This is a genomic window from Bacillus sp. A015 (assembly GCF_053851875.1).
Genome location: NZ_JBSPZB010000017.1, coordinates 1 through 57,671 on the forward strand (window position 1 = coordinate 1; position 57,671 = coordinate 57,671).

Here is a 57,671-nt window from a genome sequence, read left to right on the forward strand (position 1 = left end):
TGGAACATGAGAAAAACACCTTCCTTTAGTCGGCTTTTCTCTATTATAAAATGAGGAGATGTAAATTTTAAGGGAAAAATAAAGCTGTCGAGATTTTCTCGACAGCCTGAGTGAGCATTTGCTCACTTTTTTTATTTTTGTCATAAATAATGGGTTTTTTCAGTGAAAAAAGTCATAAAAAAAGCTGAAAAAACCTTCCCTTTATCATTGAAACAACGCCACTCAAATCCGATAAGAAAGGAGTAAGGATGATAAAAGGAGTGTGTTTTTGGATGAAAGTGAAGGTCTCATTACTTCTGATGGCAGCCATGCTCATGGTACTCGCCTCATGCAGCAATCAACAGGGAGGACCACCGAAGTCAAATGTGAAGCATATTGGCGTCATGCTGACTGACGATGGTCTTGGTGATCAATCATTTAACGATTCATCATTTAAAGGATTAGAAAAAGCGCGTGACGGGCTTGGCATTGAATTTGATTATAGAGAAATTGCAGAAACTGATACATACGAAAAAGGGCTGACAGAGCTCGTAAAAGATGGCAATGACCTGATCATCGGTGTAGGCTTCAGTATGCAAGAAGACTTAGAAAAAGTCGCAAAAAAATATCCGAAGAAGCAATTCTTGCTGATCGATGCCGTATCTGAGCTGAAAAATGTGACCTCCGTGACGTTTAAAGAAGAGCAAGGCAGCTATTTAGCAGGGGCACTTGCTGCCATGACAACGAAAAGTGATGTCATTGGATTTGTTGGCGGCGTCGATGCGGATGTCATTCATCGTTTTGAAAAAGGATTTCAAAAAGGCGCCAAATCTGTGAATCCGAAAATCAATATCTTGTCCACCTATGCAGGTACATTTAGCGACGCAGGCAAAGGTAGTAAAATTGCCAAAGAAATGATCAAAAAGAAAGCAGATGTTTTATATGCCGCAGCCGGCTATACGGGTGTTGGTGTATTAAAAGAAGCGCAATCACAAGGCAAATATGCAATTGGCGTAGACAGCGATCAGTACTATACAGCTGAAAAAGCTGTGATTTCATCCATGGTCAAAAAAGTCGATGAAGTGGTCTATCAATTCAGCGAACAGCTCGTAAAGAACAATCAAATCAAAAACGGGCATATCGTCTATGACTTAAGCAATGACGGAATCGATATGGCCAGAATCCGGGTGCTCAAGGATGCTGAGAAATTGACCAAAAAATTAAATGGACTGAAGCAGACGCTTCTGAAAGAAGAGGGGGCAGCATCATGAGCTTACGTGTCAAAATCTTGCTCAACTCACTCATCTCACTTCTTTTAGCGGTTGGTGTCATCGCCTTTATCATTGTCAGCATGACAAAGATCCAATCATCGAATGAAACAGAAGTTCAAACCTTACTAAACGTACAAAAAACGAAGGCGAGCTTTGAAAGTGTCGAACAAGCCATGACCAATTATTCCATGACACTTTCAGGTGAACAGCTAGAGGTCGTTCAAACCGATATCTCTGCAGCAAAAAAACAGCTGCAAACGTTAAACAAAAACGCAGGGAATATGAACAAAGAAGCATTAACGAGGTTAAATTCAAAGTTTGACACGTGGACCAAGGAAGCGAACAATACCATTGGTGAAAAAAATGCATCTGATGCAAGACGTGTGGCAGCAAGAATTGATGGTGTCTTAAACGACGTGCATACGATGAATAAAAGAGCACAAGAAGCGTATGAACAAAATCTAGAGAATGCAGCAGAAAATGTGCAGTGGATCATCACAAGTGCGTTAATCGCAGCCCTCACACTGATTGTCATCGCCGTCTTTTTAAATATTGGTTTAACGAGATCCATCGTGACACCAATCAAATCACTCTCCTACCGGGCAAAACAGATTGCAGAAGGAAACCTTGCTGTGGAGCGGATGGACATCCAGCGTAAGGATGAAATCGGCGGCTTAAATGAATCATTCAATCAAATGACAGATCAGCTGATTAGTCTGATTAAAGAAATCAGCAATGTCTCAAGTCAAGTGGAGACATTCTCGATCCAGCTGGATGATGAAAACAAAAAGCTGATGGAATCTGCGAATCAAGTATCTGTATCGACAGACGAAATGGCAAATGGTTCACAAGCAATTTCAGAAGACCTCCAGCATGGCGTTAGTTTGATTGAGAAAATGGATCAGCATGGACGTAAGAATTCCGAAAGATCACATACGGTCATTCGCAGTACAGAGGATGCCATTGAAGCAGTGGAAAGCGGAAAGCACACGTTAACAGAAACAAAAGCAGCAATTGAAAAAAATACACGTGCAACAAGACAAATCGAGCAGTCAGCAGGAGAATTCACTCAATACGCAAGCGGAATCTCCACAATGGCCAAAACGGTTTCTGACATTGCGGACCAGACAAACCTGCTCTCGCTAAACGCGGCAATTGAAGCGGCAAGAGCAGGTGAAGCTGGCAAAGGCTTTGCCGTTGTAGCTGATGAAATTCGTAAACTTGCAGATGAATCATCTAACGCAACAAGACAAATCTTTGACATGGTCAGTCATATTGAAAGAGGCATTCAGTCCATTAGTCAAACCGTCCAAGAAGGGGTCAAGCTTTCTCTTCAGCAGCAGGATGCGATGGACAAAACCTCACACTCCTTTGAAGATATAGAAACAAAAGCACAGCATATTAAGCAAGAGATGGCATTTTTAAATGACCAAATTATTCAATCGACAGAGCTTGGCGGACAAGTGCTGCACTCGATTGAAAATATGAGTGCGGTTGTAGAAGAAACAGCAGCAGGCAGCGAAGAAATTTCTGCCTCGGCCAATGAGCAGCTGCAATCGTTCCATCAAATGAACAAACAGGTAGAAGAACTGATGAGTATGACGGAGAGGTTAAATGAAACCGTTCATCGATTTAAACTTTCATAAGAAAAGCACCCTTCCCTATATGTTGAGGGAAGGGTGCTTTTTATGATGGTTTGCCTGTAAAGAAGATCGCAAGCGTGCTAGGACCTGAATGGGAACCAACAGCAGCACCGATGATATGAATATCTATTTCTTTTGGGTGGAATTCGGTTTCGATCAATTGTCTCATGTCTTCTGCAAGTGCAAGATCATCCCCATGACTAATGCCAACTGTTTGGTTCGGCCAGTCCGTTCCGCGCTCTTTCATCAATTCAATAATGCGTTTCAGCAGTTTTTTACGTCCGCGAATTTTTTCAAGCGGTATCAGTTTTCCATCCTCGACGTGTAAAATGGGTTTAATGCTTAACAAACCGCCAACAAATGCAGAAGCTTTACTGATTCTTCCGCCTCTTGCTAAATACGATAAATCGTCTACAGTAAAAATATGTTGTAAAGATTCACAAAAATGCTTTACAGACGTTTCAATTTCTTGTATTGTATTTCCGTCAATGGCAAGTGATTGTGCGTGTTTGACAGCAAGTCCATAGCCAAGTGAAGCACATTTAGAATCAATGATTCGTAAATCGAAATCAGGGTATTCTTCCTTCACTTCGTTTGCCATCATCACAGCTGTTTGGTATGTACCTGAAAGCTCTGATGAAAAGGCGACATAGATGGCGGATGTATGGGTTTGTGCGACAGAAACAAAGGCTTCCTTGATTCGGTTTGGTGAAGCTTGTGACGTTTTTGGACTTGCGCCTTGTCTCATCGCATCAAATACTTGTTTTGGTTCAATGGTGATCAAATCCTCAAATTCCTGCTCGCCAAGTAACACACGCAGCGGAATGAGTGTCATGTTATGTTCATCATAATAAGAAAGAGGCAGATCAGCAGCACTGTCTGCTATGATATGAACAGTCATCAAAATCCCTTCTTTCTAAAAAAATCAGCCATATTTTACTTCTTTTTAGCCTAACTATATCATAGAAATCAACTTTTCGTGTTCAAATTCTAAATTTTAGGGAAAACCATAGAGAGAATGGTAGTGGAGGAATGACAACATGTTCATTGGAGAAGCAAAAAAACTCATTGTCGTCGTCATTGGTGCATTACTCAATGCGATTGGACTGAATTTATTCTTAATCCCAGCTGACGTATATGCGAGCGGTTTTACAGGGGTAGCGCAGCTGTTATCCAGTTTAATCGATCAATATGCGCCATTTTATTTATCAACAGGGATTCTATTATTTATTTTAAACATTCCAGTCGGCATTTTAGGCTGGATGAAGGTTGGCCGTTCCTTTACTTTGTATAGCATTATCAGTGTGGCACTGACGACCATTTTCCTTGGGATTTTACCAGAGACGAGCGTTTCTGAAGATATTTTATTAAATGCTGTGTTTGGCGGTGTGATTTCTGCACTTGGGATTGGAATCACGCTGAAATACGGGGCTTCAACAGGTGGCCTGGATATCCTTGCGATGATTTTAGCGAAATGGAAGGATAAACCAGTTGGAACGTATTTCTTCATTTTAAACGGAATCATCATTTTTACAGCAGGATTATTACAAGGTTGGGAGAAAGCATTATATACCCTTGTCACATTATATGTGACCACTAGGGTCATTGATGCCATCCATACAAGACACGAGAAGCTGACGGCGATGATTGTGACGAAGAAAGCAGATGAAATCAAAGAAGCCATTTATGGAAAAATGGTAAGAGGCATTACGACTGTACCAGCGAAAGGCGCGTTTACCAACGAGCAAAAAGAAATGATGGTGGTTGTTATTACAAGGTATGAGCTGTATGAACTTGAACAAATTATTAAAGAAGTCGATCCAAAAGCCTTTACGAATATTGTTCAAACAACCAATATTCTTGGATTTTTTAGACGAGATTAAAAGGTGGGTAGAAGATGAAAAAAGGTTTGGTGCTTCTTCTCGTTCTATTGGTTTTAGCAGCTTGTGGACAACAAAAAAAGGATGAACCAAACAAGGAGGTATCCGGTCAAATGGGAGAGAAAACAGTTGTACTCACAGTAGACCCCGTCCAAAAAGGTTCTTCGGTTCAATTTAACATGTCACTGAAAAATGAATCAGATCGAGATATTGAATTTACATTTAACACAAGCCAGAAATTCGAGCTAAGTGTGTATGACGAAAACGGGAATGAACAATACCGCTATTCGAAAGACCGTATGTTCACACAGGCCATCCAATCCTTTGTGCTGAAGAAAGATGAGGCGTATGATTTTCAAGATACGTGGTCAAACGGTGTGGAGCCGGGAACGTATGAAGTGGTCGTCATGTTTAAAGGAAAGGCAGAAGGATTGAAGCAAATCACGGAAAAGAAAACGTTCCATGTGAAATAAGTGCTTCCTGCTTCATGAGAAACAGAAAAAGCTGTCCAGTGGTGGACAGCTTTTTTATGTTAGAGATCATCAAGCAGGTCTTGGAAGGTATGCAGCTGGTTTCTTTCTGCATCTGTTGAGTTGGCAAATGCAGATGATACGGCATTTTTTGCTCGCTTGACAGCCTGTTGACGCTCTAACCCTGATGAAAATGAAGAAGTAAGGGCTTCTTCAGTAAATGATTTGGCTTGATCAAAAAGTTCGTTTCTCACAATGAACCTCCAGAAGCATCAGTCTTCATATGTCCCCGGTCCTCCGCCGCTTCTTCAAGTGTGGAACGATACGGAAAACGTGCGTCATGTAGACTGACAGAATCTTTACCTTGTTGTATAAAGCGTTTCGATTTGCTTCTTTTACCCATTCGGAATCCGCCCCTTTACACAAGCTGACAGGTCAACCTGTCTAACGGTAGTATGCCCGCTTTCTTCGGCTATGTATGAATGGAAAAATTAAAGAGAGAAGTAATTCGTTAGGAATTTTGCAATCCCATCTTGTTCATTCGTATCTGTGACTTCATTTGAGACGTGTTTCACTGCATCAATCCCGTTGCCCATTGCAACGCCGCATCCAGCAAATTCAAGCATTTCTAAATCATTGTCTTCATCTCCAAATGCCACAATTCGCTCCTTAGGAACGCCGTAATAATCACTGATTTTTTGCAGTCCAACGGCTTTGTTCATGCCTGTTTTAATGATTTCAATCACGTGCCACGGAGCGGCCCATCGCCTGTGATCAATTACTTCTGCATGAACATCTGTTAAATAGCTCCGAATGGCTCCGACGTCTTCTTCTTTTGCATGAATTAAGACACTCGTCACATTCTCTCCAAGGTTGTTCCTAAGGTCTCCGACAGTGACTTTGTTTGCATTCATATTAAATATATCAATGAGTTTTTCATCATGATAATGGAAATACAAATCGTCGAGTACTTCAGCTAACACATTGTGCACTTTATACTCCTCACTGATGTCCACAAGCTGTTTAACAACTTGAAGATCAAGTGACGTGTGAAATCTGCCCCATTTTTCATCAAGAGGATGATGGACAAACGCTCCATTAAAGTTCACAATCGGTGAATCAAGCTGTAATTGCTGATAATAAGGAGAGCTGGAACGAAATGGCCGGCCTGTTGATATACATACATGATGCCCGCTGTTTTTCACTTTTTGAATGACGTCAAGTGTGTGTGTAGAAATGGTTTTATCATCTTTTAATAACGTGCCATCCAGGTCAAGTGCGATTAGATAAGGTTTAGTCTCCATAAAATCTCCTTTGATCTGTAAGTGATAGGAGGCAGTTAGTAATGGTCCTCTTTCTATAGTGTATCTTTATCACATCTTCGTTGTCTACATGTTAAAATAAACAAAGACGGGAATGATAAAGGAGGATTCATAGGTTGTGATCACCATTGATGAGCAAATTGAACACGATATTCCATTTTTACATATCGTAAAAGCTGAAAATAAAGAAAAACCGCTGCCGCTTGTATTTTTCATACACGGGTTTACAAGTGCACGTGAGCACAACTTACACTTCGCCTTTCATTTGGCGAAAAAAGGCATGAGAGTCATTTTGCCTGACTGTGCTTATCATGGTGTAAGGTCAGAAAACCTCAGCTTAGAGGAACTGGCATCAAAGTTCTGGGAAATTGTCCTGAACGAAATTCGTGAAATCGACATACTCAAAACACATTTTCAAGCAAAACAATTGATTGACGCCGATCTAATAGGCGTTGCTGGTACATCCATGGGGGGCATCACGACCTTTGGTGCACTTGCAAAGCATGATTGGATTAAAGCAGCTGTCAGCCTGATGGGCAGTCCGAAATATACGACTTTTCTACAGGCACAAATCATGGACATGCGTCACAAAGGTTTGATGAAAGACATCACGGACGAAGAGGTCAAACAGCAATTAGACGCACTCCGCCCTTATGATTTAACGCTGCAAATGGATCGATTGAACAAAAGACCGCTGTTATTCTGGCATGCGGAAAACGACCCTGTTGTCCCTTATCGCCACGCAAAAGCCCTATATGACGAGTTAGCGGCAACCCAATATAAGCAAGACCCGCACCTGATTCGTTTTATCACAGATGAACAAGCAGGCCACAAGGTCTCAAGACAAGCGATGTTTGAAACGATTGACTGGTTTGTGACGCACCTGAAAAGCACAAACGTTTAGCCAAAAGTAAAAGTACGTTATACTAGTTGAAAAAGGAGTGGATATCATGGATGAAGCATTGAAAGAAAATATTTTAGGCGCCCTAGAACAGGTGATTGACCCTGAGTTAAATGTCGACATCGTCAATCTTGGACTTGTCTATGATGTCGATCTTGATGAGAATGGAAAAGCAGATGTCACCATGACCTTAACATCAATGGGTTGTCCTTTAGCACCAATTATCGTGGATGAAGTCAAAAAAGCATTAAGCGACCTGCCCGAAGTGAAAGAAACAGAAGTTCACATCGTATGGAATCCGCCTTGGACACGAGACAAAATGTCAAGATACGCGAAAATCGCACTTGGTATTCAATAAGCCCATATGAAAAACGCCTGGTATGAGTTTGACTCGTACCAGGTTTTTTTATGAAAAATTAAGGTGGGTGGAGAGAATGGCTTGATATAATGGATGTAATTTTAAAGAACGGAGTACCTATAATGAAACGAAAGTGGATATGGATCGTTCTTTTCATGGGATATGCTGCTGCATTTTTTGTATCAATCACTATACGTGAAGGTCAAGCACATAAAAGTCAAAATCTTGATGCCTTTACAGATGTCAGTCATCTCATGCCTGTCAAAATAAAAAAAGTCGTTCAAGGTAAAGAAATACAGACATTAAAAGAAGTATTAGAAGAAGCAAAAGAGAAACATCTGCCGATTTCAATTGCCGGCAAGCAGCATAGCATGGGCGGCCACACGTATTATGAAAACGGGATCGTGCTTGATATGACTAAATTCCGCCAGATTTTAGCATTTGATGAAAACAAGCAAACCATTCGTGTCCAAAGCGGCGCCACATGGGATGATATTCAAAAATTTGTGAACCCATACGGTCTTGCTGTGAAGGTGATGCAATCGCAAAATATCTTTACGATTGGAGGTTCGTTAAGTGCAAACGCACATGGACGTGACATTCGTTATGGGTCACTCATTGACACAGTTCGTTCCTTCAGACTATTAAAAGCAGATGGCGAGATCATCACAGTTAAGCCAGGTGATGACTTATTTACGGCCGTCATTGGAGGATACGGTTTGTTTGGCGTTATTTTAGACGTTGAACTTTCATTAACAAAGGATGAATTATATAAAATGGAAACAACCTCTCTTGATTATCGTGAATACACCGCTTATTTTCAAAAGCATGTAAAAGACAATAAAGAGGTACGCATGCATCTTGCAAGAATCTCAACAGCGAAAAAACACTTTTTGAAAGAGATGTATGTCACCAATTACACCCTCTCTTCTGATCAAGAGATAGAAACATATCGGGAGCTCAAAGAAGATCAGCTTGTCATTCCCCTAAAATTTATGCTCGGCCTTTCGAGAAGATTTGATATGGGGAAAGATCTGCTATGGAATTTGCAAAAGAAATATTTCCAAAGTCAAAATGGACAGTTTATCACAAGAAACAATGTGATGCGGTCTGATTCTGCATTTTTAGAATATGAAAATGAGTCTGACACTGATGTGCTGCAAGAATATTTTGTTCCAGTTGATCGTTTTCGTGCGTATATCGATGAAATGAGAGACCTATTACAACATGAAGAGTTGAATTTAATGAATATCACGATACGCTATGTACAAAAAAATGAAAAAGCGGACCTTTCATATGCAAAACAAGATATGTTTGCACTTGTTCTTCTTGTGAATTACGGTTTTGAGAAAGAAGAAAAGGCAGAAGCGAAGCGGCTCATCCGGCAAATGACAGATGTCACTCTGCGGCACCATGGAAGCTATTATTTACCGTACATGCCTTATCAAACAAAGGCACAAATGAAACGGGCATATCCTAAAACCGATGTATTCTTTCAAAAGAAAAAGCAGGCAGATCCAGATGGCAGGTTTATCAACTATTTTTATGAAAGGTACAATACTCAATGAATGCAAAAGCAATGAAATGGTTCGTCTACTCACAAAGTCTGCTGTTTTTCGCCAGCAGTCTGATCTTCCCTTTTTACATTCTTTTTATTAAAAATGTTGGATCAAGTTATTCTCAGTTTGGTCTCGCGTATGGTCTGTTTGGTTTAAGCGGCGCGTTTATTCATTTACTCTTAGGGAAACTGCCAGAAACAACCGACAGGCGGCTCTTTTTAATCATTCATTCGTTTGGTATGGCTTTTCTTTTGCTGCTTTTTCCGCATATGACAGAAGTGGAGCAAGTGTATATGATTCAGCTTGCACTAGGTGCGCTCGGTGGTTTTCAAAAGCACGGGGAGAAACTGCTCGTTACCGAACTGACAACTGAGAAGAAAAGGATGAAAGAAGTCGGGCACTATCATTTTTGGACAGCTCTTTTTTCATCTATCGCCATTATGCTTGGCGGCCTGTTTGCTGATTTCTTTACCGTTCATTTCATTTTTTATGCAAGCTCCTTATTATATTTATGCAGTGCGCTTCTGGTCCTCAATATCAAAAACGATAGATGAAATCCGCATGTCTCACGAAGATATGTGGATTTTTTTATGAAAAAAAATGAAAGGAAATATTAAATATACAATTGAATTAATTTTTATACATGTTATAATGTTAAATAATTTCACAAAGACCAAGAGGGTGTATTGACGTTGAAAATAGGTATTATAGGTGCTACAGGGTACGGTGGTGCGGAATTGGTTCGTATCTTAAGGCACCATCCACATGTGGAGGAATGTATATTGTATTCATCAAGTGGTGATGGGCAATCATACAGTCAATCTTATCCGCATCTGACAAACATTGCAGATCAAACATTAAAAGCCATTGATCCGGCTGCCATTGTGCAAGAAACAGATGCTGTGTTTTTAGCGACACCAGCAGGCGTATCAAGTGAACTTTCTCCGAAGCTCATGAATCAAGGGGTGCCAATCATTGATTTATCAGGTGACCTGCGCATTCAAGATGGAGCAACTTACGAAGCTTGGTATAAACGAAGGACAGCGGATGAAGCATCCGTCCAACAAGCTGTGTACGGTTTATCTGAACTGAATCGAGAAAAAATTGAGCAGGCTGAAGTGATTGCAAATCCCGGCTGCTTTCCTACCGCAGTTCTTCTCGGCTTAGCACCGCTGATGAAACAGAATTTAATTGATGAATCCATGATCATTATAGATGCGAAAACAGGGGTGTCCGGTGCCGGACGATCAGCCTCACTAGGAACGCATTTTTCAGAACTAAACGACAACTTTAAAATTTATAAGGTGAATGAACATCAGCATACACCTGAAATAGAACAAGTATTAAGAGAATGGAATCCGCAAACGGCAAACATCACATTTTCAACGCATCTTGTCCCGATGACAAGAGGGATTATGGCGACGATGTATACACAATTGAAATCAGATGTCACAAAAGAAGAATTGATGAAGCGGATGAAAGGCTTTTATGAAGATTCCTATTTTGTCAGAGTGAGAGATCACGGGGTGTACCCGCAAACAAAAGAAGTATATGGCAGTAACTTCTGTGACATCGGCTTTCATTTAGATGAGCGAACAGGCAGACTGACGATCGTGTCGGTCATAGACAATCTAATGAAAGGCGCGGCCGGTCAAGCGGTTCAAAACTTCAACATCATCAAAGGCTTACATGAAGAGGCGGGCCTCATAATGACACCTCTTTATCCATAAGAACAGGGGAGACAACAAACATGATTGAATTAAATGAAAAAAGCATTGTCAAAATAGACGGTGATGTATCATCACCAAAAGGCTTTGAAGCGAAGGGAATTCACATTGGATTACGCTATTCAAAAAAAGACCTTGGCTTGATCGTCAGTGAAGTACCAGCAGCGAGTGCAGCGGTATACACACAAAGTCACTTTCAAGCTGCGCCTCTACAAGTCACACAAAAAAGCTTAAAAAAGACAGGGCAATTAAAAGGTGTGATTGTCAATAGTGCCATCGCCAATGCATGTACCGGTGAGCAGGGATTGAAAGATGCATACGACATGCAGGCAGCCTGTGCAGACATGTTAGGGATATCGCCTGATTACATTGCAGTTTCTTCTACTGGTGTGATTGGAGAATGTTTGGATATGGATAAAATCAAAAAAGGCATCACGCAGCTGAAAGCAGCAAAAGCAGAAAAAGGCCATTTTGAAGAGGCGATTTTAACGACAGATACGGTTATTAAAAATACAACATACACCCTTACGATAGACGGAAAAGAGATTCTCATTTCAGGCGCAGCGAAAGGCTCTGGCATGATTCATCCGAACATGGCGACAATGCTTGGCTTTGTCACAACAGATGCAAATGTCGAGCAGGAAGCCTTACAAAATGCACTTCGTGACATTACGGATGTGACCTTTAATCAAATTACCGTCGATGGAGAAACATCGACAAACGATATGGTACTTGTGATGGCAAATGGCATGGCAGAAAATGATGCGCTGAATGAAGAGCATCCAGAATGGCCATTGTTTAAAGAAGGCTTAAAACTAGCTTGTGAGGATTTAGCAAAAGAGATTGCAAGAGATGGAGAAGGCGCAACCAAATTAATCGAAGCGAAAGTGGTAGGCGCTAAAAACAACTTGGAAGCCGGCATCATTGCGAAAAAAATCGTTGGTTCAAGTCTTGTGAAAACAGCCGTATACGGCACAGATGCAAACTGGGGCCGGGTTGTCGGAGCAATCGGACATAGCGCAGCTTCCGTTACACCAGAAGAGGTTGAAGTCTATTTAGGCGGACAATGTCTGTTTAAGCATAATGAACCGCAGCCTTTCTCAGAAGAGGAAGCAAAAGCGTATCTAGAGCAGGATGAGATTACGATTTTGATTCAAATGAATGAAGGAAATGGTGAAGCGGCAGCGTGGGGCTGTGACCTTACCTATGATTACGTGAAAATTAACGCGAGCTATCGCACATAATGAAGGGGATAGACATGGATAAAACGATCGTGTTCAAGTGTGGAGGCAGTGTCATTCGAGAACTTTCAGATACCTTTTATGAAAATGTCCGCTCACTTCAAGCTGCTGGATTTAAGATAGCTATCGTACATGGCGGAGGACCTGAAATTACCAACATGCTTCAAAAATTAGAAGTGAAAACAGAATTCGTTGATGGACAGCGTAAAACAACGAAGCCTGTGTTAGAAGTAGCCGAAATGGTTCTTTCGGGAACAGTTAATAAATACTTTGTTTCAGAGCTGGCAAAGCATGATATTTCATCTGTCGGCGTATCTGGTAAAGATGGTCAGATGCTTGTAGCTGATTTTCTCGATCAAGATGTTTATGGGTACGTTGGCGAAATCAAAGAAGTCAATCCTGAAATGGCAGAAGCATTAATGGATAAACAATTCATTCCTGTCATTGCTCCGCTATCTATGACGGAAGAATGCCAAACCTTAAATGTGAATGCCGATTTAGCAGCATCAGCTGTCGCAGGAGCCATGAAAGCCGATAAGCTCATGTTTGTCACAGATGTTGAAGGCATTTTAAAAAATGGTGAGCTGTTAGATGTCGTCACAGAACAAGAAGCCCTTACACTCATTGATGAAGGCATTATTTCCGGGGGAATGATTCCAAAAGTACAATCAGCTTTAAGTGCTTTATCAGGAGATGTGGATGAAGTCATGATCGTGAATGGCAAAGGCAGTATATTTACAGGGGAAACCTTTAAAGGAACACGAATTGTGAAACAAAAGGAGGCGGTCCTGTGAGTCATCTCTTTCAAACATATGGCCGGTGGAATGTTGAAGTGAAAGAGGCTGCAGGTTCTTGGGCAGTCGATACAAATGGTAAAAAATATTTAGACTTTATTCAAGGCATTGCGGTCACGAATTTAGGTCATAATCACCCAAAGGTGAATCAAGCCATCAAGGAACAACTGGATCACGTTTGGCATGTATCGAATCTATTTGAAAATGGACTGCAAGAAAAAGCAGCAGAAAAGCTGGCAGCAAATAGTTCAGGGGATCTCGTATTTTTCTGCAATAGCGGGGCTGAGGCAAATGAAGGTGCCATTAAATTAGCGCGTAAAGCCACAGGGAAAACAAATATCGTGACATTTTTGCACTCTTTCCATGGGCGCACGTATGCTGGTATGGCTGCCACAGGTCAAGAAAAAATCAAAACCGGTTTTGGTCCTATGCTAGAAGGCTTTCACTATGTACCGTTTAATGACCCTAAAGCCATGTCAGCGTGTGAAATCGATGATGTTGCAGCGGTCATGCTGGAAGTTGTGCAAGGTGAAGGTGGAGTGAATCCTGCTACAGCAGAATTTCTAGAGGCAGTTCAAGCGTTTTGCAAAAAGCATCAAGCACTGCTCATCGTAGATGAAATTCAAACGGGCATTGGGCGAACAGGAACAGCATTTGCATACGAGCAAGCGGGACTTGATCCTGATATTATCTCAGCTGCAAAAGGTCTAGGAAATGGTTTCCCAGTCGGTGCGGTCATAGGAAAAAAGGCTTTAGGAGACGCTTTCTCACCAGGTTCACACGGAACAACATTTGGTGGCAACATGCTTGCCATGGCAGCTGTGAACGCGACTCTTGATGTCATATTCAAAGAAGACTTTCTTTCAGAAGTCAAAGAAAAGGGTGCTTACCTTTTAACAAAACTGCAAGATGTCAAACAGCTGAACATCGTAAAAGAAGTACGAGGAAAAGGATTGATGGCAGGCATTGAGTGTCATCAGCCAGTAGGTGACTACATCACAGCTCTTAGAGAACAGGGTTTGCTGGTGCTTCCAGCTGGTCCGAATGTCCTTCGTTTATTACCTCCGCTAAATGTGGAAAAAGCAGAATTGGATCAAGCGATAGAAGCGATCATTCAAGTTTTAGCAAATGAAACGGTCACAGTTTAAATTTTTTTACACAATTACGTATAAAAATGCATTTATATAATTAATTATTCAATTTTGGGGTGACACAAGCATGAAAGGTTATTTAAATTTAGAAGATGGAGCCTCTTTTGAAGGAGATCTGACAGGAGAAGCTGGCATTACTGGTGAAGTGGTCTTTTTTACAGGCATGACAGGTTATCAAGAGGTGCTCACAGATCCTTCCTATAAAGGTCAGATCATTGTTTTCACCTATCCACTGATCGGAAATTACGGCATCAATCATGAAGATTTTGAGAGCAAAAAGCCACAAGTAAAAGCGGTGGTTGTCTATGAGGCAGCTGAGCATTTTTCTCACCATCTTGCTGCGGTAAGCTTAAAAGAGTATTTACAGAAGTGGAACATTCCGCTTCTTACACATACAGATACTCGGGCAGTCGTGCAAAACATCCGGGCAAATGGCACAATGAACGCTGTATTAAGTGTAGACGAAAACGAAACGCCGCCGGCGATGAAACAAGACAATGTAGTAGCTCAGGTAACAGAAGATGAGATTTACACACAAGGCATCGGCGAGGAACATGTGGCGCTCATTGATTTTGGCTATAAAAAGTCAATTGCAGATTCACTTGTGGCGCGCGGCTGTAAAGTAACAGTCATTCCATATAAACAAATGGAAAAGGTGTTTGAGATCAAGCCGGATGCGATTCTTCTGTCAAACGGACCTGGAGATCCCAAAACAATGAAACCATATTTAAAGACCATTCATGACATCATGATGACCTTCCCGACACTTGGTATCTGCTTAGGTCACCAATTAATCGCTCTTGCACTGGGCGGGGATACGTATAAGCTTCCATTTGGCCACCGCGGGGCGAATCATCCCGTACAAGATACAGAATCAAAACGTGTCTTCATGACAAGTCAAAATCACAGCTATGTTGTGAATGAAAACAGCATGAATGACAAAGAAGTGGACGTGAAATTCCTTCACGTCAATGATGGCTCTGTTGAAGGGTTCATTCATAAAGAGAAGCTGATTATGTCCGTTCAATTTCATCCAGAAGCACACCCAGGACCTGCTGAAAGTGAATGGGTATTCGATGATTTTATTGAGAAAGTGAAACAAGCAAGGAGAGAAGTCGCACATGCCTAAAGATCAAAGCATACAAACCATCCTAGTCATCGGGTCTGGTCCAATCATCATTGGTCAGGCAGCAGAATTTGATTACTCAGGAACACAAGGATGTATGGCCTTAAAAGAAGAGGGCTACAAAGTCATCTTAGTGAATAACAACCCAGCCACCATTATGACAGACGAGTCATTTGCTGATGAAATCTATTTTGAACCGCTTTCAGTTGATTCAGTGACAAGAATCATTGAAAAGGAAAAACCAGATGGTCTTTTAGCCAACCTTGGCGGACAGACCGCTTTAAACCTTGCTGTCGAGTTAGAAAAAGCCGGTGTGCTGAAAAAGCATGGGGTTACACTGCTCGGAACGTCAGTTGAAACAATTGAAAACGGTGAAGATCGAGAGAAGTTCCGTGCTCTCATGAAACATTTGAACGAACCTGTGCCAGATAGTGAAATTGTGGATAATGCGAAAGATGCCCTTCAATTTGCAAAAGAAGTAGGTTTCCCAGTCATTCTTCGACCTGCGTACACACTTGGCGGTAAAGGTGGAGGAATTGCTTTAACAGAAGAGGCGTTTAAACCGCTCATTGAAGGAGCCCTTTTAGCGAGTCCGATTCATCAGTGTTTAGTAGAAAAAAGCATTGCTGGCTTTAAAGAAGTCGAATATGAGGTCATGAGAGATCGTCAAAATACGTGTATCACTGTATGTAACATGGAAAATATCGATCCAGTTGGTGTGCATACAGGAGACTCAATTGTCGTTGCACCCTCCCAAACATTAACGGATCAGGATTATCAAATGCTCCGTTCAGCGAGCCTGAAAATTATTTCAGCGCTGGACGTAGTCGGCGGTTGCAACATTCAATTTGCTCTTGATCCACTCAGTAAAGAATACTTTGTCATCGAGGTAAATCCTCGGGTCAGCCGTTCTTCAGCTCTTGCATCAAAAGCAACAGGCTATCCGATTGCAAAAATGGCTGCAAAGCTTGCGGTGGGCTATACACTAGACGAATTGAAAAACCCGCTTACAGGCACAACTTATGCTAGCTTTGAGCCGGCACTTGATTATGTCGTCGTGAAATTCCCGCGCTGGCCGTTTGATAAATTTAAACATGCAGATCGTAAATTAGGCACAAAAATGAAGGCGACTGGTGAAGTCATGGCCATTGACCGTAATTTAGAGTCTGCCATTCAAAAAGCAGTCGCCTCACTTGAAATCAAAACAAAGGGCTTTCACTTGCCAGAACTGAAAGAGCAATCGACTGAACAATTATTTGAATTAATCAAAACGCCAGACGATCGTCGTTTTTTCGCAGTCATGGAGCTTCTTTCTAGACAAGAAACGGTTGAAACGATTCATCAAATGACGAAAATCGATCTATTTTTCTTACATGTGTTCAAACATATGATTACACTCGAGCAAGAGCTGAAGAATCATAAGGGAACTCTATCCAAAGACACCTTGAAAAAGGTAAAGGAAAAGGGCTTTCTTGATGAAACGATCGCTTCTCTCACGGGAAGCAGTGAAGAGGCAATTAGACAGCTTCGCCAAGAATATGGCATTGCCGCTTCATTTAAAATTGTCGATACTTGTGCTGCGGAATTTGATGCGAAAACGAATTATTTCTATTCCACATACTTTGGGAAAAGTGATGGAGAGCATCAGGAGAAAACAAAGCAGCGTGCATTGATCATTGGCTCTGGTCCAATTCGAATTGGGCAAGGAGTCGAGTTTGATTATAGTGCAGTACATGGGGTTCTCACCTTGCAAAAGCTTGGATTTGAAACCATCATGATGAACAACAATCCAGAAACGGTAAGTACCGATTATGAGATTGCAGATCGTTTATATTTTGAACCCATTACATTAGAGCATATCTTAAACGTTGTGGAAGCGGAACAAATTGATTTCGTCATCGTCCAATTTGGCGGGCAGACAGCGATCAACGTAGCAGAAGGCTTGGAAAAAGCCGGTGTCACTTTGTTAGGTACGTCCTTTGACACACTAGATGCGCTAGAAGATCGTGATTTGTTCTATCAGCTTCTTGATGAACTGAAGCTTCCTCATGCAAAAGGAGCTACTGCTCATTCAAAAGAAGAAGCACTCGCGCATGCTGCAAGCATCGGATACCCTGTGCTAATTCGCCCATCGTATGTCATAGGCGGAATGGGAATGATTGTTGTTCAATCTGAAGCACAATTAACGTCACTGCTTGATCAGCCTGATCATTTGCCATATCCGATCTTAATTGATGAATACGTCACTGGAAAAGAAGTTGAAGTGGATCTCATTTCTGACGGAAAAACGACCTTCATTCCAACGATCGTTGAGCATATTGAGAAAGCTGGCGTGCACTCAGGTGACAGCTTTGCCATTTTACCAAGTGTCTCCATCAGCGAGGAGATCAAACAGCAGGTGTATAACGCATCTGAACAAATAGCGAAGAAATTAGCATTCAAGGGCATTATGAATATCCAATTTGTGATCAAAGGTGATCAGGCACTTGTATTAGAGGTGAATCCTCGGGCAAGCCGGACTGTCCCAGTAGTCAGTAAGGTAATGGGCATTGAAATGATTCCGCTGGCAACACAGTTATTAGCTGGTGCGACGCTTGAAGAACTGAACCCTTCAACGAAAAACAAAGGGGGAACAGCTGTCAAATTCCCAGTTTTCTCATCACATGCCATTCAAGATATCGATTTAAAACTGACACCAGAAATGAAAGCAACAGGTGAAGGAATGTGTGTAGGCAAAAACGTCGAAAGCGCCTTAAAAAAAGTGTTTGCGTCCATCTGGCGTCAGAAAGGAAGTCTCTTTATACAGGGTAGTGAACTGTTAATAGATGAAGCGAAACATGCAGGCTTTGATGTCTGGACTGGCAGCTTTGAATCTTGGCTGCAACAAGGCGATAAATCTCTTCACATTCATTTAGGGGAAGATGAAGAGGCAAAAGAGCAGCGTGTAAAAGCTCTCACACATGGTGTTCAAGTACTAACCGAATATGAAACAGCTCAAGCATTCCTGCAAGGGAAAGAGGGAGATGTGTCGCCCGTATCTCTCCATGAATTATATAAAAAGGAAGTGACGGCATGAATCAAGTAGACGTGCAACCAGCATTATACGGAAAAGACTTTTTATCGTTAAAGAATTTCTCTATCCAAGACATTGCGTACTTAATTGAAAAAGCGGAAGAAATGAAACAAAATCCATATCAGGATTTATTCAAAGGGAAGACGTTAGCGATGATCTTTGAAAAATCCTCTACTAGAACCCGTGTATCGTTTGAAGCGGGAATGACGCAGCTAGGAGGACACGCGCTCTTCCTCAGCTCAAATGATTTGCAAATTGGCAGAGGAGAAACGATTAGTGATACCGCCCAGGTGCTGTCTGGCTATGTAGATGGCATTATGATTCGGACCTTTGAACATGAGAAGGTAGAGGAGCTTGCAAAATACGCGTCCATTCCAGTCATCAATGGACTGACGGACTACTCCCATCCATGTCAGGCACTTGCTGATTTATTGACGATGAAAGAAGCTAAAGGGACACTAAAAGGACTCAAAGTGGCGTATATCGGAGATGGAAATAACGTGGCTCACTCCTTGATGGTCGGCTGTGCGCAGCTAGGCTGTGACATTACGGTCGCATCCCCAAAAGGCTATGAACCACTCCAAGACGTGACAGATACTGCACGTGAGTTTGCAAAACAATCAGGCGCAGAAGTGATCGTCACGACAGACCCTGTCGCAGCTGTTCAAGATGCTGATGTTATTTATTCAGATGTGTTTACAAGCATGGGGCAGGAGGCGGAAACAGAGAAACGTCTAGCTGAATTTAAAGAATATCAAGTCAATGATGAACTGATGCGTCATGCAGCAAAGGACTATATCTTCCTTCATTGTCTGCCTGCACACCGCGGAGAAGAAGTAACAGCAGACATTATTGACGGGCCGCACTCAAGAGTATTTCAGCAGGCAGAAAATCGCCTTCATGTGCAAAAAGCGTTAATCAAAGAGCTCATGTATCAACAAACCAAATAAACCAAAATGTGTCCCTGACTCGTATGAGCAGGGACTTTTTGCATATTGGATTGGAGAGGCAATGGAAGGGACATAATAACAACAATCGAGAAAGGAGGATGAAAATGGGTCAGAAGCATCAGTTTAAATCTGGGAATAAAGCACCTAATAATGGTGTCTATATCGAAATCGGTGAAACCGGAAGTATGGTGAAAGATCCTTTAAAGATTAAGCTCAAAGCAGGCGACGTCTTTCCGGATAACTCGAACCATAACCGTGTTTGGACCTACCAAAGAAAGCCGTAAGCAATTGACTAAGAGTCCATGTGAATAAGTCTTTAGAGGCATGTGTCATGCCTCTTTTTTCTTTATAATAAAAAACAATTAAGTTCAAATTTTCAAACAAGTAGTATGAAAAAAAGAGAATGTAAGGTAAAATATGTAATTATTAATAGAGATGTTGAAAGGATTTGTGTGATGGAAAAGACGAATCTCAGTGAAAGTGTTTGGAATAAACGCTTCACCTCATTATTCATATCAAGACTCATTAAAAATACTGGAGAAAGTTTTGCTTTTACATCCGTTCTTTGGCTATTGATATTAAGAGGGGATGGAGCGCTCGGTACAGGACTTCTTCTAGCGGTGACAGTTCTTCCTTCATCATTGTTAGCCCCAATACTAGGACCTCTTATGAAAAAGCACCATTTGTCTAAATGGATGTTCGCTTCAGACGTCGTTCGATCAACAATTGTACTCATTATTCCACTACTGCACTTTTCGCATCTATTGCCCCTATGGTTATTGATCTCATTAATGGTGATTCAATCGGCAACAGGTGCAGCGTATAACCCAGCTTCTGTGGCCATCTTACCGCAGATTGTTCCAAAGCATCTCATTCAAAAAGCAAATGCGATCCTGCAATCTTCTTTTGAAATTGTCGCACTTGCAGCAGTGATGGTAGCGGGTCTCTTGGTCAAATTAATTGGACCTGCAGATACACTGCTGATCACAACTGCCTTATTTATCATATCTGGCCTGTTTATCATTGGCGTCAAACTAAAGAAGACAGACGAAGAAAAAGCAGCGGGCATTAAACAAGCAAAGAATACATATCTGTATAACTTAAAAAGAGGCTTCCTTGTTGTCAAAAATCATCACATTTTATTTGCACTGACGCTGTATTGTATTTTAATGAATGTCGCAGCTGCCCCGTGGCAGGCACTATCCGCTGTATACGTAGCAGAAGCGCTGCAAAGTGATTCAATGGTGTATTCCATTTTAAGAGGCGTTGCCGCAGTGGGCGCATTTATGATGGGCTTTGCGCTGGCAAAGGTGAAAATTAAAAGATTTGGTTTGTTCTTTATTGTCGCTGGAATGATTGAAGGTGCAGCGTTCTTTATCACAGGGATGAGCACATGGCTGCCGGTCGTTCTGCTTGCTTCCTTTATTTTTGGCGCCGCCGTCAGTGCGATTAATGTACCGGAAATGGTCATTATTCAAACATCAGTTGACCAGGAGGATCAGCCGCAAGTATATGCTGTGATCAATGCATCATCAAATGTCTTTCTCCCGCTTGCAGCAGTCGTATCGGGCGTCCTGGCAGAAAGATTTGGAGCGGGACTTGTCATTGCTGGCGGAGGAGTGCTTGAAATTTTATCAGGCATCGCGATCTTCCTGTTTACAGGGCTTGCGAAAAGCCATTTGACAGCAGACAAACAGAACTCTGAAACGGTTGAGATGTAAACCAATAAAAAATCCCCTGTATTCAAGACAGGGGATTTTAGCGTGAAGACAAACCTCGCATTTTTTGTCAGTCCTGCGTGCCGGTGCTCACGAATGTCAAAATCGCTCCGGTACAACATCCTAGGCTTCAACCGTTTTCAAATCACGCTGAAAAGAAGAAAAAGAGCTAAAATCATCATTTTAGCTCTTTTTTAGTAACTTACGTATTAAGAGTGTTTTGTTGAACTTTCCGTTTCTTTCATTGGACTTACTTCAGCAAAGATGAATAAAATAACCGTAAACACAATGGCAAGAATGGAAGTCAAAGTAAAATCATAAGCAGCTCCATTCATTGATGCAACGATGTAACCAGCCATATGTGTCAGCAGAAAAGTCCAAATGAGGGTGATAATATAATGCATAATCCCACCGTCCTTTATGTAACAATCTATTGATTATCATACCATAGATACGAGTTAAGGGAAAAGACTGTTTTCCGCCTTTATGTGACCATTTTTAGACCTTCTGCTATAAAAATGAAAAGAATTCTTCTGTCTTTAGGGGATTTCCCTATTCCTACAAGAGTTGTTGTTCATATCATAGAAAGCAGAATCACTGAAAGGAGGCTGGCCATATGGGTGTAAGCGAACGGTTTTTTCAGCTTGGTTCCCAGTGGAACGTCATTCACCTTCCTCAAAAACCAAATGGCTTTGGCATTCTTATCCTCGGTGACCGAAATCACTTTGTGCAGGAAAATACATCATTCTGGCTTCAGCATTATGGAAGAAACCAGCTTTTAACTGCCTTAAAGGATGAAGGATATACATTGTTTAATAGTCATCTTCATGGGAATCACTGGGGATGCGAAGATGCTGTTTTTAGTGCAAAGCAGCTCGTTCATCACACATTAAAACAAGAAATATTAAACCGGGAAATTCATGTGCTGGCGGAGGGGATGGGGTCACTTGTCGCCATGAGCCTTGCCGAAGAGATGCCAGAAGTGCTAAGGTCCATTGCGATGGTGAATCCATGTTTGCATCTGCATGCACAAAGAGAAAGAGAAAAGGAACACAAATTCTTTTACAAACAGCTGATCAAAGAGTTGACGCAGAGCTATGGCTGCTCTGAAAAGGAAGCTGAAACGTATCCGCTGCCTTCTTGCCCCGTTCATTCAGCTCATGTACCGATTCATATATGGCAAAGACTAAGTGGCGCACCATATTCATATGAACTTCACGCAAAGCCTTTTATCGATCAGCATATGAGGAATTCAGAACATTGTCAGGTCGATCTCACCTTGCATATGTTTGATCATCCAAGAAGAATCTTTCAGTCCATTCACAAGTTTTATAAATCGCATGAAAGAGAATTGTAATGAATAGGATGATAACAGCCCTTCATGGAAAGGGCTCTTCTTTTTATTTGATATGCTAAAAAAGGGGACATGAACATGGAAACAGGACTGATCATAGGTGCAGATGAATTTTTTGGCCTGACACTTTGTGAATATATGATGAAAGAGGGCATTCAAGTGGATATCACGTGTCCTCATGAGTATACAGAAAAGCAAAAGATGCTATTAGAAGAGCGGATGATGTGGCTCGGCCGGAATGATCTCGTCCGAGTCATTGACCTTCAGGATGGCAAAGAGACGTATGACCTGATCTTTATTCAATCAGAGGAACCACATGAAAGAGAGACAGACATCAAAGCGAAGCATGGCATGTACCGGATACTGTTCGAAGAACCCGAAGACAAACTGTCCAAACAGAACGTGCCAGCTGTTATTCTTCCTCGCATGTTCGGACCGTGGACACTCGATGAAGAAAGAAGAACAAAGAATGACCACTCAGTTTTTGTAGAAGATGTCGCAAAGGAACTTTTGAAGTGGGCGTCGAGCACCAACCAAAGACAGGATATGACGCATCAATTGAAGGTAGAAAGCCAAACAGATGACAAACAAGCAGAAAAAATGATCGCAGATTGGAAAAGACAAAACTCAACATTTTTCGACAAAAAGCAAGAATGATCTTCCATCTTATCTTTTTTCAGTATAAAATAAACCTATATTTAACATACAGGTTCATGCCTGCATGTTGCAAAGGGAGTTGAACATGGCATGAAGTACCAACGGCTTGTCATGATCTTTTCGTTCCTTCTCCTATTATCTGCCTGCTCGCAGGCGCCTTTAAAAGGACATATTGAGAAGGTGGGTTTACTCGTCCCCGATACGATTAATGATCAAGTTTGGGGAACGAAAGGTTATAAAGGCTTACTAAGTATCCAATCGACATTTGGTGTAGATGTTTATTATAAGGAAGGAATGGTCGACAAGGAGAAAATCGTTGATGCCATTGAAGAATTCCATAAAAAAGGAGTCAATTTGATCATTGGCCATGGCAATGAATACAGCGAAATTTTTAACTTGATCAGTGAAGATTATCCCAAAACACAATTTATTACGGTCAATGGAAACAAGCCTCAGGCTGACAATGTCACAAACGTGACGTTTAAAGGAGAAGCCATGGGCTTTTTCGGAGGCATGACAGCAGCACATATGTCAAAAACCAAAAAGATTGGTATTCTTGCTACATACGATTGGCAAAGCGAAGTAGACGGCTTTATCAAAGGCGCAAAATATCAAGATGAACATGTGCAAGTGCTAGCAGAATTTGTCGAAAACTGGGACGATGCTGACAAAGCTGTGGATCTGTATCAAAAATTGAAAAAACAAGGCGTAGATGTTGTGTATCCAGCAGGTGATGGTTATAATATCCCTGTCATTGAACAAATCAAAGCCGATAATTTATCAGCTATCGGGTATGTCACCGATCAATCCAACCTCGGAAGTCATACCGTCTTAACGAGCACAGTACAGCATGTCGATAAAGCGTACAGTATCATTGCGAAGAAGTTTAATGAAGGCAAGCTAAACGAACAAGATGAGTACTCCTTTGACTTTAAAGAAGGAGTGATCGAAATGGGGAAATTTAGCTCAACCATTGACTGCGCTTTTGTGAAAGACATTGAGAGTGATATTGCGTATTACAAAAAAACAGGCAAACTGCCAAATGAAAAGTGAGGACATTGAACATGCAGCACGAAAAATCGATGGAGTTTTTACAAATTGCCATGAAGTATTTCCCGCAGGCAAAAGAAGAATTAGATAAAGCGGGGATTCAGCTTGAGCCTGAAGCTCTTCAGCCGCTTCTATCATTATTTACATCGGTCATGCAAGAGGCATATGAGCTTGGAAAAGCAGATGCAGAATCAGAAAAAGCCACACAATAGTGGCTTTTTTTTATAATAATTTTTTCTTGAAGGCACTAATCATAGGGCCAACATCTTTAAACACAGGCTTCAGCTCGTCGATCGAGTTCATAATGTTCCCGATCTGATTCATGACATGCATATAGTCGATTGAGTCATCATTTGAAGGTGTATCCGCACGTTCCTCCTTTGCTTCTGTCTTGCTTTTCTCCTTTTCAAGTGGCTGACCAAACATCATTGCCGAGAAAATATCCTTTTGCGCCATATCACATGTTCCTTTCTACTATTGGTATATCATTAATCTATGAAAAAAGGGAGAGGAAAGGTTAGACGTTTGTATTGCCAAGGAGAAAAAAATAAGGTAAAATTAGTACCAGATACTAATATAAGATCACAATATCACATGCTCGTATGAGTAAAAGGAGTCTTATTCAATGAATGCTGGAATTATTGGCCTTGGCCGCTATATACCTGAAAAAGTATTAACAAATCATGATTTAGAAAAAATGGTTGAAACTTCTGACGAGTGGATTCGTACTAGAACAGGTATAGAAGAAAGAAGAATTGCATCTGATGATGTCAATACATCACATATGGCGCTTGCTGCTGCAAAAAAAGCATTAGCTGACGCAGATGTGGCTGCAGAAGATATTGATATGATTCTTGTGGCGACAGTCACGCCAGATCAAGCATTTCCGACAGTCGCTTGTATGATTCAAGAACAGCTCGGTGCACATAAAGCATGTGCAATGGATATTAGCGCTGCTTGTGCTGGCTTTATGTATGGGCTTGTTACTGGAAAACAATTTATCGAATCAGGAACTTTCAAGCACGTGCTTGTCGTTGGCGTTGAAAAGCTTTCTCGCATTACCGACTGGGATGACCGCAATACAGCTGTTTTGTTTGGAGATGGAGCAGGTGCTGCTGTGTTAGGATCAGTCAGCGAAGGTAAAGGAATTCTATCATTTGAGCTTGGAGCCGATGGAAGTGGCGGGAAGCACTTGTACTTAGATGAAAAAGATCATACAATCATGAATGGACGAGAAGTATTTAAATTTGCTGTAAGACAAATGGGCGAGTCAAGTGTAAACGTCATCGAAAAAGCTGGACTATCGAAAGAAGACGTTGATTTCTTGATCCCGCATCAAGCAAATATTCGCATTATGGAAGCAGCACGCGAACGCTTAGAGCTGCCAGTCGAAAAAATGTCGAAGACTGTCCATAAATATGGAAACACATCAGCAGCATCCATTCCAATTTCACTATGTGAAGAAATCGAAGCCGGAAAAATTCATGACGGTGATGTGATTGTAATGGTTGGTTTTGGTGGCGGATTAACGTGGGGCGCAATCGCTATGCGATGGGGCCGATAAAAGAGAGAGGTGCACAAATTAATGGATAAAAAGCGAGTAGTTGTTACAGGATTAGGTGCTTTGACACCTCTTGGCAACGATGTAGAGACAACGTGGAAAAATGCTGTAGCAGGTGTATCAGGTGTTGGACCGATCACACGTGTCGATTCAAGTGAATATACCGCAAAAGTAGCTGCAGAACTAAAGGATTTTAACATCGAAGATTACATGGAGAAAAAAGAAGCGAGAAAAATGGCGCGCTTCACTCAATATGCAGTTGTTGCTGCTCAAAAGGCTTTAGAAGATTCACGCCTTGAAATCACAGATGAAATCGCACCGCGTGTTGGTGTATGGGTTGGGTCTGGTATTGGCGGACTTGAAACATTTGAAGAGCAGTTTGAAGTGTATTCAAATAAAGGGGCAAGACGTGTAAGCCCATTCTTTGTCCCAATGATGATTCCAGATATGGCGACAGGACAAATTTCAATTGCACTTGGCGCAAAAGGAGTTAACTCTTGTACAGTCACAGCATGTGCAACAGGTACAAACTCAATTGGTGATGCATTTAAAGTCATTCAGCGCGGAGATGCTGATGCCATGATCACAGGCGGAACAGAAGCGCCGTTAACAAAAATGTCGTTTGCAGGTTTCTGTGCGAACAAAGCCCTTTCAACAAATCCTGATCCAGACACAGCAAGCCGTCCATTTGATAAAAACCGTGACGGATTTGTCATGGGTGAGGGCGCTGGGGTTATTATTCTTGAAGAACTAGAGCATGCGTTAAAACGTGGTGCGACCATTTATGCAGAAATCGTTGGATACGGTTCGACTGGTGATGCATACCATATTACTGCACCTGCTCCAAACGGAGAAGGCGGCGTCCGCGCAATGAAAGAAGCGATTCGAGATGCAGGTTTGACTGTGGAAGAAATTGATTATATCAATGCCCACGGAACAAGCACACCTTACAATGATAAATTTGAAACAATGGCCATTAAAGAAGTATTCGGAGAGCATGCGAATCAGCTTGCGATCAGTTCGACAAAATCAATGACAGGTCACTTACTTGGCGCAGCAGGCGGAGTAGAAGCGATTTTCTCTGTTCTTGCGATTAAAGACAGCGTCATTCCTCCAACGATTAACCTTGAAACACCGGATGAAGAATGTGACCTTGACTATGTAGCAAATGAGGCACGTTCAAAAGAAGTTCAAGTTGCTTTGAGTAATTCACTCGGTTTTGGCGGGCATAATGCGACAATTATCTTCAAAAAATACGAAGCGTAATACTTCCTGAGCAGGCGGCGATCAATAAACAGATCGCCGCCTTTTTGCATATGATGAAAATGGAGGTGTTAAACGGTATGGGTCTGATTAATACACAATATCTCATCCATCAATCATCATCATTTCAGGAGCTTGCGGCGCGCTTTGTCCCTTATTTTAAAGGAGCAGCAGAAAAGGAATGGTCCTCTATTCTCTCCCATTTACAGCATCACGGGATGGTGCGGTCTTGGAACCCATGCCAGGAAATGATCGACGAGCTCAAAGAAAAAGGGTACTTCAAGCTCGTCATGAAAGAATACAAAAAGCTGCAAAAACAGTGGGGAGGCCCTGACGTCCCTGTGTTTATTTTACCTGTAAATGAGAGCAGTAAAGAAATCAGAGAGCAATTTTATTATCAATCCGGCATGGCATTTGATGACAAGGTTTTTCTCTTTTTATCGCCAAATACCCCGAAAGAGCGTATCGGTACATTGCTGACACATGAATATCACCATGTATGCAGGTTGCATTTTCTCACGAAAGAAGAAAAAGATTTTACATTCCTTGATACAATCATGATGGAAGGGTTGGCTGAATATGCTGTGTATCATAGATACGGAGAAAGCTTGACAGCCAGATGGACCACATTATATGACGAAGCGCAGCTGCAGCGCATGTACAAGAAATGGGTATCCAGTCACCTTCATAAGAAAGTCCAGGACGACGAAAGACTGATACAGAACCTCCTTTATGGAAAAGGGAACTACCCCAAAATGCTTGGTTACGCCACTGGGTTTTATATCGTGAAAAAGTATTTCAGTGAGCATCGAATGAGCGAGGAGTCTATGATTGCAGAGCCAGCCGACACCTTTTTAAAAGCGATAGAATCATAAAGTGAATCATTCACATAAAAAGAGATATATTACAAATTTACTAAATACTTCTTGATTTCGTCATGCTGATGTAATAATATACAAATATAAATTTTGATTATTCTTTTTATTCTAAAAAGACGGAATATTTTGATCCGGTTTTATTGATCTATGGAGAAAGGAGCGAATGAATGAGCGTGCTACTTGAAGTGCAAAACTTAAAAACATATTTTTTTCGAAAAAAGGAACCGATACCTGCTGTTGATGGCGTTGATTTTAGCATCAACAGAGGAGAAACTGTCGCATTAGTCGGTGAGTCTGGATCTGGCAAAAGCATTACGTCCTTATCCATTATGGGTCTGATCAATGGGACTGGTGGAAAAATGATGGACGGTTCCATCAAGCTTGATGGAAAAGACCTTGTTACATATGGTGAAAAGGAATTGTGCAGTATTCGCGGTAATGATGTATCCATGATCTTTCAGGAACCCATGACCTCACTTAATCCGGTCTTAACCATCGGGGAACAAATAACTGAAATCCTCATCTATCACAAAAAAATTTCAAAAAAAGAAGCCACCAGAAAAGCGATTGACCTGCTGAAGCTTGTTGGTTTTTCTCGCCCAGAACAAATCATCAAAGATTATCCGCACCGTTTATCCGGCGGCATGCGTCAACGAGTCATGATTGCCATTGCGCTAAGCTGTGATCCGAAGCTTCTCATTGCAGATGAACCGACAACCGCACTAGATGTGACCATTCAAGCGCAGGTGCTCACCTTAATGAAAGATTTATGTGCAACATTTGGTACATCGATTCTCCTCATAACACACGATTTAGGTGTCGTGTCTGAAGTGGCAGATCGAGTGATTGTCATGTACTGCGGACAGGTTGTTGAAAATGGAACCGTCGAGGAATTGTTTGATGAGCCACTTCATCCTTACACAGAAGGACTACTTGAATCGATTCCTGTCATTGATGGAGAGATTCAGCCATTAACGGCGATAAAAGGAAATGTCCCTGCGCCAGATCAGCTTCCGGCCGGCTGCCGCTTTGCTCCTAGATGCCCGAAAGTCAAAGATCGCTGCATGGGGGAACTGCCCAAGCTGAAAACATTAGAAAACGGCAGAAGCGTCAGGTGTTTCTTATATGAGGAGGCAAGCCAAACATGACACTTGCTGAAAATCAGCCACAAATGACAGATCTTCCAGAGAAAGAAACCATTCTTGAACTGAAAAATATTCAAAAGCACTTTCCAATTAAAGCGGGAATTTTGCAGAAGAAAGTAGGTGCGGTCAAAGCTGTTGACGGCATAGACCTCAAGCTTTATAAAGGTGAAACGTTAGGCATTGTCGGGGAGTCAGGATGCGGTAAATCGACATTAGGACGGACAATGATTCGCTTATATCAACCAACAGACGGTCAAATCCTATTTAAAGGGCAAGATATCTCTCACGTATCTGAATCAAAGCTAAGACAATCTACAAGAAAAAACATCCAAATGGTTTTTCAAGATCCCTTTGCATCACTCAACCCTAGAAAAACACTTCGAAGCATCATCAAAGAACCCTACAAAACACATCATTTATACTCCTTAAAAGAAAGAAATGAAAAAGTAGAACAGCTTTTATCAAAGGTAGGTCTTCATCCAAGCTTTGCGAATCGCTACCCGCATGAGTTTTCTGGTGGTCAGAGGCAACGGATCGGCATCGCTCGTGCGCTTGCCATGAATCCCGAGATGATCATAGCAGATGAGCCTGTTTCAGCACTCGACGTATCCATTCAGGCTCAGGTCATTAATCTGATGGAGGAGCTTCAGGAGGAATTTGACCTGACCTATCTATTTATCTCTCACGACCTAAGTGTGGTCCGGCACATTAGTGATAGAGTGGGCGTCATGTATCTCGGCAAAATGATGGAGCTTGCAGATAAGCACAGTCTGTACGATGAACCACTCCACCCGTATACTCAGGCACTGCTTTCTTCTGTTCCGATCACCCGTAAAAAAGGTCAGGTGAAGAGAGAACGGATTATGCTGCAAGGTGATTTACCAAGCCCTGCGAATCCGCCAAAAGGCTGCGTGTTTCACACAAGATGCCCGCATGCGAAAGAAATCTGTAAAGAAAAAGCACCAACATTTCAGGAATTAAGAACGAACCACTTTGTTGCCTGCCATCTCTACGACGCTTAAAACAGCTTGTATGATCTCATCTTTGAGAGGGGGGATAAAGCGGCATCTGTCATCATTTCTAAAAAAAGATAGGGGGAATTGTACATGAAAGGTAGAAATCAAAAGTCCATTCTGGTCAGTTTACTGCTGATCTTTACACTGATACTTGCGGCTTGCTCTGGTGGAAATAAAACATCTGGAGAGAGTGAAAAGAAATCCACTGGTAAGCCTGTACAAGGCGGAGACCTTGTCATTGGTTCAATTGCAGAGCCTACGTTATTTAACTCGCTTTATTCAACTGATGTGGCAAGCTCTGATATTGAGGAAAGAATCTACAGCTTCTTACTTCAAACAGACGGAAAACTCAACCCGCAGCTATCGCTGGCAGAGGATATTAAAGAATCTGATGACGGCAAGCAGTTTGATGTGACCATTAGAAAAGGTGTGAAGTTTCATGATGGTGAAGAATTGACTGCTGATGATGTTGTGTTTACATACAGCATTCCGATCAATAAGGACTACAACGGAGAGCGTGGATCAGGCTTTGAAGTATTAGATTCTGTCAAAAAGACAGGGGATTACTCTATTGAATTCAAGCTCAATAAAAAAGATCCGTATTTTTATAATGTCACACTAGGAAGCTATGGCATTTTGCCTAAGCATATTTTAGGTGATGTGCCTGTCAAGGATCTCGGCGAAAATGAATTTAACCGAAAAAAACCAATCGGTTCAGGTCCATTTAAATTTGCAGAGTGGAAAGAAGGAAACTATGTCAAACTAGAAGCCTTTGATGATTATTGGGATGGCCGTCCATACCTTGATACGGTCACCATTAAAACCATTCCTGATCAAAATGCAGCCATTGCCCAGCTATCAGCAGGTGATATTGATTTCTTTGCTGTACCGGGAGCAGAGCTGCAAACAGCTGAAAAAATCAGCAACATCAAAATTGAATCTGATCTAGGGCTCAATTATTCATATATTGGCTGGAACCAGAAAAATGATCTCTTCAAAAGTAAAAAGGTCCGCCAAGCTCTTACACATGCCATTGATCGTCAAACGATTGTCGATCAAGTGTTAGATGGAGACGGGAAAGTAGCCAACATTCCGGAAAGTCCGCTGTCATGGAACTATCCTAAGAGTGAAAATGTCCCAGTGTTTGAATTTGACCAAGAAAAAGCGAAAAAGATGCTTAAAGAAGAGGGCTGGGAGGATTCAGATGGAGATGGCTATCTTGATAAGGGTGGCAAAAAGTTCTCCTTTGTATTGAAGACGAACCAAGGAAACAAAGTGCGTGAAGATATCGCTGTTGTTGTACAGCAGCAGCTCAAAGAAATTGGCGTTGAAGCGAAGCCGCAAATTGTGGAGTTCAGTGCATTAATTGAACAGACGACACCGCCTAAGTGGGATTATGATGCTTTGTTGCTCGGCTGGAGCCTTGCAACATTCCCTGATCAATTCAGCATCTTCCACTCAAGTCAGTCAGAAAAAGGCTTGAATAACATTTGGTATAAAAATGAAGAGGTCGATCAGCTGCTAGTCGATGCCAAGAACTTAAGCGATCGAAAAGAATATTCGAAGGCGTATGAAAAAATTTATGAGCTGATCGCAGAAGACCAGCCGTATACGTTCCTTTATTATGCCAACTCACATCGTGCAATGCCATCTAATCTCCAAGGCTACTCTTACCACCCGAAAGATGAGTATTACAAAATCGAAAAATGGTGGATTGAACAGTAGGAAGCTTGTGAAGAAGGGGAGTCTTCTCCCCTTTTTATATCACAGTATGGCCATCCGATGAAAAAGGAGTTGTGCACATGGTTACATATATCATTAGAAGGACATTGCTTTCCATTCCCATCTTGTTTGGTATTACGATTTTGTCCTTTGCCATTATGAAAGCAGCACCAGGCGATCCGATGTCACTCATGATGGACCCTACCATTAGTGCCGCAGACCGGGAAGCCTTTATTGATAAGTACGGCTTGAATGATCCCGAATATGTGCAATATATGAAATGGCTTGGCAATATGCTTCAAGGTGACTTTGGCACATCCATTGTAAAAAAGGGAACCCCCGTGGCTGATTTGATCTTTGCACGGCTGCCAAATACCCTCATCCTCATGATTTTTTCTACATTAGTTGCCCTGATCATCGCCATCCCATTTGGTGTCCTTTCAGCAAAACGTCCGTATACAAAGCTTGACTATGGCATTACGGTTACATCATTTATCGGACTGGCTATTCCGAATTTTTGGTTTGGTCTGATCCTCATTATGGTGTTATCTGTGAATCTAGGGTGGTTCCCAACTGGTGGAGTCTCTACCTTGAATGCCGATTTTAATGTGTTTGACCGGCTTCATCACATCATTTTACCAGCCTTTGTGTTAGCAACTGCTGATATGGCAGGGCTCACGCGTTACACAAGGTCGAGTATGCTGGATGTCATGCGGCAGGATTACATTCGCACTGCACGAGCGAAAGGCTTCAGAGAAAACAAAATCATTTTCAAGCATGGCTTAAGAAACGGTTTGATGCCTGTCATTACGATTTTTGGCCTCATGATTCCATCCTTTATTGGCGGTGCGGTCGTGGTGGAACAAATATTCACATGGCCCGGTCTTGGAAAGCTGTTCATCGATTCAGCCTTTTCGAGAGATTATCCGGTGATTATGGCGATGACCGTTATTTCCGCAGTGCTAGTGGTTGTTGGAAACTTAATAGCGGATATTTTATATGCGATCGTTGATCCGCGTATTGAGTATTAGAAGGGAGCTGAAGCACAATTGGCACAGCCTAATATGGGAATACCATCTGTTGATCTCAAATTAAAGGAAGGCCTTCCACCAAAACCTGAGACGATGCTGCGTTTATTTTGTGAGAAATTTTTCAAAAATAAATTGGCGGTTGCCGGCTCTGTTATTTTATTGGTGATCATCTTTTCGGCCATTTTTGCTCCATTGATCGCCCCTTACGCACCAGAGCAGCAAGATTTATTGAAGCGGCTCCAGCCGCCAAGTGCAGAGCATTTTATGGGAACTGACAAGTTTGGCCGCGATATTTTCTCAAGGGTGCTTTATGGAGCGCGGGTCTCTCTTTTAGTTGGCTTCGTCTCAGTGGTCGGAGCGATCACCATTGGCACCGTCGTTGGAGCGATAGCAGGGTACTTTAAAGGATTTGTTGATTCTGTATTAATGAGGTTTGTTGATGTGGTGCTGTCTATTCCAGACATTTTTCTATTGATCACGCTAGTGACGATTTTCAAACCGGGTATTGATAAATTGATTTTGATCTTTGCTTTAACCGGCTGGACAACAACCGCCAGACTGATCCGCAGTGAATTCTTATCTCTCCGAACAAGAGAATTTGTATTGGCGGCGAGAACGATTGGAACGAAAAACCATGTCATTATCTTTTCGCATATTTTACCTAACTGTATCGGTCCTATCATCGTCTCTGCTACTTTGAAAGTAGGTTCCGTCATTTTAGCTGAATCAACGCTCAGCTATCTAGGGTTTGGCATTCAGCCGCCAACGGCAAGCTGGGGCAACATGCTGCAAGATGCACAAAATTTCTCGATTATGGTGCAAGCATGGTGGTATCCGCTTTTCCCAGGTTTACTGATCCTGCTCACCGTCCTATGCTTTAATTTCTTAGGAGATGGGCTGAGAGATGCGCTTGACCCTAAAAAGCTAAAGTAAGGTTTACACCTTCATAACAAGTTGAATGGAACTTTGCGATACGTTCTCCGTTTCCTTGATGAAATAAAGAAATGCAAACCGTCGTTCAGCTGGAAGTTTTGATAAAGTTGGAATAATTTCTATACCCCTTGCCCATACTGTGGACAACAGTTTTTAAAAAGTGAGGGATTGGTTATGTTATTTCTTCATGACGTATGGGTGAATTGGTTTGAAGGGGAAGAAAATGGCTACAATGTGTGCCATTTTCATGAGTGGCGCAAGGAGGACAGTGTCGAGTTGTTAGATCAAGTGCCTTTACTCAAGGTGCAGAGTCCTTTGTTTGATTACATAGAGAATGATCTATCAGAGCTGCCGAAAACGCTGCTAGAATCTGTATTTGAGAAATCATATATTCGAAAAAATCATGAACGGCGAAAATTAGAGTATTGCTTTGTGGTAACGGATGGCATCCGCATCATTGCTGTGGATACGATAGGGTATTCCATTCCTGTGAGAAAAAGCCGCTTAATCCCAAGACAGGAGCAACTGGTGTATGAAATGGTGAAAGATGTCAAGGCAGAGGAATATGAATTCTCTAAAGACAGTCTTGAGTCGACGAAAGAGTATCATATTTTGTCATTGCCGCCGCAGCACATCAGTGGATTAACGAGAAAAGAAAGACAGCTGAAGCAGCTCATGTTTATGGCGCTCGATCAATTAAAAGGACTTCAAAATAGGGCGGAAATTGCGTATTGGTATACGGAATGGAATCCACGTATGTACAACCAAATCAAACGAATGTCATTCGAGGAGATTTGGAACATGCTTTACAATGAAACAATTGACGGGTGGTCTGAAAACCATTTAGCATTCTGTGAAAAAATGATTAAAGGACAGCCGTTTTTCGAAAAGCTTTGGGAAATGGAAAACGAGTCAAAAGTGAATTAGAAAAAGCTTGCAGCATGATGAGCTGCAAGCTTTTTTTATTTGCGTTTTCTGCCAAGACCCATCGCATTCTCCATTTTTTTCAGCATTTTGTTTGCCGCGCGGTTTGCCTTTTCAGCGCCTTCGTCAAGAATGCGGTCAAGCTCGTCTGACTCAATGAGTTCATAGTATCGATCTTGTATTGGTTTTAAAGCATCAACTACAACGTTCGCAAGATCTCCTTTAAACTCACCATAGCCTTTGCCTTCATACTTTTGTTCAAGCGCCTCAATAGATACGTTACCTAAAACAGAATAAATCGTCAGCAAGTTGGCGATTCCAGGCTTGTTTTCTTTGTCATACTTGACGATGCCCTCTGAATCAGTGACTGCACTTTTAATTTTCTTTTCAAGCTGCTTTGGTTCATCTAATAAGGTAATGAAGGATTTTTGGTTCGGATCGGATTTGCTCATCTTTTTCGTCGGGTCTGTTAAAGACATGATCCGAGCGCCTTCTTTTGGAATCTTCACTTCAGGTACAGTGAAGATGTCATTATACTTTCGGTTAAAGCGTTCAGCAAGCGTTCTTGTCAATTCAAGGTGCTGCTTTTGGTCTTCTCCGACAGGTACTAAATCAGTACCGTATAATAAGATATCGCCAGCCATTAATGGCGGATACGTTAACAGGCCAGAAACGACAGCTTCCTTACCAGCGGATTTGTCCTTAAATTGAGTCATTCTTTCTAATTCCCCAATATAAGCAACACATTGCAGCATCCAGCCTGCCTGGGCGTGGGCAGGTACCTCTGATTGGATAAACAATGTCGCCTTCTCTGGATCAAGTCCTACTGCCAAATAAAGAGCCGCCAAGCTTCTAATATTTTGACGAAGAGCTAGCCGGTCCTGACTCACCGTAATCGCATGCTGATCCACCACACAAAAATAGCCATGATAGTCATGCTGCAAATCAACAAATTGCTTCATTGCCCCAATGTAGTTCCCTAATGTCACAGAACCGCTAGGCTGAATGCCTGAGAAAATCGTCTTCTTTGTCATATTAAAACCTCATTTCTTCAATATAAAAAGGCCCACCCATCACTTTTCAACAGAAAAGGGACGAATGAACCCCCGTGTGCCACCGTGCCACTTAACTTTGGGTATGCTAATTCCTCATTCGTCCCATTGAATTCCTCTAAAGCTTCTATAATAAATTTTATTATACTGGCTTCATCTTTTCCAATCTTATTAGGGTCTTAATCCCATAAGGCAGATAAAAGACTAAATAGGACTATTTGATTTTGTTCTTTAACTTTCTTTTTACTAACTCTTCCCTTATCAGTTTTTAATTCTTTTTTTAATTCATTATACTTTTCAGTAGGCACGGCGGTAACACTTATTGACTTTTTAGCAAATTTCAAATTAAATACAATTTCCTTATTTGGCTTATACTCAATTGATTCTATCACATGTTTTAAGTAATTTCTTACTTGCTTAGTTGTTTGATTTTTGTAAAAGATTTCAGGTTGAAGTAATAAACTTACAACTTCCTGCATTTCAACTCTCTTCATACTTTGTTCTTCTTGTTCTTCGTTTATTTGATTTTTTTCTCTTCTAAACTCCCTAATATGCTTTGTTAACTCTTCGCCTTGTTTTATCAAATCCATTTTAAATTCTGGATCAGACACTTGACCAATACTAGAGATAATGCTTTGTTTTGACTCTTCAGCCATCTTAATTTTATTTTCTAACCCATTTATTTTCTCAAGATAAGCAGTATTATTTTCTAATGCATCTCTTTGATAACTATATAATGTTTTTAATACATTGAGAAGTACTGTTGCATTTCCAAATATATCAAGTGCAATTTTATCCACTTTCTCGCAACGTACCATTTTCTTGTTACTACAGTTTTGGCCTTTACTTTTTCTGCTACATCACATTTATAGTAATAAAATTTAGAGCGCGTTCCATCTTTTTTTGTTTTCCCACTGTATAAGTGCCATTCATAGCTCTTCCACATTCATTACACTTCAACATACTAGAAAGTAAATATGGACTATTTTCTCTTTGAGGGTCGTAGTGCTCCTGTTTAGGTTTTCTTGCTTGTAGTTTTTGTTGAACTTTCTCCCATGTTTCAAACGGAACAATTGGAGTGAAATCAGGTTCTTTTCCTTCTCTAAAATTTTTGCTCCAATACCATTCCTCAACAGGGTTATCTGTTCTTTTCTTCTTGGTTATTCTTTTTCTTCTGTTTTTAACCATATAGCCTGTATACGATGGGTTTCTAAGTATCCTCCAGATTTTTTTACTATTAAAGAACACTCCATTATAATTGTTTTCGACCCGTTTTTACGGTATTTTTTTAAATCATCCTCACTAACAAGTTCGGCATATTGCTCATCTGCTAAACGTACAACTTCAAGCTGACTCCTATCATCTTCTAAATACCATTTGAAAATATTTTTAACCAACTCAATTTCTTTTTTATCACCCAAACAATATTTTTTTCTTTTCTTTCCATCAATTTCTACTTCTTCAATTGAAAGCCCGATTGGTATTGGTCCACCTATATAGCAACCCATATCAACAAGTTCATTCATGTTGGCGGAAACTTTCTTCCTCACATCTTCACGCATATTCTGGTCAAAAATAGACTGGATTAAATCCATCATAGTATTACATCCCAGTCAATAAGATTTACTTCTTTCCCACTATTGGCAAAGAAAATTCTAATACCCTTTTTCTGTAGGCTCGTAGTCATATTTATAAAGTCTCTAACTACACGAGTATAACGGCTACTATCATAACAAATAAGATATTTAATATTGAACTTATCAATATCTTCTAATAGTTGCTGGAAAGCAGGACGGTCCTCAAAGTTTTCACTAGAAACATCCTCATCGTAATAACCTTCATTAACAAGTGTAATAGAGTTATTATCAGCAAAACTCTTAATAGCATTATATTGCTGCTGTGGACTTATTTTGTTTCCTGTTTTATCTACACTTGTTCGTATATAAGCAGCACCTAGATTCAATTAATACCCTCCGTTCAACTTAATAATTCGGGTGAAATGCCTTCTGTAATAAGAGTTATAATCTTCAATGTGTGTTTACATATGTATAAATTTAAATAGGATTATAGGCTTTATTATTGTCCCATATACAGGATTATAGCATAGACATGGCATTGTGGTTAAAACAATTATACTACTTAATTTCTAGTTAGAAAAAGGGTCAGATTGGCACAAGACATAAGAGTTTTTTGCCTTTATTGCGGAGAAATTTATCGAAGCGCGTTAAGCCCTAAGTTATGGGTGAAACTCTTGAACTTATTCGGCAGGAGATCCGTTTTTTACCGTAAATAGGAAAGATTATGAAGTAACTGTTGTATTACGTAGTAGACACATACTGTGCAGCAATCAAAAAACCCTGTAATCTAAATTTAACGATTGTAAGGAGGTATGTTTAATAAATTGACAACTAGATTTAAACCGTGATATAGTTAGTTTGCTAAATACATTTTAGTGGTGGAGGAATATTTATGAATGATAAGGTTGATTGCGATATTCGTCAGTCGCTAGATAAAATTTCATTTAAAATGCGACGAGATTATAGTGAAAGTCTAAGAGAACTTAATCTTTATGTAGGCCAAGATAATTTACTCTTTCGTCTGTGGTCAGGTGATGGGGTAACACAAATGCAACTATGTGAACATTTAAAATGTGAACCGCCTACGGTCACAAATATGGTTAAATCATTGGAGCAAAACGGTTTTATTTACCGTCAACGTGACAAACAAGATGCAAGGGTGATGCGAATTTATCTAACACACGAAGGCAAAGAATTAGAGGAACCGGTTGAGTTCATATGGAAACAACAGCGAGAAAAACTACTCCATTCAATCTTACCGGAAGAACGTTTATTATTGAGGGATCTTATGAAGCGCATGGAGAGAAACTTGCTCTAAGTATTCTCTGTTCAAATATTTAGTATGCTAAATAACTAATTTCAACCTAAATATATTAAATAGTTATAATATCGTTTATCAAATGGATTTCTAAAGGCGCATTGAACCCTTCTTTACAACTAATATTTATTTAGACCCTAAGGATAAACCCTAAGGATACTAGTAGTATTCGAGATACTAGAAATAAAAAGAAGAACTGTCAGAAGATTAACCTCCAACGATTATTTAGTAAGCTAAATATTTTATTTCCCCCATTTGTTTAAAATGATTTAACTCAGGTTCTTTTAGTTACTTGGAGAAATAAAGGAGAAGAGATACATGGGGAATAGAAAAGTGATGCAATTAGCACTACAAGTGGTTCCTGGATACGGAGCTGAATTCAGCGCTTGTAGGATACATGGGACCGCCCCAGCAACCTACACAAATACGGATAGTTATGTGGAGCGGACTAAATTAGCTGAAAAGGAAAATTTCAAATGATCTTTATCGCCGATACTCCAGTATTAACCGTCGACTTAGGATCTCAGATTCCTTTGTTCCCTATGGATTCTATGTTAGCACTAAATAGTTGCAGGTACCCCCCCGTACAAGATGCTGATTTCTTGGAAGAATGGTTCTTGGCCGGTGCATGTGACGGCTTCTCGGTTGTTCCACAGAGAATATGAAGGAAAAACATTGAGCGAGAATATTGGAGTACCTTATCAATACGGAAGGCTGAAAGATAACAATAACTAATAGAGGAGAGGATTAAAATGAATAATACCCTTGATTTGCTTCAAAACCATACATCCATTCGTTCTTTTACAAATCAGCCACTTACAGAGGCACAACGAAATGCGATCTTTAAGGCAGCTAATCAAACTTCATCATTCAGTCTACTACAAGTGGTTTCTATCATTAGAATTACAGATCCAGAGTTACGAAAAAAAGTAATGCAACTTTCTGGAGATCAACCTTATATTGAAGAAGCAGCAGAGTTTTGGATTTTTTGTGCAGACTTTAACAGAAATCATGAAATTGCACCAAAGGTAGACCTTAATTATATTGAATACCTTTTAATAGGTACATTCGACGCTGGGCTGATGGCTCAAAATGCTTTGACTGCTGCAGAATCAATGGGACTCGGTGGCGTCTATATCGGTGGAGTAAGAGTGAATATTACTGAATTAAGTAAGGTATTAAAGTTACCAAAATATGTGATTCCTTTAGTTGGTCTATGTATAGGCCATCCAGCTGGAAAGAAACCTGGTCTAAAACCACGTTTACCTCAATCGATGGTGATGTCTGATAATCAGTACCAGCCACTTGATGAGGAAAAATTAGCAATCTATGATAAACAAATGCGTGAATATTACCAAAATCGTCCTGTTAGAGCGCCTTTCTCGGTGAAGAAAGTCAAGGGTTGGACAGATCATATTGAGGATCATCTTGAAAGAAGTAAGCTGTCCTTCATGCTCGAGTATTTAAACAAACAAGGATTGGCTAAAAAATAAACTATTATTAATTAGATTAATTTACAAGGAGATAAAAAAATGAATAATCAATACAATACGCGTGCCATAATGGCATCGCTGCTTATCTGCGGTTTCGTCGGCATGTTCAGCGAAACTGCCCTAAATATCGCAATCACTAATTTAATGGAAGAATTCCAAATTTCGGCCGCAACTGCACAGTGGTTAACAACTGGGTACCTGTTAACTCTAGGCATTATAATGCCAATAAGCGGTTTGCTACTGCAGATGTTTACGACAAGGCAGATGTTCATGGGTTCACTCATCAGCTTTATCGTTGGTACATTAATTGGGGCGCTCGCACTTAACTTTGAAATGTTAATGTTCGCCCGAGTATTACAGGCAGCAGGCATGGCCTTGTTGCTTCCACTCTTATTCAATACAGTACTTGTGATATATCCGCCTCAAAAGCGGGGTGTGGCAATGGGATTTGTCGGACTTGTTATCATGTTTGCACCAGCGATCGGACCGACCATAAGCGGTCTATTAATTGAATATTTAACGTGGCATTACATCTTCTGGTTATCACTTCCGTTCCTGATTATTGGGTTGTTGATAGGGTTGAAGTACTTGGAAAATGTCACCGATGTCACGAAGGCCCGGATAGATCTGTTGTCTGTCGCATTGTCAACTATCGGCTTTGGAGGAGTTGTCTTTGGTTTCAGTAAGGCAGGCGAAGGAGCTGAAGGTTGGAGCAGCATGGTCGTAGTCACATCCATCATAGTTGGGCTTGTTGCGTTGGTATTGTTCATACTGCGACAGAACCTTATGCACGATCCAATGATGAATTTGAACGTTTTCAAGTATCCGATGTACGTCACCGGGCTGCTTCTAGTACTGTCATGTATGATCTTTGTTATGTCGAGCATGATCATTTTGCCGATGTTTTTGCAGACTGGTGCAGGGCTTTCTGTTTTCATCGCTGGCCTCATGCTTTTGCCGGGCAGCGCGTTGAACGGTATCTTAGGACCATTAGTGGGGCGTTTATTCGATAAATTTGGACCGAAATGGCTTGTTATTCCTGGCCTCATTCTCGTTGCTGTCGTGCTATGGTTTTTTACCACCCTATCCCCTGCTTCTTCAGTGGTCTTTATAGTAGCTTTGCATACTGCGCTTATGGTGGGGATATGCATGATTTGGATGCCTGCTCAAACGAACGGACTAAATCAATTGCCGCCAGAATTATACCCGCACGGCACAGCAGTCTTAAACTCACTTCAGCAGGTTGCAGGCGCAATTGGAATAGCGGTAGCAATCAGTATTCTTACGAATGGTAAGGAAAAATACTTGCACGGCTCCTCTGATCCGACTAAGCTGACCGAAATAGCAAGCGCTACGACGGCAGGTACACAAAGTGTGTTCTGGTTCATGCTGATAATAGCATTGCTTGGCTTGATCCTGGGATTTTTCATTCGCCGGGTAGTCAACCACGAGGAGAGGTATTCAGCGCACTGATGTATTTTTATCTTTTCGGGTATTTTACTACATGTAATGTACCCGATAACTATAAGAAAAAAAGTTCTTATATAAATAGTTATTCTTCTAGTGATTAAAATGGAGTTTTATTAAGTGTTGAAAAAAGAACTTTATGGTTCTGGTGCAAAAACTTCAAGACCATCGCGTAATCTCTAAATCTTGACATACAGATACTACTACTCTACAAAAGGTGTGTGATCGGTATGGAAAACCAAAATTTATTCAAATGAAAACATTATCAGGCCTACATTGTTTTGCTAACAGTGAGATGGTATTTGCGGTACAACTTAAGCTTTCGTAATGTAGTGGAGATGATGGAAGAACGTGGCTTATCAATGGCTCACACAACGATTACGCGTTGGGTTCATTAATATGGACCGGAATTAGATGAAAGAGTTCGGAGCCCGATGAATAGTATATCAGAGTAAAAAGTGCCTGATATATATGTTGGGATCTAGTGAAGGCGGTTTACAGTTTGCCGTAGAAAAAGGAATTGGTTTAGCATTTGCAGCCCATTTAGCACCTCATTTAGCAATTTCAATCCTTCGGTCATATCGAAAAGACTTTAGACCATCGGTGTATATGAAGGAGCCAAAAAGTATATTAGCTATTGGTGTTATTGTAAGAGAAACAGAGGAAGAGGCAAAATATTTGGCAGGTCCCGCAGAGTTATCCTGGGCAAGAATGAGTACTGGTTCATCTAATTTATCATTACCAACGTTGGGAGAAGCCAAAACCCATATCTATACACCAGAGGAAAAAGCAGCTCGAAATGCTAATAGAGACCGATTTGTAATAGGGAGCGTCAATGAAGTAGCTCACCGATAATGCAGGTTGCAAAAGCAACGTTAGTAGAAAGTGAGGAAACGCAATGAAAAATCGTGTAACAGACATTTTAGGGATTGAAAAACCTATTATTCAAGGACCAATGAGTTGGCTAACAGACGGTAGGTTTGTAGGAGCTATTAGTAAGGCTGGAGGACTGGGTGTGCTTGGCATCAATGCTGGACAATCAGAACCTGCCAAGACCGTTGAAGAAACGGTGGAGAATATGCGCTGTGAGGTTCGTATTGCTAGAAGTATCACCTCAAATCCTATTGGTATCAATATCATTCCTACGGTGGCAGGTTTTGACCTCTATACAAAACCCATGCTAGACATGATGGTAGAAGAGGGGGTCGAAGTGGCTGTGATGGTAGGGGCATTTTCAAAGGAATGGACTCAAAAATTTAAGGCCAACAATATCAAAGTCATTTATCGAGGGGCACCAACTGTTGAAGTGACAGAGGAAGCTATCAAAGGTGGTGTGGATATTCTGGTTGCCACAGGTTTTGATGAAGGGGGACAAGTTCCAGCAAACGTTATTGGCACCTTTTCTATTGTGCCCTTGGTAGTAGATGCTGCAAAAGGTCGTGTGCCAGTATTAGCCGCTGGCGGAATTACAGATGAACGCACTGCCAAAGCTGCAATGGCTCTAGGAGCAGAAGGGGTGTTTATCGGGACTGCCTTTCTTGCCTCAAAAGAGTCTCGTATGGCTGATAATATTAAAGATGCTTTAATTAAATCAGATGCTAATGATATGTTGCTTTATCGCACGCAACCTGCCTATTACCGTTCTCTACCAGGGGAACTCCCAAATAAATTGGCAGAAATGGATCGCAATTTAGCCACAAATGAAGAGATTTACAAAGCATCGAATCCAGCATCGGGGATGAGAAATGGCATGCTATACGGTGATTTATCAAAAGGTTTCGCCTCATTGGGGCTTGGCATTTCAATAATCCATCAAATTGATTCGGTTGAAATCATTATCGATCGTTTAATGAGTGGCATTGGGTGAAAATATATTCTGGTAGATGCTTTAAGATAAGAAAGGATGATTAAAATGAACAAACAGACAATAGAAAGAAATACTACAGAACTGGTTGCAGGATATGATAGTTTAAACCTTTATCTAACCAAAGATTATCCACAAAATCCACCCAAAGCGGTACTGATTATTTCGCATGGTTTGGCAGTGCATTCGCACGGCTTTGCCGATTTTGCCAAAACGATGAATAATCATGATATTACCGTCTATCGTTTTGATGCACGGGGACACGGTAAGTCAGATGGTAGGGATAAAATCCATCTCAACAGTTATTTTGAAATGGTAGAAGATTTACGTCTTGTGGTAGAAAAAGCCAAAACCGAAAATCCCAATCTTCCGATTTTTGTGATGGGACATAGTATGGGTGGAAACATCACCGCACTTTACACCACAAAATATCCGCAAGCTGCTGATGGTGTGATTTTGGCTGGGGCTGGGGTGCGTTTCAATCAATTAAATCTTGATGACTTACCACGCCCAGAACCTGCTGACAGCTTTGTTAATGGCGTGGAGACCATCCATAAAATGTTGAATTTGCCAATGGTAGAAGAAGAAAGCGACAGTGATTGGTACGACCCATTGATGTTAGAAACCTTTTCTGTGTCCTTTTTCAATGGGATTAAAGAAGGCGTGCAATACCTCAAAGCTAATGCTGATAAATTTATCGCACCTGTTTTACTGGTAAGCGGTAGTGATGATGTGTATGTTGTGCCTAAAGATGCTATTGATTTTTATCAAGAAACGGCTTCAAAAGATAAAAGTTTGAGACTTTATAGCGGAATTGGACATTATTTGATGTTTGAACCAAACGGAGATGTAGTAGTTGATGATATTGTGAGATGGATCAATCAGAGAGTGAAAAAATAATAAAGGAGGAAAATGATGTACGAATATTTAGATAATTCAAACAAGCAAATCAAGCTGGCCATCATGTTTGTAACAGGCTATGGTGGTGAGGGTTATTCTTGGCGATTTAATGATAGTAATCCAAAGGCTTACACCGACATCAATGCCTATATTGAGCTTGCCAAACTTGCTGAACAGGGTAAAATTCACACGTTGTTTATTGCGGATACACCTGGGATGGTGGGAGCTGGGGTAAATGGTGATATGGCTCGAAAATCACCGATGTTTGTAATGGAACCGATGACGATGCTAGCTGCTGTTGCCACGCATACCCAGAAAATCGGTTTGGTAGCAACCTATTCTACCACTTACAACTTACCGTATAATTTGGCTCGCCAACTTAAAACCCTGGACCTCATAAGTGGTGGGCGTGTCGGTTGGAATGCGGTAACAACAGGAACTCGTGAGGTTGCTTATAATTTTGGAACTAGTCCTCTGCCTGACACTACCACTCGTTATGAAATGGCAGATGAAATGGTAGAAGCAGTACAGTCTCTTTGGGGAAGTTTTGGCGAAAATGCCTACATTACAGACCAACAAACTGGCGAATTTATCAAAATGGATCAATTAACCCCTGCCAATTTCAATGGTCAATACTACCAGACCCAAGGCCCACTTCCCATTCCACCAAGTCCGCAAGGGCAACCGCCTATTTTTCAGGCAGGTCCAAGTTTTGAAGGGGTGGAAATGGCAGGTAAATTTGCCAGCGGTGTTTATGCTAACCCTTTTACGATTGAAGAAGCTCGTCATTACCGTAATTTGTTAAAACAAAGTGCGATAAAATACGGTAGAAACCCTGATGAAATCAATATGTTTTCTGGTTTTATGGTTACGGTGGGCGATTCTTATGAAGAAGCACTTGCTCGCCGTCATCAGTTACTGGATTTTATGAGAAAAGATGCATTTGACGGACAAATTCGCTACTTATCAGCGATGATTGGCGTAAATTTGCATGAATTGAATTTGAATGAACCCCTACCAAAATCTTTACAATATCAAGCCACGCCGAATCCAAGCGACCCACGCTCACTAAGAGCAGTAGAGCTAATCAAACAAGGGCTAAGTCCAAGAGATGTATTGGCAAACGGAGTCATCAACTATCACCCTGTAGTGGTTGGCACGCCTGACGATGTGGCGGATTTCATTGAAGAATGGTTTAAAGCAGGGGCAACGGACGGTTTTTCCATTGTGCCAGAAAGTCAAAAAGGTGTAAAAGATTTTGTGGAAAAAGTTGTGCCCGTGTTGCAAAAACGAGGCTTATATCATCTTGATTATGAGGGAAATACTTTGCGTGAGCACTTGGGTGTGCCGAAGCAATATGGAGTGAGAAAGTAGGGATAAAAAGAAATGGTGTTTGAAGTTGTTTTTCAGACGGTATTTTTATTTTTTTCAGGCAACCTAAGGGAAGCTACGACCAATTTTGCCAAATTTTTTGTGAGTTTAATGGCTTGTTTATTTTCATTTTGAGGAAATTATTTTTCGCCTATTCTGAATAGAGTTTGGAAAAAGTTGACCGACTTCTTCTAAAAATCCCCTATATTGGATATAGGAGAATGCTAGATGTACCGACGTTTGAACGATTTGAGGGAAGATAATGACTTTACTCAAAAAGACATCGCTGAACATCTATTGCTCACTCATTCGGCTTATGCAAAAAATTGAACGAGATGTTATCTGCGGATATTTTAATCAAACTTTCCAATCTTTACAACGTTAGTACTGATTATTTGTTGGGCTTAACTGATTACTCAAACGAATAATCCATTAAAAAATAGTCCCTCCTGACCTGTTCATTGACAACTGAATAGACCAAGGTGGGACTTTAATCATTTGTGGAGCAATTTAGCCAGATACGCCAGGATAAGAGCGAGAAATATCAGCTAGAAAATAGGTTGGTCACCTAACTGCCATGATGCAAGTGAGGAAAATGATACTTCTAACCGTTTAGGCTGCCAGCGAGAAAGAACAGCGGGTGGAATCCCCAGGCAGGACTTAACCAGTCCTACCCACTAAGGTCATCTTTATGAAACATATCATGTACAGGAGGTAGAATGAGAACTGTTACTTATAAAGAATTGATGGCGTTAGGATTTCCAGAACATAAGTCACGGAACATCATACGGAATGCTAAAAAATTTGCACCTTTGAGCTTACAAGCAAAAGGTTCAAGACGTATCGAACAGCTTTGACGCACCATAAGCTATTTGTTCAATATTTTGGCAAGAAACAACTAAAGTCTATAACTACTCGGGATTGTTAGTTGTTTAGGCTACACATTATCCTGCCAACCCCAAAATAAGCGACAGAAACCCAGCAAAACAAAAAATAAATGCCAAGCACAAATGATTTTCTAATCTGATAACCACATTCTTGATACTGCTTCTTCTTTATCCTCGTCACTTGGAGCAGAATATCTCATTACCATATCTGCTGTTGCATGACCAGACAGTGATTGCACTAGACTGAAATCCTCCCCATTGCGAACAAGTTTTGTAATAAAGGTATGACGTAATGAATGGATATTTATTCCATATTTTTCAAAGATATGTTGAACTGTCCTCTCTGATACTCTTTTACCTCTATTGGATAGAAACATTGCATCAATTAAATCATCTCTAGTTTCTATATATTTTGTAATTGCTCTACGAGTTTCCGATGATAGAGGAAGTTGTCTTTCTTTGTTTCCTTTACCGAATCTGACTTTTAATGTTCCTTTTCTCTCACTGATATGAAAATCAGTTCGATCAAGATTGACTAGTTCATTAAGTCTAATTCCAGTGTTTATCAAAATTTGTCCGATTGCAAAGTTCCTTTCATTACCTAATCTGTCAAGTTCCCTGATAATTTTGTTTACCTCATTTCTTGTAAGTGCTTTTGGAGCTTCATTTACAATGTTTGGAGGGGAAATGACTGAGATATCTTCAATGGCATCTAATTTATTTAACAAAAAAGGAGGTCTCAACTAGTGTACTAATTGCGCCTCCTGAAAACTAATTATTGTTTTCTCACCTATTATGAACGCTGGTCAGAAAGGTAAATCATTGTCATCTATATCAATTGGTTCCATTTAATGAAGTAGTATCGGATGGTTCTTCGTTTAGTTCTTCGTTTTCATAAGCATCATCTTCATAGAAATTATCATGGTCCTCAATTGGATCATGAATAAACCAATCTCTAATAGGAGGTATATCTATAAATTCACTCAAATCTTTAAGACAATCAGCCCCATCAAATTTTATACCGCCCCACCTAGTTACAGGTAACAGCACTCTAGTTACGTCCTTATTTACAACAAGAAAAGTAATAAATTGTTCCCATGCCGGTAAATCATCACAATCATCCTTCTTGTTTAAATCATGAAAGATTGCTACTAGTTCAATTTCTTCATAACCGTCTGTTTGTTGCTTTTCCCATTCACAATAGTCAATGATCCCATCATAAAAGAAAGATAATTGCAGGCTGATGCTCTTCGGTTGCAAAATAAGCAACTGTTTTGTGTTTTTTCATATCATCTCCTCCTTATAATTACATTTTTCTAACTTCATAAGGAGTATATCAAGAATAAAAAAAGACCACATCTTCATTTGTTAAAATTATTGATAAATATTGCAGTGGTATAACCAGTAGACGTTTCACAGGATAATTATATAAAAAAAGCAGGTTCTAATCACCCGCTTCTCATTGTAAATTCTATAATAATGAATTCTAGATTATCTTCTTTAATTGAAATGTTTTGTGGTTCCGTGACACATGCTCCGCGGTACCACCCTTGTTATTTCAATCAGAAATCACTCAAGACGTTGATATCGGAGACTGCTCCGTCTAAGCCTACTCACTTTTCAGAAGTGTTCGGTTAGCTGCTCCAAAGCCCATTCCATACATGCCATTATCTACTCACGCCGTCCGCAGACTCTCTGTAAATGGTGAATATATGTACTCTTCTTTTTCATCGCAACAGTATGTCTATCTATTATAAAGGATGACCATGAAAAAGTCACGAAGCCCTTGTGTGACCTTCTCATCATGTCGTTTGACACTTAAAATTTTAGATAAAATAACGACTATCTGTCAGAATTTTTTAAAAAGGATGATTAATTATATGTATAAAACATTATTCTTGCTGAATTTGTTAAATTATTTTAATCAATTTACGCTTTAATTTGTTGAAGTGATTGAGACTTTAGTTTATAAAAATCCCTCTTTATCCCCATTTACGTTTTTTAAAAATATGTGAAATTGATATTGCAATAAATTATTCTATTCATTATAATGAATTTGTTCACACGTTTGTGCTAGGCTCTTTACATAGTGAAAATTCAGAAAAAACAAAAGAAATAGAAAGTAAGTTATTTAAGGACTTTTTTACGCTATTTCTTAAATCTGAATCTCATCTTCTAACGAGACCTTTGAACTAAAACATATTATAAGGGGGAATACAGTTGAAAAAGCGTTGGTCTGTTGTTACTTTAATGCTTATTTTCACACTTGTATTAAGCGCTTGTGGTTTCAGCGGAAACAAATCAGGCGACAGCACGAGCAGTTCTGGAGAGGCTAAAACAACATTAAATGTGAATATCTCCACTGAGCCTTTTTCTCTACATCCGGGATTGGCAAATGATTCAACTTCAGGAAGTGTCATCCGTCAGACTTTTGAGGGATTAACAAGAATTAACGCTGAAGGTAAGCCAGAAAATGCGATGGCTTCTGATATCAAAACAAGTGCTGATGGTAAAACATACACATTCACACTTCGTGATGCAAAATGGTCTAATGGTGACCCTGTCACAGCAAAAGATTTCGAATATGCTTGGAAATGGGCATTAGATCCTAAAAATGAATCTCAATATGCTTACCAGCTTTACTATATTAAAGGTGCTGAAGCAGCTAACAAAGGGAAAGCGAAAGTTGCTGATGTTGGCATTAAAGCAAAAGACGACAAAACGCTTGTAGTTGAGCTAGAGAACCCAACACCGTTCTTTACTGAACTAACTGCATTCTATACGTATATGCCAGTCAACAAAAAAGTGGCTGAAAAGAATAAAAACTGGTACACAAATGCTGGTGAAAACTACGTATCTAACGGACCATTCGTTCTTTCTAAATGGAAACATGGCGGTTCTATCACGCTTGAAAAGAACAATGAATACTGGGATAAAGATACTGTAAAACTGAAAAAGATTAACATGTCTATGATCAAAGATACAAACACTGAGCTAAGCATGTTCAAAAAAGGCGAGCTTGACTGGGCTGGTTCTCCTACTGGAAACCTTCCAACTGAGTCTCTAAAATCATTGAAAAATGAGGGCAATCTTAAGATCCAAACGATTGCAGGTGTTTATAACTATAAATTCAACACTGAAGTAAAACCTTTAAACAATGCAAACATCCGTAAGGCCCTTGCATACTCAATCAACCGTCAAGCGATCGTTGACAAGATTACGCAAGGTGAACAAGTACCAGCAATGGCAATCGTTCCTCCAACAATGGAAGGATTCACTGATAACAAAACTGGCTATTTCAAAGACCACGATGTAGCAACTGCTAAAGAATTTCTTAAAAAAGGTGTGAAAGAATTAGGTTATAAGTCAGTTTCTGATCTTCCAACATTGAAATTGTCTTACAACACGGATGAAGCCCACCAAAAGATTGCACAAGCAATTCAGGAAATGTGGAAAAAAGATTTAGGCGTGAAAGTTGAACTTGATAACTCTGAGTGGAATGTTTATATCGATAAACTTCACAGTGGAGATTACCAAATTGGACGTATGGGCTGGTTAGGTGACTTCAACGACCCAGTGAACTTCCTTGAGCTTTACAAAGATAAAGACGGTGGAAACAACGACACTGGCTGGGAAAGCAAAGAGTACAAACAATTATTAAATGATTCTGCGAAAGAAACAGATAAAACGAAGCGTGAAGAAATGCTGAAAAAAGCAGAAGAAATTCTCATCAACGATATGCCTGTAGCACCAATCTACTTCTATACTCAGCTTTGGGTACAAGATCCAAAACTAAAAGGTGTCGTCGTATCTGGTCTTGGTGATGCTCAATACAAATGGGCACATTTCGAAAAGTAAGATTATAGTGTAAGAGATCTACGGCAAGGATCTTAAGGTATATGGAGGATGTCTCTCCATATACCTTTCTTGCTGATTAGAGAAATTGTTGTAAAATCATGGAGGTGCAATTCCGTTGCTTAAATATATCGGTAAGCGATTAATATATATTTTAATCACACTGTTTGTTATTGTAACTGCAACTTTCTTTCTCATGCAGGCAGCACCCGGTGGTCCATTCTCTGGAGAGAAGAAACTTCCTGCTGAAATTGAAGCAAACCTAAACGAGCACTACGGGTTGGACAAGCCTTTATTTGTTCAATATGTAAACTACTTAGGTTCAGTTGCAACATTAGATTTTGGTCCCTCATTTAAATATAAAGGACAAACCGTAAATGACTTAATCAGTTCTGGATTCCCCGTTTCCTTTACCCTCGGAATTGAGGCAATTCTCCTCGCATTAGCATTTGGTGTATTGTTTGGGGTCCTTGCAGCGCTCTATCATAATAAGTGGCAAGACTATACGATTGCCATTTTAACGATCTTTGGAATTTCTGTTCCAAGTTTCATTTTAGCGGCGCTACTACAATATGTATTCGCATCTGAGGCAAGCTTTTTAGCGATTTTCCCAGTTGCAGGGTGGGAGTCTTGGGCAAGCACCGTACTACCTTCTATTGCACTTTCCTTCATGCCAATGGCATTTATCGCTAGACTTTCACGGTCAAGTATGCTTGAAGTGCTAAACAGTGACTACATTAGAACGGCTAGAGCGAAAGGATTAACGAAATCAGCTGTTACGATCAAACACGCAATTCGAAACGCATTGTTACCTGTTATTACATACATGGGACCAATGGCAGCTTCAGTTTTAACAGGTAGTTTTGTCGTGGAGAAGATTTTTGGTATTCCTGGATTAGGCTCTCACTTTGTCACAAGTATTACAAACCGTGATTACACCGTCATCATGGGTGTCACAGTCTTCTACAGTATTATTCTATTAATCAGTATTCTAGTTGTTGACGTCCTCTACGGTATTATCGATCCTAGAATTAAACTGACGAAGGCGAAGAAAGGGGTCTAACACATGGAAGAGATGAGAAAAGATTTATTTGTGCCTGCGACGGCTGATGCAGCAGAGTCTGAAAAAATTTCTAAACCGAGTCTATCTTTATGGAAGGATGCCATGCTTCGCTTCCGTGCAAATAAACTTGCAATGGTTGGGCTTGCAATCATTTTTATTATTGTGATGCTGGCAATCTTCGTTCCGATGTTTTCTAAATATGATTACTCTACGACAGATTTGCTTAATGCAGACCAGCCGCCTTCAAAAGAGCACTGGTTCGGTACGGATGATTTAGGCCGAGACATGTTTGTTCGTACATGGGTAGGTGCAAGAATTTCGATCTTTATCGGTCTTGCTGCAGCTATTCTTGACGTGATCATCGGTATTATCTGGGGAAGTATTGCTGCATTCAAAGGCGGTCGTACGGACGAAGTGATGATGCGTATTGCAGACGTTTTATGGGCAATCCCAACACTATTAATGGTTATTTTAATGATGGTTGTTCTGCCAAAGGGATTATTAACGATTATCCTCGCCATGACCGTCGTAGGCTGGATTAACATGGCACGTATTGTTCGGGGACAAGTTTTACAATTGAAAAGCCAAGAGTACGTTCTTGCAGCACAAACATTAGGTGCGAAAACATCTAGACTTTTATTTAAACACTTGATTCCAAACTCAATGGGACCGATTCTTGTGACGATGACACTAACAATTCCTTCTGCTATTTTCACGGAGGCATTCTTGAGCTATCTAGGGCTTGGTGTACCGGCTCCATTAGCTAGTTGGGGAACAATGGCGTCTGACGGAATTCCGGCTATGACGTACTATCCGTGGAGATTATGGTTCCCAGCCGTATTTATTTGTATTACAATGTTTGGTTTTAACGTGGTTGGAGACGGACTAAGAGACGCTTTAGATCCGAAGTTGCGTAAATAAGGAGTGATGAGGATGGAACGTGAACGTATTCTAGAGGTGAAAGACCTTGCAATCTCATTTAAAACATATGGTGGAGAGGTTCAAGCCATTCGTGGTGTGAACTTCCACTTAAATAAAGGCGAGACACTTGCTATTGTAGGTGAATCTGGCTCTGGTAAAAGTGTGACATCACAGGCCATCATGAGATTAATTCCGATGCCGCCAGGTTATTTCAAGCGCGGACAGATTCTGTTTGATGGGCAAGATATTGTCAAGAAAACCGAAAAACAAATGCAAACCATTCGCGGAAAAGACATTTCGATGATCTTCCAGGATCCGATGACTTCTCTGAACCCAACCATGAAGGTCGGGAAACAAATTACAGAAGTGCTATTCAAGCACGAGCAAATTTCAAAAGAAGCGGCTGAAAAAAGAGCCATTGAACTATTGGATCTCGTTGGGATTCCAATGCCTGAAAAAAGAATCAAGCAATATCCGCACGAATTTAGTGGCGGGATGAGACAAAGGGTAGTCATTGCGATGGCACTCGCAGCAGATCCAAAGCTATTGATTGCCGATGAGCCAACGACTGCACTTGATGTAACGATTCAGGCGCAAATTTTAGAATTAATGAAAGAAATTCAGCAAAAGGTTGAAACATCGATTATCTTTATTACCCACGATTTAGGTGTTGTTGCCAATGTCGCAGATCGTGTAGCTGTCATGTATGCAGGACAGATTGTGGAGACAGGGACTGTCGATGAAATTTTCTACAATCCGAAACATCCGTATACATGGGGACTTTTAGCATCAATGCCAAGTTTAGATACAGATGGCGGGGATGAAGGGAAGCTGACGGCTATCCCAGGAACACCGCCAGATCTGACAAACCCGCCGAAAGGAGATGCATTTGCACTCCGAAGCGATTATGCAATGAAAATTGACTTTGAACAAGAACCGCCAATGTTCAAAGTATCCGATACGCATTATGTGAAATCATGGCTACTTCATCCGAATGCACCTAAAGTTGAACCGCCTGCTGCTGTAAAGGCGAGAATGCGTGAACTAGAAGGTAGCTACGAAAAACCTGTATTAGTAAAAGAGGGTGAATAGCATGGCAGAAAAACTGGTAGAAATTAAAAATTTGAAGCAGCATTTCCATACAGCAAGAGGAACAGTGAAAGCAGTTGACGGTGTCTCATTTGATATTTATAAAGGTGAAACACTTGGACTTGTAGGTGAATCTGGATGTGGTAAATCCACAACCGGCCGTTCCATCATTAGACTTTATGATGCAACTGATGGCGAGGTTCTTTATAAAGGAGAGAGCGTACACGGGAAGAAATCAAGACAAAAAATGCTTGAATTCAACCGACAAATGCAGATGATCTTCCAAGATCCGTATGCCTCACTTAACCCTAGAATGACAGTCCTTGATATCATTGCAGAGGGCATAGACATTCATGGCCTTGCGAAATCAAAGCAAGCGCGGAAAGAACGTGTGTACAAATTGCTTGAAACAGTTGGCTTGAACAAAGAGCATGCGAACAGATATCCACATGAATTTTCAGGTGGTCAAAGACAGCGAATTGGAATTGCTCGTGCATTAGCAGTTGAGCCAGACTTTATCATTGCTGATGAACCAATCTCTGCACTAGATGTGTCCATCCAAGCGCAGGTCGTCAACTTAATGAAAGAACTGCAAGAAGAAAAAGGCTTAACGTATTTATTCATTGCGCATGACCTTTCCATGGTGAAATACATTAGCGATCGTATCGGTGTGATGTATTTTGGGAAATTGGTTGAGCTCGCACCAGCGAATGAATTATACGAAAACCCGCTTCATCCATATACGAAATCATTGCTATCTGCGATTCCGCTTCCAGATCCTGATTACGAGCGTAACCGCAAGCGAATTAAGTATGATCCATCCGTTCATAAAGGGACGAACACTGAGTTCCGTGAAGTGAAGCCAGGCCACTTTGTGAGCTGCACAGAGGAAGAGTTCAAAGAGCTCCAGGCTAAACAATAAGATAAGAACAGAGAAGAAGCACTGCTAGGTCAGTGCTTCTTTTTTTATTTTACAAACAATATTATGGTAATTTTCGAATAACAGAGAGAGAAGTCTAGGAGGAAATAAGATGTCAAGATGGAAGGCTTTTCGCTATTCATTACTTCATTTTCTGATCGTATTCATGCTTTTCTCAACGTCATTTTTGGCGGAACGAAACGGAGGACAATGGTTGCTCGCGTTTATGGTGCTCATTGGCAGCATTTCGTTTTCGGTGGAATATATGCTTTACCGTCATACAAACAACTAGAAGCCAGAAGCACGGCGCATGAAGTATCTTTATTTCATCATGTTTCAAATCGCGATGACACTCACTCTGTTTGTTTGCTTTCACATGCTCATGAATAGGTCGATATAAAACTTTTTTTGTATTGTTTGAAAAAAAGTGAAACCACCTAATACTTTTTAGCGTCTTACTAGTACAGGCGTTTAAATAGCAGGAAATCGGGAATATATAAGGAAGTGGTTCTCACTATATCATAAGGAGCGGATCCATGAATTGGTATGAAAAGCTCAGTGAATACTTCCCGATAGAAGAAATGAAGTCAAAAGAGCATATGGAAGCTTTATTAAAGGAAAGAAGTGAAATTTATCATAAGGAAGAAGGGCCTCATCATGTGATGATGTACGCTGAATTTGATTCTTTCATCTTTATTGATTATTTATTTGTTTCCAAAGATGCAAGAGGTGAAGGCCTCGGCTCAAAGCTCATTCATAAGTTGAAGGAAAAAAAGAAACCGATCTTGCTTGAGGTCGAGCCTGTAGATGAAGATGATGCAGATACTGCAAAACGCCTAAAGTTTTACCAAAGAGAGCACTTCAAGCATGCTGAATCAATCGGTTATAAACGCAGGTCACTTGCAACCAATGAAGTGAACCGCATGGAAATCCTTTATTGGTCGCCTCTTACAGATAATGAGGAAGAAATGATGGAGGCCATGAGGAAGACATATGAAAGAATCCATACGTATAAAGATGAAGAATGGTATGGACAATCGTATGAGGATGTTGATGATGTGTTGAAGGTCATTGAAAATAAAAAACAAAAAAATATTTTCGATCATCTCGACTAAATGAGAATGTTCAGACATCAAGCATCACTACAAAAAGAATGAAATTGTCTAGTTTTTGTCACAAAAATTGCAAGAAAATCTGTTCACACTTACTTTTTTATAGTATAATCACTATAAAGATTACTTATTTAGAACAATTTTAATTTAAGAATACAGATCAATATTCATTCTACAAATTGAGGAGTGAAGATTTATGGTAACATTATACACATCACCAAGCTGTACATCATGTAGAAAAGCAAGAGCGTGGTTAGAAGAGCACAATATTCCATATCAAGAGAGAAACATTTTTTCTGAGCCTCTTTCAATCGATGAAATCAAAGAAATTCTTCGAATGACAGAAGACGGTACAGATGAAATCATCTCAACACGTTCTAAAGTATTCCAAAAGCTAAATGTGAATGTGGAGACAATGCCGCTTCAACAATTGTATAAACTGATCAATGAGCATCCTGGTCTTTTAAGACGTCCAATTATTTTGGATGAAAAAAGATTACAAGTTGGGTACAACGAAGATGAAATTAGACGTTTCCTTCCAAGAACGGTTCGTACATTCCAACTGAGAGAAGCTCAGCGACTTGCTAACTAATAGAAAAGCGAAAAGCTGCCGATCATCTGGCAGCTTTTTTTATTTGTTTTCAGCCGTTTGTTCGTAAAATAGGCTGGCTAAAATGACAGTTGCGACTGTTAAAAATGGAAGTAAAAATTCAAGGGTTGCATGCTGAGCCATAAATTCATTCAATTTCACATCACGGACAATCATTTCACCGCCAGTAAAAGCTAAAAGGGCACTTCCCCCGTATAAGAGAAACGGAAATTTGGTTAATGCTGTATGAATGAGTTTACTTCCCCAAATAATAATAGGCACTGAAATCATTAAGCCAAAAGCGGTGAGAACCATGTTGCCTTTTGCCGCTCCTGCTACTGCGATCACATTATCAAGCGACATAAACAGATCCGCAATCACAATGGTTTGAACCGCACGCCAAAGGGAGCCGCTGCTTTTAATCCGAATCGATTCTTTCTTTTGTTCAATTAACAAATTGTATCCTATATAAAGAAGAAAGAGCCCGCCGATAAATTGCAAATAGGGGATGGTCAATAAATAAACTGCTGCACCTGTCATCGTAATTCTCATCAGCACTGCCAAAAGTGTGCCGATCCATATAGCCTTATTGCGTTTATCATTTGATAAGCTTCGACTGGCCATCGCAATGATGAGCGCATTATCTCCGCCTAAAATCAGGTCTATGCCAATAATCATCAGTAAGGATACGATCCACTCTGTTTCCATCCAGTTCACCTCACGTCACTAATAGAGCTCGTACAACCAATATATGAGGACAATTCAAATATATGTTTCTGCAAGTTTTCTCTGCAAAAAATGCGTTTTTATTTCTTTTATTCATGTTTTATCATAAAATAGACAGTACAAAGCAATACCTCAAGTCTTTAAACGGTTAACATATAGACGGAACGGGTAAAGTGTAGTAAAGTACTATTAATTGGGAGCTTGTATGTCCCTTCAACATCTTATATAGAAGGGAAGGTTGGCAAAATGGAAATCGAAAGAATAAATGAACATACAGTGAAATTTTATATTTCCTATGGTGATATTGAAGATCGCGGTTTTGACCGTGAAGAGATTTGGTATAATCGTGAGCGCAGTGAAGAGCTGTTCTGGGAAGTAATGGACGAAGTGCACGAAGAAGAAGAGTTTGCAGTAGAGGGACCGCTTTGGATTCAAGTACAGGCCCTTGATAAAGGTCTTGAAATTGTCGTGACAAAAGCCCAACTTTCTAAAGATGGACAAAAGCTCGAATTGCCGATTCCAGAAGATAAAAAAGATCAAACAGAAGAAAGCCTAGATGCACTGCTTGATGATTTTCATAAAGAAGAGCAGGATCAAGAAGAACATAATGAGAAGGACAAAAAACTTCAACTTCAATTCGTATTGAAAATGGATGACTTTGAAGATTTGATTGCACTTTCTCAATTAAATATGCAGGATTTTACCACAAGTTTATATTCGTTTGAAAACCGTTATTATCTATATGTTGACTTCCACGAGGATTTGTCAGAT

61 protein-coding genes, 1 pseudogene and 1 other annotated feature (1 of these 63 running past the window's edge) are annotated in these 57,671 nt (G+C 40.5%); of the genes and pseudogenes, 48 read left to right on the forward strand and 14 right to left on the reverse strand.

Annotation, left to right across the window (positions count from 1 at the left end; all coding sequences use genetic code 11):
• Window positions 1-272 precede the first annotated feature (272 nt).
• Window positions 273-1,250: a BMP family lipoprotein gene (locus ACSLGF_RS13785; RefSeq protein ID WP_456006346.1), complete on the forward strand. Its 978-nt coding sequence runs from the start codon at window positions 273-275 to the stop codon at window positions 1,248-1,250.
• Entirely contained in the window at window positions 1,247-2,896 is a 1,650-nt protein-coding gene (locus ACSLGF_RS13790) for a methyl-accepting chemotaxis protein (RefSeq protein ID WP_456006348.1), read from the forward strand. Before ACSLGF_RS13785 ends, ACSLGF_RS13790 begins: the two co-directional genes overlap by 4 nt.
• A gap of 40 nt (window positions 2,897-2,936) precedes the next feature.
• Here ACSLGF_RS13790 and ACSLGF_RS13795 read toward each other — a convergent pair whose 3' ends face one another.
• Entirely contained in the window at window positions 2,937-3,794 is an 858-nt protein-coding gene (locus tag ACSLGF_RS13795) for a DegV family protein (RefSeq protein ID WP_456006351.1), read from the reverse strand.
• Window positions 3,795-3,933: 139 nt separating this feature from the next.
• On the opposite strand from ACSLGF_RS13795, the gene ACSLGF_RS13800 reads away from it, so the two are divergent.
• Window positions 3,934-4,776 carry a YitT family protein gene (locus ACSLGF_RS13800; protein ID WP_099728295.1) on the forward strand — a complete coding sequence of 281 codons (843 nt, stop codon included), beginning with the start codon at window positions 3,934-3,936 and terminating at the stop codon, window positions 4,774-4,776.
• Between the two features lie 14 nt (window positions 4,777-4,790).
• Entirely contained in the window at window positions 4,791-5,246 is a 456-nt protein-coding gene (locus tag ACSLGF_RS13805) for a BsuPI-related putative proteinase inhibitor (protein WP_456006353.1), read from the forward strand.
• Between the two features lie 59 nt (window positions 5,247-5,305).
• Here the strand turns inward: ACSLGF_RS13805 and ACSLGF_RS13810 are convergent, their stop codons facing one another.
• From ACSLGF_RS13810 to ACSLGF_RS13820, 3 genes are all read right to left on the reverse strand, one after another.
• Window positions 5,306-5,497, reverse strand: a complete 192-nt coding sequence (locus ACSLGF_RS13810) for a DUF3813 domain-containing protein (RefSeq protein WP_024425070.1) — start codon at window positions 5,495-5,497, stop codon at window positions 5,306-5,308.
• Window positions 5,494-5,646 carry a competence protein gene (locus ACSLGF_RS13815; protein WP_456006355.1) on the reverse strand — a complete coding sequence of 51 codons (153 nt, stop codon included), beginning with the start codon at window positions 5,644-5,646 and terminating at the stop codon, window positions 5,494-5,496. Before ACSLGF_RS13815 ends, ACSLGF_RS13810 begins: the two co-directional genes overlap by 4 nt.
• 88 nt (window positions 5,647-5,734) lie before the next feature.
• Window positions 5,735-6,547: a Cof-type HAD-IIB family hydrolase gene (locus tag ACSLGF_RS13820; RefSeq protein ID WP_456006357.1), complete on the reverse strand. Its 813-nt coding sequence runs from the start codon at window positions 6,545-6,547 to the stop codon at window positions 5,735-5,737.
• Window positions 6,548-6,683: 136 nt separating this feature from the next.
• Between ACSLGF_RS13820 and ACSLGF_RS13825 the strand changes: the two genes are divergently transcribed.
• The 13 genes from ACSLGF_RS13825 (at window position 6,684) to ACSLGF_RS13885 (ending at window position 21,166) form a co-directional block, all read left to right on the forward strand.
• Window positions 6,684-7,469 (forward strand): alpha/beta fold hydrolase, encoded by a 786-nt coding sequence (locus ACSLGF_RS13825; protein WP_456006359.1) that lies wholly within the window; start codon window positions 6,684-6,686, stop codon window positions 7,467-7,469.
• Window positions 7,470-7,515: 46 nt separating this feature from the next.
• Complete coding sequence (locus ACSLGF_RS13830) at window positions 7,516-7,824, forward strand: metal-sulfur cluster assembly factor (RefSeq protein WP_060595986.1); 309 nt, start codon at window positions 7,516-7,518, stop codon at window positions 7,822-7,824.
• Window positions 7,825-7,946: 122 nt separating this feature from the next.
• On the forward strand, window positions 7,947-9,392 hold the full coding sequence (locus ACSLGF_RS13835; protein WP_456006361.1) for an FAD-binding protein: 1,446 nt from the start codon (window positions 7,947-7,949) through the stop codon (window positions 9,390-9,392).
• Window positions 9,389-9,937, forward strand: coding sequence for an MFS transporter (locus ACSLGF_RS13840; protein ID WP_456006364.1), 549 nt, complete (start codon window positions 9,389-9,391; stop codon window positions 9,935-9,937). The genes ACSLGF_RS13835 and ACSLGF_RS13840 overlap by 4 nt, the downstream gene beginning before the upstream one ends.
• Window positions 9,938-10,075: 138 nt before the next feature.
• Complete coding sequence (gene argC, locus ACSLGF_RS13845; protein ID WP_456006367.1) at window positions 10,076-11,113, forward strand: N-acetyl-gamma-glutamyl-phosphate reductase; 1,038 nt, start codon at window positions 10,076-10,078, stop codon at window positions 11,111-11,113.
• A gap of 20 nt (window positions 11,114-11,133) precedes the next feature.
• A complete protein-coding gene (argJ, locus tag ACSLGF_RS13850; protein ID WP_456006369.1) occupies window positions 11,134-12,354 on the forward strand; it encodes a bifunctional ornithine acetyltransferase/N-acetylglutamate synthase in 1,221 nt (406 codons plus the stop codon).
• Between the two features lie 14 nt (window positions 12,355-12,368).
• The gene (gene argB, locus ACSLGF_RS13855) at window positions 12,369-13,145 is read left to right on the forward strand and encodes an acetylglutamate kinase (protein WP_456006371.1); all 777 of its coding nucleotides are present in this window, start codon (window positions 12,369-12,371) and stop codon (window positions 13,143-13,145) included.
• Window positions 13,142-14,293, forward strand: coding sequence for an acetylornithine transaminase (locus ACSLGF_RS13860; RefSeq protein WP_456006374.1), 1,152 nt, complete (start codon window positions 13,142-13,144; stop codon window positions 14,291-14,293). Before argB ends, ACSLGF_RS13860 begins: the two co-directional genes overlap by 4 nt.
• Before the next feature lie 70 nt (window positions 14,294-14,363).
• Window positions 14,364-15,425 carry a carbamoyl phosphate synthase small subunit gene (locus ACSLGF_RS13865; RefSeq protein ID WP_456006376.1) on the forward strand — a complete coding sequence of 354 codons (1,062 nt, stop codon included), beginning with the start codon at window positions 14,364-14,366 and terminating at the stop codon, window positions 15,423-15,425.
• The gene (locus tag ACSLGF_RS13870; RefSeq protein ID WP_456006379.1) at window positions 15,418-18,498 is read left to right on the forward strand and encodes a carbamoyl phosphate synthase large subunit; all 3,081 of its coding nucleotides are present in this window, start codon (window positions 15,418-15,420) and stop codon (window positions 18,496-18,498) included. Before ACSLGF_RS13865 ends, ACSLGF_RS13870 begins: the two co-directional genes overlap by 8 nt.
• Window positions 18,495-19,445 (forward strand): ornithine carbamoyltransferase, encoded by a 951-nt coding sequence (argF, locus tag ACSLGF_RS13875; RefSeq protein ID WP_456006382.1) that lies wholly within the window; start codon window positions 18,495-18,497, stop codon window positions 19,443-19,445. The genes ACSLGF_RS13870 and argF overlap by 4 nt, the downstream gene beginning before the upstream one ends.
• A gap of 104 nt (window positions 19,446-19,549) precedes the next feature.
• Entirely contained in the window at window positions 19,550-19,729 is a 180-nt protein-coding gene (locus ACSLGF_RS13880; RefSeq protein ID WP_041110112.1) for a YjzC family protein, read from the forward strand.
• A gap of 171 nt (window positions 19,730-19,900) precedes the next feature.
• A complete protein-coding gene (locus tag ACSLGF_RS13885; protein ID WP_456006385.1) occupies window positions 19,901-21,166 on the forward strand; it encodes an MFS transporter in 1,266 nt (421 codons plus the stop codon).
• Window positions 21,167-21,372: 206 nt separating this feature from the next.
• On the opposite strand, the gene ACSLGF_RS13890 is transcribed toward ACSLGF_RS13885, so the two are convergent.
• Entirely contained in the window at window positions 21,373-21,567 is a 195-nt protein-coding gene (locus ACSLGF_RS13890; RefSeq protein WP_034322948.1) for a YjzD family protein, read from the reverse strand.
• A 212-nt stretch (window positions 21,568-21,779) separates the two neighbouring features.
• On the opposite strand from ACSLGF_RS13890, the gene ACSLGF_RS13895 reads away from it, so the two are divergent.
• From ACSLGF_RS13895 to ACSLGF_RS13910, 4 genes are all read left to right on the forward strand, one after another.
• The gene (locus tag ACSLGF_RS13895) at window positions 21,780-22,520 is read left to right on the forward strand and encodes a hypothetical protein (protein ID WP_456006388.1); all 741 of its coding nucleotides are present in this window, start codon (window positions 21,780-21,782) and stop codon (window positions 22,518-22,520) included.
• A 75-nt stretch (window positions 22,521-22,595) separates the two neighbouring features.
• Window positions 22,596-23,174, forward strand: a complete 579-nt coding sequence (locus ACSLGF_RS13900) for a nad binding enzyme (RefSeq protein ID WP_456006390.1) — start codon at window positions 22,596-22,598, stop codon at window positions 23,172-23,174.
• Between the two features lie 90 nt (window positions 23,175-23,264).
• Window positions 23,265-24,227 carry a BMP family ABC transporter substrate-binding protein gene (locus ACSLGF_RS13905; protein ID WP_456006393.1) on the forward strand — a complete coding sequence of 321 codons (963 nt, stop codon included), beginning with the start codon at window positions 23,265-23,267 and terminating at the stop codon, window positions 24,225-24,227.
• Window positions 24,228-24,238: 11 nt separating this feature from the next.
• The gene (locus tag ACSLGF_RS13910; RefSeq protein ID WP_099728278.1) at window positions 24,239-24,436 is read left to right on the forward strand and encodes a ComZ family protein; all 198 of its coding nucleotides are present in this window, start codon (window positions 24,239-24,241) and stop codon (window positions 24,434-24,436) included.
• 10 nt (window positions 24,437-24,446) lie between these two features.
• On the opposite strand, the gene ACSLGF_RS13915 is transcribed toward ACSLGF_RS13910, so the two are convergent.
• Window positions 24,447-24,680 (reverse strand): hypothetical protein, encoded by a 234-nt coding sequence (locus tag ACSLGF_RS13915; RefSeq protein WP_456006395.1) that lies wholly within the window; start codon window positions 24,678-24,680, stop codon window positions 24,447-24,449.
• Window positions 24,681-24,849: 169 nt separating this feature from the next.
• Here ACSLGF_RS13915 and ACSLGF_RS13920 point away from each other — a divergent pair, with 169 nt between their 5' ends.
• From ACSLGF_RS13920 to ACSLGF_RS13960, 9 genes are all read left to right on the forward strand, one after another.
• On the forward strand, window positions 24,850-25,788 hold the full coding sequence (locus ACSLGF_RS13920) for a beta-ketoacyl-ACP synthase III (protein WP_456006398.1): 939 nt from the start codon (window positions 24,850-24,852) through the stop codon (window positions 25,786-25,788).
• 21 nt (window positions 25,789-25,809) lie between these two features.
• Window positions 25,810-27,051, forward strand: a complete 1,242-nt coding sequence (fabF, locus tag ACSLGF_RS13925; protein WP_456006401.1) for a beta-ketoacyl-ACP synthase II — start codon at window positions 25,810-25,812, stop codon at window positions 27,049-27,051.
• A gap of 77 nt (window positions 27,052-27,128) precedes the next feature.
• Window positions 27,129-27,923 (forward strand): DUF2268 domain-containing protein, encoded by a 795-nt coding sequence (locus ACSLGF_RS13930; RefSeq protein ID WP_456006404.1) that lies wholly within the window; start codon window positions 27,129-27,131, stop codon window positions 27,921-27,923.
• A gap of 170 nt (window positions 27,924-28,093) precedes the next feature.
• Entirely contained in the window at window positions 28,094-29,074 is a 981-nt protein-coding gene (locus tag ACSLGF_RS13935; protein WP_456006407.1) for an ABC transporter ATP-binding protein, read from the forward strand.
• A 23-nt stretch (window positions 29,075-29,097) separates the two neighbouring features.
• A complete protein-coding gene (locus ACSLGF_RS13940) occupies window positions 29,098-30,093 on the forward strand; it encodes an ABC transporter ATP-binding protein (protein ID WP_456006519.1) in 996 nt (331 codons plus the stop codon).
• Between the two features lie 84 nt (window positions 30,094-30,177).
• Window positions 30,178-31,812: a peptide-binding protein gene (locus ACSLGF_RS13945; RefSeq protein ID WP_456006410.1), complete on the forward strand. Its 1,635-nt coding sequence runs from the start codon at window positions 30,178-30,180 to the stop codon at window positions 31,810-31,812.
• 77 nt (window positions 31,813-31,889) lie between these two features.
• The gene (locus ACSLGF_RS13950) at window positions 31,890-32,840 is read left to right on the forward strand and encodes an ABC transporter permease (RefSeq protein WP_456006413.1); all 951 of its coding nucleotides are present in this window, start codon (window positions 31,890-31,892) and stop codon (window positions 32,838-32,840) included.
• Window positions 32,841-32,873: 33 nt separating this feature from the next.
• Window positions 32,874-33,773, forward strand: a complete 900-nt coding sequence (gene opp4C, locus ACSLGF_RS13955; protein WP_456006522.1) for an oligopeptide ABC transporter permease — start codon at window positions 32,874-32,876, stop codon at window positions 33,771-33,773.
• Window positions 33,774-33,947: 174 nt separating this feature from the next.
• A complete protein-coding gene (locus ACSLGF_RS13960) occupies window positions 33,948-34,700 on the forward strand; it encodes a YjbA family protein (protein ID WP_039177811.1) in 753 nt (250 codons plus the stop codon).
• 35 nt (window positions 34,701-34,735) lie between these two features.
• Here the strand turns inward: ACSLGF_RS13960 and trpS are convergent, their stop codons facing one another.
• The 5 genes from trpS to ACSLGF_RS13985 all read right to left on the reverse strand — a co-directional run bounded on the left by trpS (window position 34,736) and on the right by ACSLGF_RS13985 (window position 37,712).
• Window positions 34,736-35,731: a tryptophan--tRNA ligase gene (trpS, locus tag ACSLGF_RS13965; protein ID WP_456006416.1), complete on the reverse strand. Its 996-nt coding sequence runs from the start codon at window positions 35,729-35,731 to the stop codon at window positions 34,736-34,738.
• A 197-nt stretch (window positions 35,732-35,928) separates the two neighbouring features.
• Window positions 35,929-36,549: a hypothetical protein gene (locus ACSLGF_RS13970; RefSeq protein WP_456006419.1), complete on the reverse strand. Its 621-nt coding sequence runs from the start codon at window positions 36,547-36,549 to the stop codon at window positions 35,929-35,931.
• A 55-nt stretch (window positions 36,550-36,604) separates the two neighbouring features.
• A complete protein-coding gene (locus ACSLGF_RS13975; protein ID WP_456006422.1) occupies window positions 36,605-36,997 on the reverse strand; it encodes a recombinase family protein in 393 nt (130 codons plus the stop codon).
• The gene (locus ACSLGF_RS13980; RefSeq protein WP_456006537.1) at window positions 36,910-37,347 is read right to left on the reverse strand and encodes a hypothetical protein; all 438 of its coding nucleotides are present in this window, start codon (window positions 37,345-37,347) and stop codon (window positions 36,910-36,912) included. Before ACSLGF_RS13980 ends, ACSLGF_RS13975 begins: the two co-directional genes overlap by 88 nt.
• Complete coding sequence (locus ACSLGF_RS13985) at window positions 37,344-37,712, reverse strand: recombinase family protein (protein WP_456006425.1); 369 nt, start codon at window positions 37,710-37,712, stop codon at window positions 37,344-37,346. The genes ACSLGF_RS13980 and ACSLGF_RS13985 overlap by 4 nt, the downstream gene beginning before the upstream one ends.
• Window positions 37,713-38,218: 506 nt before the next feature.
• Between ACSLGF_RS13985 and ACSLGF_RS13990 the strand changes: the two genes are divergently transcribed.
• From ACSLGF_RS13990 to ACSLGF_RS14030, 9 genes and pseudogenes are all read left to right on the forward strand, one after another.
• Window positions 38,219-38,644 carry a MarR family winged helix-turn-helix transcriptional regulator gene (locus tag ACSLGF_RS13990; RefSeq protein ID WP_153789952.1) on the forward strand — a complete coding sequence of 142 codons (426 nt, stop codon included), beginning with the start codon at window positions 38,219-38,221 and terminating at the stop codon, window positions 38,642-38,644.
• A gap of 752 nt (window positions 38,645-39,396) precedes the next feature.
• A complete protein-coding gene (gene nfsA / locus ACSLGF_RS13995) occupies window positions 39,397-40,137 on the forward strand; it encodes an oxygen-insensitive NADPH nitroreductase (protein ID WP_456006428.1) in 741 nt (246 codons plus the stop codon).
• Window positions 40,138-40,152: 15 nt separating this feature from the next.
• Entirely contained in the window at window positions 40,153-41,610 is a 1,458-nt protein-coding gene (locus ACSLGF_RS14000; protein ID WP_456006525.1) for a DHA2 family efflux MFS transporter permease subunit, read from the forward strand.
• A gap of 269 nt (window positions 41,611-41,879) precedes the next feature.
• A pseudogene (locus tag ACSLGF_RS14005) lies at window positions 41,880-41,999 on the forward strand (IS6 family transposase); the annotation flags it as partial.
• A 76-nt stretch (window positions 42,000-42,075) separates the two neighbouring features.
• Window positions 42,076-42,459: a hypothetical protein gene (locus tag ACSLGF_RS14010; protein ID WP_456006431.1), complete on the forward strand. Its 384-nt coding sequence runs from the start codon at window positions 42,076-42,078 to the stop codon at window positions 42,457-42,459.
• 43 nt (window positions 42,460-42,502) lie between these two features.
• Window positions 42,503-43,471 (forward strand): NAD(P)H-dependent flavin oxidoreductase, encoded by a 969-nt coding sequence (locus tag ACSLGF_RS14015; RefSeq protein ID WP_456006434.1) that lies wholly within the window; start codon window positions 42,503-42,505, stop codon window positions 43,469-43,471.
• A gap of 45 nt (window positions 43,472-43,516) precedes the next feature.
• A complete protein-coding gene (locus ACSLGF_RS14020) occupies window positions 43,517-44,368 on the forward strand; it encodes an alpha/beta hydrolase (RefSeq protein ID WP_456006437.1) in 852 nt (283 codons plus the stop codon).
• 15 nt (window positions 44,369-44,383) lie between these two features.
• Window positions 44,384-45,742, forward strand: a complete 1,359-nt coding sequence (locus ACSLGF_RS14025) for an NtaA/DmoA family FMN-dependent monooxygenase (protein WP_456006440.1) — start codon at window positions 44,384-44,386, stop codon at window positions 45,740-45,742.
• Between the two features lie 716 nt (window positions 45,743-46,458).
• A complete protein-coding gene (locus ACSLGF_RS14030) occupies window positions 46,459-46,596 on the forward strand; it encodes a DUF3173 family protein (RefSeq protein WP_456006443.1) in 138 nt (45 codons plus the stop codon).
• Window positions 46,597-46,757: 161 nt separating this feature from the next.
• Here the strand turns inward: ACSLGF_RS14030 and ACSLGF_RS14035 are convergent, their stop codons facing one another.
• Both ACSLGF_RS14035 and ACSLGF_RS14040 read right to left on the reverse strand, forming a co-directional pair.
• Window positions 46,758-47,354: a tyrosine-type recombinase/integrase gene (locus ACSLGF_RS14035; RefSeq protein WP_456006445.1), complete on the reverse strand. Its 597-nt coding sequence runs from the start codon at window positions 47,352-47,354 to the stop codon at window positions 46,758-46,760.
• A gap of 106 nt (window positions 47,355-47,460) precedes the next feature.
• The gene (locus ACSLGF_RS14040) at window positions 47,461-47,886 is read right to left on the reverse strand and encodes a hypothetical protein (protein ID WP_456006448.1); all 426 of its coding nucleotides are present in this window, start codon (window positions 47,884-47,886) and stop codon (window positions 47,461-47,463) included.
• A gap of 260 nt (window positions 47,887-48,146) precedes the next feature.
• Window positions 48,147-48,366, reverse strand: a binding site (T-box leader).
• Between the two features lie 480 nt (window positions 48,367-48,846).
• Here ACSLGF_RS14040 and ACSLGF_RS14045 point away from each other — a divergent pair.
• From ACSLGF_RS14045 to spxA, 8 genes are all read left to right on the forward strand, one after another.
• The gene (locus ACSLGF_RS14045; protein ID WP_456006451.1) at window positions 48,847-50,484 is read left to right on the forward strand and encodes a peptide ABC transporter substrate-binding protein; all 1,638 of its coding nucleotides are present in this window, start codon (window positions 48,847-48,849) and stop codon (window positions 50,482-50,484) included.
• A 115-nt stretch (window positions 50,485-50,599) separates the two neighbouring features.
• Entirely contained in the window at window positions 50,600-51,544 is a 945-nt protein-coding gene (locus tag ACSLGF_RS14050) for an ABC transporter permease (protein ID WP_456006453.1), read from the forward strand.
• Between the two features lie 3 nt (window positions 51,545-51,547).
• Window positions 51,548-52,465: an ABC transporter permease gene (locus ACSLGF_RS14055; RefSeq protein WP_456006455.1), complete on the forward strand. Its 918-nt coding sequence runs from the start codon at window positions 51,548-51,550 to the stop codon at window positions 52,463-52,465.
• 12 nt (window positions 52,466-52,477) lie between these two features.
• Complete coding sequence (locus ACSLGF_RS14060; RefSeq protein WP_456006458.1) at window positions 52,478-53,557, forward strand: ABC transporter ATP-binding protein; 1,080 nt, start codon at window positions 52,478-52,480, stop codon at window positions 53,555-53,557.
• 1 nt (window position 53,558) lies between these two features.
• On the forward strand, window positions 53,559-54,476 hold the full coding sequence (locus ACSLGF_RS14065; RefSeq protein WP_456006461.1) for an ABC transporter ATP-binding protein: 918 nt from the start codon (window positions 53,559-53,561) through the stop codon (window positions 54,474-54,476).
• A 109-nt stretch (window positions 54,477-54,585) separates the two neighbouring features.
• Window positions 54,586-54,765: a hypothetical protein gene (locus ACSLGF_RS14070; RefSeq protein ID WP_456006464.1), complete on the forward strand. Its 180-nt coding sequence runs from the start codon at window positions 54,586-54,588 to the stop codon at window positions 54,763-54,765.
• Window positions 54,766-55,009: 244 nt separating this feature from the next.
• Window positions 55,010-55,588, forward strand: coding sequence for a GNAT family N-acetyltransferase (locus ACSLGF_RS14075; protein WP_099728262.1), 579 nt, complete (start codon window positions 55,010-55,012; stop codon window positions 55,586-55,588).
• 193 nt (window positions 55,589-55,781) lie between these two features.
• Complete coding sequence (gene spxA, locus ACSLGF_RS14080; protein WP_003211421.1) at window positions 55,782-56,177, forward strand: transcriptional regulator SpxA; 396 nt, start codon at window positions 55,782-55,784, stop codon at window positions 56,175-56,177.
• Between the two features lie 39 nt (window positions 56,178-56,216).
• Here the strand turns inward: spxA and ACSLGF_RS14085 are convergent, their stop codons facing one another.
• Entirely contained in the window at window positions 56,217-56,882 is a 666-nt protein-coding gene (locus ACSLGF_RS14085) for a TerC family protein (protein ID WP_230030906.1), read from the reverse strand.
• Between the two features lie 264 nt (window positions 56,883-57,146).
• Here ACSLGF_RS14085 and mecA point away from each other — a divergent pair, with 264 nt between their 5' ends.
• Window positions 57,147-57,671, forward strand: the 5' portion of a protein-coding gene (gene mecA, locus ACSLGF_RS14090) for an adaptor protein MecA (protein ID WP_456006467.1). The gene runs 138 nt beyond the window's last position; 525 of the gene's 663 nt are visible here — the first part of the coding sequence; its start codon is at window positions 57,147-57,149; its stop codon lies beyond the right edge, outside the window.

What these genes read in the sequence shown, in the direction of transcription:
- ACSLGF_RS13785 (WP_456006346.1), top strand. Translation starts at nt 273, where the DNA reads ATGAAAGTGAAGGTCTCATTACTTCTGATGGCAGCCATGCTCATGGTA.
- ACSLGF_RS14075 (WP_099728262.1), top strand. Translation starts at nt 55,010, where the DNA reads ATGAATTGGTATGAAAAGCTCAGTGAATACTTCCCGATAGAAGAAATG.
- trpS (WP_456006416.1), bottom strand. Translation starts at nt 35,731, where the DNA reads ATGACAAAGAAGACGATTTTCTCAGGCATTCAGCCTAGCGGTTCTGTG.
- argB (WP_456006371.1), top strand. Translation starts at nt 12,369, where the DNA reads ATGGATAAAACGATCGTGTTCAAGTGTGGAGGCAGTGTCATTCGAGAA.
- ACSLGF_RS13920 (WP_456006398.1), top strand. Translation starts at nt 24,850, where the DNA reads ATGAATGCTGGAATTATTGGCCTTGGCCGCTATATACCTGAAAAAGTA.
- ACSLGF_RS13900 (WP_456006390.1), top strand. Translation starts at nt 22,596, where the DNA reads ATGGAAACAGGACTGATCATAGGTGCAGATGAATTTTTTGGCCTGACA.
- ACSLGF_RS13915 (WP_456006395.1), bottom strand. Translation starts at nt 24,680, where the DNA reads ATGGCGCAAAAGGATATTTTCTCGGCAATGATGTTTGGTCAGCCACTT.
- ACSLGF_RS13865 (WP_456006376.1), top strand. Translation starts at nt 14,364, where the DNA reads ATGAAAGGTTATTTAAATTTAGAAGATGGAGCCTCTTTTGAAGGAGAT.
- ACSLGF_RS13835 (WP_456006361.1), top strand. Translation starts at nt 7,947, where the DNA reads ATGAAACGAAAGTGGATATGGATCGTTCTTTTCATGGGATATGCTGCT.
- ACSLGF_RS13815 (WP_456006355.1), bottom strand. Translation starts at nt 5,646, where the DNA reads ATGGGTAAAAGAAGCAAATCGAAACGCTTTATACAACAAGGTAAAGAT.
- ACSLGF_RS13805 (WP_456006353.1), top strand. Translation starts at nt 4,791, where the DNA reads ATGAAAAAAGGTTTGGTGCTTCTTCTCGTTCTATTGGTTTTAGCAGCT.
- ACSLGF_RS14085 (WP_230030906.1), bottom strand. Translation starts at nt 56,882, where the DNA reads ATGGAAACAGAGTGGATCGTATCCTTACTGATGATTATTGGCATAGAC.
- ACSLGF_RS14060 (WP_456006458.1), top strand. Translation starts at nt 52,478, where the DNA reads ATGGAACGTGAACGTATTCTAGAGGTGAAAGACCTTGCAATCTCATTT.
- ACSLGF_RS13885 (WP_456006385.1), top strand. Translation starts at nt 19,901, where the DNA reads ATGGAAAAGACGAATCTCAGTGAAAGTGTTTGGAATAAACGCTTCACC.
- spxA (WP_003211421.1), top strand. Translation starts at nt 55,782, where the DNA reads ATGGTAACATTATACACATCACCAAGCTGTACATCATGTAGAAAAGCA.
- ACSLGF_RS14070 (WP_456006464.1), top strand. Translation starts at nt 54,586, where the DNA reads ATGTCAAGATGGAAGGCTTTTCGCTATTCATTACTTCATTTTCTGATC.
- ACSLGF_RS13830 (WP_060595986.1), top strand. Translation starts at nt 7,516, where the DNA reads ATGGATGAAGCATTGAAAGAAAATATTTTAGGCGCCCTAGAACAGGTG.
- ACSLGF_RS13820 (WP_456006357.1), bottom strand. Translation starts at nt 6,547, where the DNA reads ATGGAGACTAAACCTTATCTAATCGCACTTGACCTGGATGGCACGTTA.
- ACSLGF_RS13980 (WP_456006537.1), bottom strand. Translation starts at nt 37,347, where the DNA reads ATGATGGATTTAATCCAGTCTATTTTTGACCAGAATATGCGTGAAGAT.
- ACSLGF_RS13880 (WP_041110112.1), top strand. Translation starts at nt 19,550, where the DNA reads ATGGGTCAGAAGCATCAGTTTAAATCTGGGAATAAAGCACCTAATAAT.
- ACSLGF_RS13895 (WP_456006388.1), top strand. Translation starts at nt 21,780, where the DNA reads ATGGGTGTAAGCGAACGGTTTTTTCAGCTTGGTTCCCAGTGGAACGTC.
- ACSLGF_RS14055 (WP_456006455.1), top strand. Translation starts at nt 51,548, where the DNA reads ATGGAAGAGATGAGAAAAGATTTATTTGTGCCTGCGACGGCTGATGCA.
- ACSLGF_RS14030 (WP_456006443.1), top strand. Translation starts at nt 46,459, where the DNA reads ATGAGAACTGTTACTTATAAAGAATTGATGGCGTTAGGATTTCCAGAA.
- fabF (WP_456006401.1), top strand. Translation starts at nt 25,810, where the DNA reads ATGGATAAAAAGCGAGTAGTTGTTACAGGATTAGGTGCTTTGACACCT.
- ACSLGF_RS14025 (WP_456006440.1), top strand. Translation starts at nt 44,384, where the DNA reads ATGTACGAATATTTAGATAATTCAAACAAGCAAATCAAGCTGGCCATC.
- ACSLGF_RS14015 (WP_456006434.1), top strand. Translation starts at nt 42,503, where the DNA reads ATGAAAAATCGTGTAACAGACATTTTAGGGATTGAAAAACCTATTATT.
- ACSLGF_RS14065 (WP_456006461.1), top strand. Translation starts at nt 53,559, where the DNA reads ATGGCAGAAAAACTGGTAGAAATTAAAAATTTGAAGCAGCATTTCCAT.
- ACSLGF_RS13940 (WP_456006519.1), top strand. Translation starts at nt 29,098, where the DNA reads ATGACAGATCTTCCAGAGAAAGAAACCATTCTTGAACTGAAAAATATT.
- ACSLGF_RS13945 (WP_456006410.1), top strand. Translation starts at nt 30,178, where the DNA reads ATGAAAGGTAGAAATCAAAAGTCCATTCTGGTCAGTTTACTGCTGATC.
- ACSLGF_RS13800 (WP_099728295.1), top strand. Translation starts at nt 3,934, where the DNA reads ATGTTCATTGGAGAAGCAAAAAAACTCATTGTCGTCGTCATTGGTGCA.
- ACSLGF_RS13960 (WP_039177811.1), top strand. Translation starts at nt 33,948, where the DNA reads ATGTTATTTCTTCATGACGTATGGGTGAATTGGTTTGAAGGGGAAGAA.
- ACSLGF_RS14010 (WP_456006431.1), top strand. Translation starts at nt 42,076, where the DNA reads ATGTTGGGATCTAGTGAAGGCGGTTTACAGTTTGCCGTAGAAAAAGGA.
- ACSLGF_RS13795 (WP_456006351.1), bottom strand. Translation starts at nt 3,794, where the DNA reads ATGACTGTTCATATCATAGCAGACAGTGCTGCTGATCTGCCTCTTTCT.
- nfsA (WP_456006428.1), top strand. Translation starts at nt 39,397, where the DNA reads ATGAATAATACCCTTGATTTGCTTCAAAACCATACATCCATTCGTTCT.
- ACSLGF_RS13990 (WP_153789952.1), top strand. Translation starts at nt 38,219, where the DNA reads ATGAATGATAAGGTTGATTGCGATATTCGTCAGTCGCTAGATAAAATT.
- ACSLGF_RS13910 (WP_099728278.1), top strand. Translation starts at nt 24,239, where the DNA reads ATGCAGCACGAAAAATCGATGGAGTTTTTACAAATTGCCATGAAGTAT.
- ACSLGF_RS13950 (WP_456006413.1), top strand. Translation starts at nt 31,890, where the DNA reads ATGGTTACATATATCATTAGAAGGACATTGCTTTCCATTCCCATCTTG.
- ACSLGF_RS13930 (WP_456006404.1), top strand. Translation starts at nt 27,129, where the DNA reads ATGGGTCTGATTAATACACAATATCTCATCCATCAATCATCATCATTT.
- ACSLGF_RS14020 (WP_456006437.1), top strand. Translation starts at nt 43,517, where the DNA reads ATGAACAAACAGACAATAGAAAGAAATACTACAGAACTGGTTGCAGGA.
- ACSLGF_RS13890 (WP_034322948.1), bottom strand. Translation starts at nt 21,567, where the DNA reads ATGCATTATATTATCACCCTCATTTGGACTTTTCTGCTGACACATATG.
- ACSLGF_RS13870 (WP_456006379.1), top strand. Translation starts at nt 15,418, where the DNA reads ATGCCTAAAGATCAAAGCATACAAACCATCCTAGTCATCGGGTCTGGT.
- argJ (WP_456006369.1), top strand. Translation starts at nt 11,134, where the DNA reads ATGATTGAATTAAATGAAAAAAGCATTGTCAAAATAGACGGTGATGTA.
- argF (WP_456006382.1), top strand. Translation starts at nt 18,495, where the DNA reads ATGAATCAAGTAGACGTGCAACCAGCATTATACGGAAAAGACTTTTTA.
- ACSLGF_RS13935 (WP_456006407.1), top strand. Translation starts at nt 28,094, where the DNA reads ATGAGCGTGCTACTTGAAGTGCAAAACTTAAAAACATATTTTTTTCGA.
- ACSLGF_RS13840 (WP_456006364.1), top strand. Translation starts at nt 9,389, where the DNA reads ATGAATGCAAAAGCAATGAAATGGTTCGTCTACTCACAAAGTCTGCTG.
- opp4C (WP_456006522.1), top strand. Translation starts at nt 32,874, where the DNA reads ATGGGAATACCATCTGTTGATCTCAAATTAAAGGAAGGCCTTCCACCA.
- ACSLGF_RS13790 (WP_456006348.1), top strand. Translation starts at nt 1,247, where the DNA reads ATGAGCTTACGTGTCAAAATCTTGCTCAACTCACTCATCTCACTTCTT.
- ACSLGF_RS13905 (WP_456006393.1), top strand. Translation starts at nt 23,265, where the DNA reads ATGAAGTACCAACGGCTTGTCATGATCTTTTCGTTCCTTCTCCTATTA.